General features: G+C 37.7%; 31 protein-coding genes and 5 pseudogenes. 28 read left to right on the forward strand and 8 right to left on the reverse strand.

The window, feature by feature from the left end; all coding sequences use genetic code 11:
• Window positions 1–136 precede the first annotated feature (136 nt).
• Window positions 137–1,525 (forward strand): aspartate kinase, encoded by a 1,389-nt coding sequence (locus P9E47_RS22410; protein WP_326165064.1) that lies wholly within the window; start codon window positions 137–139, stop codon window positions 1,523–1,525.
• Window positions 1,526–1,716: 191 nt separating this feature from the next.
• Here P9E47_RS22410 and P9E47_RS22415 read toward each other — a convergent pair whose 3' ends face one another.
• Window positions 1,717–1,959: a DUF2627 domain-containing protein gene (locus P9E47_RS22415; RefSeq protein ID WP_003333076.1), complete on the reverse strand. Its 243-nt coding sequence runs from the start codon at window positions 1,957–1,959 to the stop codon at window positions 1,717–1,719.
• A 192-nt stretch (window positions 1,960–2,151) separates the two neighbouring features.
• Here P9E47_RS22415 and P9E47_RS22420 point away from each other — a divergent pair.
• From P9E47_RS22420 to P9E47_RS22505, 18 genes and pseudogenes are all read left to right on the forward strand, one after another.
• Window positions 2,152–3,519: pseudogene (locus P9E47_RS22420) on the forward strand (sigma-54 interaction domain-containing protein); the annotation flags it as partial.
• 156 nt (window positions 3,520–3,675) lie between these two features.
• On the forward strand, window positions 3,676–4,773 hold the full coding sequence (gene bcd / locus P9E47_RS22425; protein WP_003333073.1) for a branched-chain amino acid dehydrogenase: 1,098 nt from the start codon (window positions 3,676–3,678) through the stop codon (window positions 4,771–4,773).
• 63 nt (window positions 4,774–4,836) lie between these two features.
• The gene (gene lpdA / locus P9E47_RS22430) at window positions 4,837–6,258 is read left to right on the forward strand and encodes a dihydrolipoyl dehydrogenase (protein WP_003333072.1); all 1,422 of its coding nucleotides are present in this window, start codon (window positions 4,837–4,839) and stop codon (window positions 6,256–6,258) included.
• A 218-nt stretch (window positions 6,259–6,476) separates the two neighbouring features.
• Entirely contained in the window at window positions 6,477–7,469 is a 993-nt protein-coding gene (locus P9E47_RS22435) for a thiamine pyrophosphate-dependent dehydrogenase E1 component subunit alpha (RefSeq protein WP_035196979.1), read from the forward strand.
• An 11-nt stretch (window positions 7,470–7,480) separates the two neighbouring features.
• A complete protein-coding gene (locus P9E47_RS22440; RefSeq protein ID WP_003333070.1) occupies window positions 7,481–8,464 on the forward strand; it encodes an alpha-ketoacid dehydrogenase subunit beta in 984 nt (327 codons plus the stop codon).
• A 36-nt stretch (window positions 8,465–8,500) separates the two neighbouring features.
• Window positions 8,501–9,808 carry a dihydrolipoamide acetyltransferase family protein gene (locus tag P9E47_RS22445; RefSeq protein ID WP_003333069.1) on the forward strand — a complete coding sequence of 436 codons (1,308 nt, stop codon included), beginning with the start codon at window positions 8,501–8,503 and terminating at the stop codon, window positions 9,806–9,808.
• A 196-nt stretch (window positions 9,809–10,004) separates the two neighbouring features.
• Complete coding sequence (locus P9E47_RS22450) at window positions 10,005–10,649, forward strand: nucleotide exchange factor GrpE (RefSeq protein WP_326165067.1); 645 nt, start codon at window positions 10,005–10,007, stop codon at window positions 10,647–10,649.
• Entirely contained in the window at window positions 10,630–12,507 is a 1,878-nt protein-coding gene (locus P9E47_RS22455) for an Hsp70 family protein (RefSeq protein ID WP_326165070.1), read from the forward strand. The genes P9E47_RS22450 and P9E47_RS22455 overlap by 20 nt, the downstream gene beginning before the upstream one ends.
• 21 nt (window positions 12,508–12,528) lie before the next feature.
• Window positions 12,529–13,785 (forward strand): J domain-containing protein, encoded by a 1,257-nt coding sequence (locus tag P9E47_RS22460; protein WP_003333066.1) that lies wholly within the window; start codon window positions 12,529–12,531, stop codon window positions 13,783–13,785.
• Between the two features lie 256 nt (window positions 13,786–14,041).
• On the forward strand, window positions 14,042–16,183 hold the full coding sequence (locus tag P9E47_RS22465; protein ID WP_326165073.1) for a methylmalonyl-CoA mutase family protein: 2,142 nt from the start codon (window positions 14,042–14,044) through the stop codon (window positions 16,181–16,183).
• A gap of 1 nt (window position 16,184) precedes the next feature.
• Complete coding sequence (gene scpA / locus P9E47_RS22470) at window positions 16,185–18,380, forward strand: methylmalonyl-CoA mutase (RefSeq protein WP_003333063.1); 2,196 nt, start codon at window positions 16,185–16,187, stop codon at window positions 18,378–18,380.
• A gap of 3 nt (window positions 18,381–18,383) precedes the next feature.
• On the forward strand, window positions 18,384–19,517 hold the full coding sequence (gene meaB / locus P9E47_RS22475) for a methylmalonyl Co-A mutase-associated GTPase MeaB (protein ID WP_003333062.1): 1,134 nt from the start codon (window positions 18,384–18,386) through the stop codon (window positions 19,515–19,517).
• Window positions 19,518–19,847: 330 nt separating this feature from the next.
• On the forward strand, window positions 19,848–20,285 hold the full coding sequence (locus P9E47_RS22480) for a BrxA/BrxB family bacilliredoxin (protein WP_003333061.1): 438 nt from the start codon (window positions 19,848–19,850) through the stop codon (window positions 20,283–20,285).
• Between the two features lie 204 nt (window positions 20,286–20,489).
• Window positions 20,490–21,299, forward strand: coding sequence for a transporter substrate-binding domain-containing protein (locus P9E47_RS22485; RefSeq protein ID WP_003333060.1), 810 nt, complete (start codon window positions 20,490–20,492; stop codon window positions 21,297–21,299).
• A gap of 86 nt (window positions 21,300–21,385) precedes the next feature.
• Entirely contained in the window at window positions 21,386–22,045 is a 660-nt protein-coding gene (locus P9E47_RS22490) for an amino acid ABC transporter permease (protein WP_035196972.1), read from the forward strand.
• Window positions 22,038–22,760, forward strand: a complete 723-nt coding sequence (locus P9E47_RS22495) for an amino acid ABC transporter ATP-binding protein (protein ID WP_003333058.1) — start codon at window positions 22,038–22,040, stop codon at window positions 22,758–22,760. Before P9E47_RS22490 ends, P9E47_RS22495 begins: the two co-directional genes overlap by 8 nt.
• A 93-nt stretch (window positions 22,761–22,853) precedes the next feature.
• Window positions 22,854–23,807: an aromatic acid exporter family protein gene (locus tag P9E47_RS22500; protein WP_003333057.1), complete on the forward strand. Its 954-nt coding sequence runs from the start codon at window positions 22,854–22,856 to the stop codon at window positions 23,805–23,807.
• A gap of 53 nt (window positions 23,808–23,860) precedes the next feature.
• Window positions 23,861–24,403: a L,D-transpeptidase gene (locus tag P9E47_RS22505; protein ID WP_326165076.1), complete on the forward strand. Its 543-nt coding sequence runs from the start codon at window positions 23,861–23,863 to the stop codon at window positions 24,401–24,403.
• Window positions 24,404–24,439: 36 nt separating this feature from the next.
• Here the strand turns inward: P9E47_RS22505 and prli42 are convergent, their stop codons facing one another.
• Window positions 24,440–24,532: a stressosome-associated protein Prli42 gene (gene prli42 / locus P9E47_RS22510; protein WP_157382181.1), complete on the reverse strand. Its 93-nt coding sequence runs from the start codon at window positions 24,530–24,532 to the stop codon at window positions 24,440–24,442.
• A gap of 199 nt (window positions 24,533–24,731) precedes the next feature.
• On the opposite strand from prli42, the gene mce reads away from it, so the two are divergent.
• The 4 genes from mce (at window position 24,732) to P9E47_RS22530 (ending at window position 28,919) form a co-directional block, all read left to right on the forward strand.
• Window positions 24,732–25,148: a methylmalonyl-CoA epimerase gene (gene mce, locus P9E47_RS22515; RefSeq protein ID WP_003333055.1), complete on the forward strand. Its 417-nt coding sequence runs from the start codon at window positions 24,732–24,734 to the stop codon at window positions 25,146–25,148.
• A gap of 2 nt (window positions 25,149–25,150) precedes the next feature.
• On the forward strand, window positions 25,151–26,698 hold the full coding sequence (locus P9E47_RS22520; protein WP_003333054.1) for an acyl-CoA carboxylase subunit beta: 1,548 nt from the start codon (window positions 25,151–25,153) through the stop codon (window positions 26,696–26,698).
• 663 nt (window positions 26,699–27,361) lie between these two features.
• On the forward strand, window positions 27,362–27,829 hold the full coding sequence (locus P9E47_RS22525) for a transposase family protein (RefSeq protein ID WP_326165078.1): 468 nt from the start codon (window positions 27,362–27,364) through the stop codon (window positions 27,827–27,829).
• Window positions 27,795–28,919: a transposase gene (locus P9E47_RS22530; RefSeq protein ID WP_326165081.1), complete on the forward strand. Its 1,125-nt coding sequence runs from the start codon at window positions 27,795–27,797 to the stop codon at window positions 28,917–28,919. Before P9E47_RS22525 ends, P9E47_RS22530 begins: the two co-directional genes overlap by 35 nt.
• 21 nt (window positions 28,920–28,940) lie before the next feature.
• Here P9E47_RS22530 and P9E47_RS22535 read toward each other — a convergent pair whose 3' ends face one another.
• On the reverse strand, window positions 28,941–29,519 hold the full coding sequence (locus P9E47_RS22535) for a transposase (RefSeq protein WP_326165099.1): 579 nt from the start codon (window positions 29,517–29,519) through the stop codon (window positions 28,941–28,943).
• A 102-nt stretch (window positions 29,520–29,621) separates the two neighbouring features.
• Here P9E47_RS22535 and P9E47_RS22540 point away from each other — a divergent pair.
• Window positions 29,622–29,804 (forward strand): annotated as a pseudogene (locus P9E47_RS22540) (hypothetical protein); the annotation flags it as partial.
• A 108-nt stretch (window positions 29,805–29,912) separates the two neighbouring features.
• On the opposite strand, the gene P9E47_RS22545 reads toward P9E47_RS22540, so the two are convergent.
• The 3 genes from P9E47_RS22545 to P9E47_RS22555 all read right to left on the reverse strand — a co-directional run bounded on the left by P9E47_RS22545 (window position 29,913) and on the right by P9E47_RS22555 (window position 34,665).
• On the reverse strand, window positions 29,913–30,785 hold the full coding sequence (locus tag P9E47_RS22545; RefSeq protein ID WP_326165084.1) for a DNA adenine methylase: 873 nt from the start codon (window positions 30,783–30,785) through the stop codon (window positions 29,913–29,915).
• A 28-nt stretch (window positions 30,786–30,813) separates the two neighbouring features.
• Window positions 30,814–32,565, reverse strand: a complete 1,752-nt coding sequence (locus tag P9E47_RS22550; protein ID WP_326165087.1) for a hypothetical protein — start codon at window positions 32,563–32,565, stop codon at window positions 30,814–30,816.
• A 1,104-nt stretch (window positions 32,566–33,669) separates the two neighbouring features.
• Entirely contained in the window at window positions 33,670–34,665 is a 996-nt protein-coding gene (locus P9E47_RS22555; protein ID WP_326165101.1) for an IS110 family RNA-guided transposase, read from the reverse strand.
• A gap of 377 nt (window positions 34,666–35,042) precedes the next feature.
• Here P9E47_RS22555 and P9E47_RS22560 point away from each other — a divergent pair, with 377 nt between their 5' ends.
• Entirely contained in the window at window positions 35,043–35,708 is a 666-nt protein-coding gene (locus P9E47_RS22560) for a YkgJ family cysteine cluster protein (protein WP_326165090.1), read from the forward strand.
• A gap of 387 nt (window positions 35,709–36,095) precedes the next feature.
• Here the strand turns inward: P9E47_RS22560 and P9E47_RS22565 are convergent.
• Window positions 36,096–36,443: pseudogene (locus P9E47_RS22565) on the reverse strand (transposase); the annotation flags it as partial.
• Between the two features lie 70 nt (window positions 36,444–36,513).
• Here P9E47_RS22565 and P9E47_RS22570 point away from each other — a divergent pair.
• Window positions 36,514–38,120, forward strand: a pseudogene (locus P9E47_RS22570) (IS3 family transposase).
• Between the two features lie 115 nt (window positions 38,121–38,235).
• Here the strand turns inward: P9E47_RS22570 and P9E47_RS22575 are convergent.
• Window positions 38,236–39,084: pseudogene (locus P9E47_RS22575) on the reverse strand (IS256 family transposase); the annotation flags it as partial.
• Between the two features lie 430 nt (window positions 39,085–39,514).
• Here P9E47_RS22575 and P9E47_RS22580 point away from each other — a divergent pair.
• Together P9E47_RS22580 and P9E47_RS22585 are read left to right on the forward strand one after the other, a co-directional pair.
• On the forward strand, window positions 39,515–40,456 hold the full coding sequence (locus P9E47_RS22580; RefSeq protein ID WP_326165095.1) for an Rpn family recombination-promoting nuclease/putative transposase: 942 nt from the start codon (window positions 39,515–39,517) through the stop codon (window positions 40,454–40,456).
• A 74-nt stretch (window positions 40,457–40,530) separates the two neighbouring features.
• Window positions 40,531–40,794, forward strand: a complete 264-nt coding sequence (locus tag P9E47_RS22585; RefSeq protein WP_326165097.1) for a hypothetical protein — start codon at window positions 40,531–40,533, stop codon at window positions 40,792–40,794.
• The last annotated feature ends 66 nt before the right edge of the window (window positions 40,795–40,860 follow it).

Raw genomic sequence — 40,860 nt, forward strand, 5'->3', positions numbered from 1 at the left:
GAGGTTTCCCTACTTTATTTTTTACATTTACTGTATGAATTTTAAGAATAATTATTGAAGTATTTGTGCATACACGTTAAAATTAGAGAAATATGAAGACATAGTATTAATTTTATTTAATAGGTGGTTAGAGAGAATGAAAGTTGCAAAATTTGGCGGAACATCTATGGCAAGTGCTGAACAATTAATTAAAGTAGCAAATATAGTAAAAGCAGATGAAGATAGAAAAATAATCGTTGTCTCTGCTCCAGGGAAAAGATTTAAAGAAGATACAAAAACTACAGATTTATTAATTGCTTTGGGAGAAAGCTGTCTCAAAGGTGAAAATACAGATGATAAGCTTATGGCGATTGTTGATCGCTATAAGGAAATTGCTGAAAACCTTAACTTATCAAATGAGATTATCGATGAAATTTCAACGAATTTACATGAATTAATTCAAGCTGATCAAACAAATACAGACCGCTTCATGGATGGTTTAAAAGCCAGCGGTGAAGATAATAGTGCAAAGCTTTTTGCGTTTTTCTTAAATTCAACTGGTGTAGCCGCTTCGTATGTAAACCCTAAAGATGCGGGGATTGTCGTAACAGATGATCCAGGAAATGCACAGACTTTACCTGAAACATATGAAAACCTTAAGAAATTAAAGGGCAGGAATGAAGTCATTGTTGTACCAGGTTTCTTTGGATTTTCACCTGAAGGAAACCTTGTTACATTTTCTAGAGGTGGTTCAGATATTACTGGTTCCATCATCGCCGCAGGTGTAGATGCAGAGCTATATGAGAATTTCACCGATGTTGACTCAGTTTTTGTAGCAAATCCGAATATTGTTGATGATCCAAAAGAAATTAAGGAATTAACATATAAAGAAATGCGTGAGTTGTCTTATGCTGGTTTTTCAGTTTTCCATGATGAGGCTTTAATTCCAGCCTTCCGTGCTGGTATCCCAGTATGCATTAAAAATACGAATAACCCTTCTGCACCCGGTACTTTAATTGTTGCTGAAAGGGACTTCTCAAAAGACCCAGTTGCAGGAATTGCAAGTGATTCAGGATTTTGCAGTATCTATGTAAGCAAATATTTAATGAATAGAGAAATTGGTTTTGGTCGTCGTTTATTGCAAATTTTAGAAGATGAAGGGATCTCTTATGAGCATATGCCTTCAGGCATTGATGACACTTCCATCATCCTTCGTGAAAATCAATTATGTGATGAAAAAGAACAACGTGTATTAGACCGTATTAAAACAGAATTGAATGTGGATACAATTTCTATTCGCCATAACCAAGCAATGATTATGGTTGTTGGCGAGGGCATGACAAGCTACGTTGGTATTTCAGCAAAAGCTACAGCTGCATTTGCTCGTGCAGGGGTTAATATTGAAATGATTAACCAAGGTTCTTCAGAGGTAAGTATGATGTTTGCCGTTGCAGAGTCAGATGCACCTAAAGCTGTTGTGGCGTTATATAATGAATTTTTTACAGAAGCAGCCAATCAAGAGGAGCTTCCATTAGTTTTAAGATAATTAGAAAAGCGTAAGCGCCCGTTCAGCGACGTATAAACTGGAGCACATCGACTGAGATAAAGGAAACACGGCGAACGAATGTGAGTCGATGTTGACTTATCGTAGGGAGGTGGGCGAAGTTTACTAGTCGCTGGGCGCTGGAGCTAGACAGTGAAACAAAGGTCGTTAGCGATGTAGCTAACGACCTTTTCTTACGCTTTCTTATTTTGAAATTTTGGTTGAAGTTTTTTTCTTTTTTTATCTCGGTAAAAAATAAAACCAGCTACAAATATTAATCCTAACAAAAATAAAAGCAGTCCGATTAAAAATTGCAGCCATAAAAATGGTATATGGAATTGTTCAATACCAAAGAGCGTATCCCGCATTAGCTTAAAGCCTAATACTGCAAGAAATCCAGGTATTGCTACTACTAATAAAGCAATCAGTCGGCTCATATCAAATTCCCTTTCAATATCAACTTCATCATGAAATAAGTATAACACGGGATAATAAAAGAATTAAGTTAAAAACCATTGATTTTTTTTCATATATTAGAGATGATAATAACAATGAAGAATTTTGCACGATTATTTCCTAAGGAGTGAAATAAAATGCAAAACCTAAACCAATCCGACGTCCATGCGAAAATGTTGGAGGCGATTATCCAATCATCGGATGAAGCAATCTCCGTCGTTGATGAGCATGGAACTGGAATTATCATCAATCCCGCTTATACCAGATTAACCGGCCTAACACGGGAACAGGTTGTCGGACAGCCGGCAACGGCAGACATTTCAGAGGGAGAAAGTATGCATTTTAGGGTGTTGCAGACAAGGAAGCCTGTTCGGGGCGTTAGGATGAAGGTTGGTCCGAATAGGAGAGATGTGCTTGTCAATGTTGCTCCCATTATTGTTGACGGGATTTTAAAAGGAAGCGTTGGTGTCATCCGCGATGTTTCTGAAATCCAAGCATTAACTGAAGAACTACATAGAGCGAGACAAATCATTCGTACATTGGAAGCGAAATATACGTTTGAAGATATTATTGGCTCTTCAGATGAGATGCATTTTGCAATTGAACAAGCCAAATTAGGTGCCAAAACACCAGCAACAGTCCTGTTAAGAGGGGAATCTGGTACAGGAAAAGAGCTTTTCGCTCACGCCATCCATAATGCAAGCAACCGCAAGTATAACAAATTTATTCGTGTCAATTGCGCAGCCATATCGTTTTCGCTATTGGAAAGTGAATTGTTCGGGTACGAAGAAGGAGCATTTTCAGGTGCAAAACGTGGCGGCAAACGGGGGTTATTTGAGGAAGCGAATAATGGAAGTATTTTTTTGGATGAAATTGGTGAATTATCTACAGAAACTCAAGCGAAACTATTAAGAGTGTTGCAAGAAAATGAAATTGTAAGGGTCGGTGGGACAAAACCGATACCCATTAATGTTCGAGTGATAGCGGCTACGAATGTCAATCTTGAAAAAGGTATGGCCGAAGGTAGAATTCGTGAAGACTTGTATTATCGAATAAATAAGCTTCCGATCCAAATCCCGCCATTGCGCGATCGCAAAGAGGATATTCCGTTATTAAGCTACCATCTTCTAAAAAAAATAAATCAAGACTTTGGGAGAAATGTTGAAGGGTTAACCGATGCTGCCCTTGAGTATTTATCAAGTTATGAATGGCCTGGGAATGTAAGAGAACTCGAGAACATTTTGGGAAGAGCGATTATTAATATGAACTTTAATGAAGTTATCGTTGATGTTCAACATATCCCGCATCTAGAGACAAAAATGCTTGATAAGAAAGAAACGAACTTCCCGATTGAAATTAATTTGGAGCATTCACGGCCACTCTCTGAAATGATAGAAGATTTTGAAGCAAAAGTAATCTATTTCGAATTAAATAAAAATAAGGGGAATAAAACAAAGACTGCAAAAGAATTAGGAATTTCTCTTAGAAACTTATATTACAAAATTGAAAAGTATAAAATTGCATATAATGGCATGCAATAGATTGCATAATTGCAAGTTTTTGCATTGTTTAAAAACTGACAAATAAAGCGCTTTCAATATTCAGTGATTGGCATGTTAATTGCATCTATAAAAATAGAACTGGGATTGGACGCGAAGGTTGTACAGTAGAAGAGAATAACAAAAGGAGGAAATAAAATGGAAATTTTCAATTACATGGAAAAATATGATTATGAGCAATTAGTTTTTTGTCAAGATAAGCAGTCAGGTTTAAAAGCAATCATATGTATTCATGATACGACCCTTGGACCGGCACTGGGTGGGACACGGATGTGGACCTATGAATCAGAGGAAGCGGCTATTGAAGATGCGTTACGCTTAGGGAAAGGGATGACGTATAAAAATGCGGCAGCCGGTTTAAATTTAGGCGGTGGAAAAACGGTCATCATCGGCGACCCAAGAAAAGATAAGAATGAAGCTATGTTTCGGGCATTCGGAAGGTATGTTCAAGGTTTAAATGGAAGATACATCACAGCTGAGGATGTGGGAACAACTGTGGCTGATATGGATTTGATTCATGAAGAAACAGATTATGTAACTGGTATTTCTCCTGCTTTTGGATCATCAGGGAATCCATCACCGGTTACAGCTTATGGTGTTTACCGCGGGATGAAAGCTGCGGCAAAAGAAGCATTTGGAACGGATTCATTGGAGGGAAAAACGATTTCTGTTCAAGGCGTGGGCAGTGTTGCCTATACGCTATGTGAGTACTTAAATAAAGAGGGTGCAAACCTGATTGTTACAGATATCAATAAAGAAGCGGTCCAGCGTGCCGTTCAGGAATTTGGTGCAAAGGCTGTCGACCCAAGCGATATATACAGTGTAGACTGTGATATTTATTCGCCATGTGCGCTTGGTGCAACGATCAACGATACTACAATCCCTCAGTTGAAAGCAAAGGTAATTGCAGGTTCCGCCAATAATCAGTTGAAGGACGAGCGACACGGCGACCGCCTTCACGAGTTAGGGATCGTTTATGCACCAGATTATGTTATAAATGCCGGCGGGGTTATAAATGTAGCAGATGAACTTTATGGATATAACAGAGATCGTGCTATGAAAAAAGTGGAAATGATCTATGATAATATTGCGAAAGTAATAGAAATTTCAAAGCGGGATGGGATTCCAACGTATAAGGCGGCAGATCGACTAGCAGAGGAACGGATCGAAAGAATGCGTCATTCCCGCAGCCAATTTCTACAAAATGGTAAACATATTTTAAGTCGTAGAAAATGATGAACAGCTATATAAGCATGTGTTGGTCAATGGTGCATTGAATATCGAATAGGGGGAGAAATAATGGCGACAGAATATGATCTCGTAATACTTGGCGGTGGAACTGGTGGTTATGTCGCAGCAATTAGAGCTGCACAGCTCGGGTTAAAAACGGCAATTGTTGAAAAAGGAAAACTAGGTGGAACCTGTCTTCATCAAGGGTGTATCCCAAGTAAAGCACTACTCCGAAGTGCAGAAGTGTATGCTACAGCAAAACGTGGTGAAGAATTTGGCGTCATATTATCTGATGTTAAGCTCGACTTTCTAAAAGTACAGGAGCGTAAACAAAAAATTATTGATCAACTTGTTCGTGGTATCGAGCACTTAATGAAAAAAGGAAAAATTGATATTTACGAGGGGATTGGTCGAATTCTTGGACCGTCTATCTTTTCGCCAACTCCAGGTACCATTTCTGTAGAAATGAAGAGTGGTGCAGAAAATGAAATGTTAATCCCTAAAAATGTAATAATAGCAACAGGGTCAAGACCAAGATCCTTGCCAGGTTTAGAAATTGACGGAAAATATGTAATGACCTCTGATGAAGCGCTGGCGATGGAAAACCTACCAAGCTCGATTATCATTGTTGGTGGTGGCGTAATTGGCATTGAGTGGGCTTCCATGCTATCAGATTTTGGCGTAGATGTTACGGTTATAGAATATGCTGACCGTATAATCCCGACTGAGGACCATGAAATTTCGAAAGAAATGCAACGAATTATGAAAAAGAAGAAAATAAAAATCGTGACAGGTGCGAAGGTTTTGCCCGAAACGCTCGTAAAAGAGAATGGCGTAACAATTGCTGCTGAAATTAAAGGCGAGCAAAAAACGTTTTCCGCTGATACAATGTTAGTTTCTGTTGGCCGGCAAGCAAATGTTGAGGATATTGGGTTACAAAACACCTCTATCGAAGTTGAAAAAGGTGCAATTTGTACGAATCCATTTTATCAAACAAAGGAATCTCATATTTACGCGATTGGGGATGTAATCGGTGGTTTACAACTGGCCCATGTTGCCTCACATGAAGGTATAGTAGCGGTTGAGCACCTAACTGGAGAAAAACCAAGCCCGATTGACTATTCATTGATTTCAAAATGTATTTATTCGAATCCGGAAGTTGCGAGCGTGGGCTACACTGAGGATGAGGCTAAGACAAAAGGTTATAATGTTAAAATAGGAAAATTCATGTTTAAAGCGATTGGCAAAGCCCTTGTTTTCGGTGAATCAGACGGTTTTGTAAAATTAGTGGCAGACCGAGATACAGATGATCTTTTAGGTGTTCATATGATCGGTCCGCATGTAACGGATATGATTTCGGAAGCTGGACTCGCTAGAGTTTTAGATGCAACACCATGGGAAATTGCTCATACCATTCATCCGCATCCAACTTTATCAGAAGCAATCGGAGAGGCAGCATTAGCGGTTGATGGAAAGGCAATCCATGGATAGAAAAGCGGAGGCCACACGATTAGCGCCGTTCGGACTGGACTGAGCCGGAGGAGATAAAGGAAACACGTCGAACGAATGTGAGACGATGTTGACTTATCGTACGGAGGTGAAGGAAGTCTCGCTAGGCGCTGGGTGGCCGGAGCTGGACAATAAGAAAAGCGGATGCGCTGGGCGCTGGAGCTAGACTACAATAAATCAATTATAAGGGGGAAACTCATATGGCGGAAAATCGTCATCAATCACTTGGCTTAAGTGACGAAACTGTTTTGGAAATGTTTGCAACGATGGTTTTGGCTCGGAAAATTGATGAACGTATGTGGTTATTAAATCGTGCCGGAAAAATCCCATTTGTTATTTCTTGTCAAGGACAGGAAGCTGCACAAGTTGGAGCTGCCTTTGCGTTGGATAAAAATAAAGATTATGTGCTGCCCTACTATCGGGACATGGGTGTCGTTCTTACATTCGGGATGACAGCAAAGGACATAATGCTTTCTGGATTTGCAAAAGCGGAAGATCCAAACTCAGGGGGACGGCAGATGCCAGGACATTTTGGAATGAAAAAAAATCGAATAGTAACTGGTTCTTCCCCGGTAACGACTCAAGTTCCGCATGCTGTAGGTATCGCTCTTGCAGGAAAGATGGAAGGAAAAGATTTAGTATCGTTTGTTACCTTTGGTGAAGGTTCTTCAAACCAAGGCGATTTTCATGAAGGTGCCAACTTTGCAGGTGTTCATAAACTGCCAGTAATTTTTATGTGTGAAAATAATAAATATGCGATTTCAGTTCCTATTGAAAAACAATTATCTTGTGAAAAAGTATCGGACCGGGCCATTGGCTATGGTATGCCTGGGGAAACAGTTGATGGAAATGATCCGCTTACAGTATACGAAGCTGTTAAACGTGCCGCCGATAGAGCAAGAAGAGGTGAGGGACCTTCCCTGATTGAAACTGTATCATATCGGTTAACGCCACATTCCAGTGATGATGACGATAGAACGTATCGTTCACGAGAAGAGGTTGAGGAATCTAAAAAAAGAGACCCGCTCCTTACTTTTTCTTCTTATTTAAAGGAGATAGGGATTTTATCAGATGCGTTAGAGAAAGAGATTTTCGAAAATATTCACAGTGTTGTTGATGAAGCGACTGAATATGCAGAAAAAGCTCCATATGCTAATCCGGAAGATGCTTTAAAATACGTATATGGAGAATAGGAGGGGATAATATGGCGATTAAGTCATACATCGAGGCTGTAACGACCGCGCTTTATGAAGAAATGAAACGTGATGAAAAGGTTTTTGTTTTAGGTGAAGACGTTGGGAGAAAAGGTGGCGTTTTTAAGGCAACGATTGGACTTTATGATGAATTTGGTGAAAATAGAGTCATCGATACTCCACTTGCCGAATCCGCGATCGTCGGGGTTGGCGTAGGTGCTGCCATGTACGGACATCGTCCGGTTGCTGAAATCCAATTTGCTGATTTTATTATGCCGGCTGTCAATCAAATCATTTCTGAAGCAGCTAGAATCCGCTATCGCTCTAATAATGATTGGAACTGCCCATTAGTTATACGCGCACCATATGGAGGAGGCGTCCACGGTGCTCTTTATCATTCGCAATCGGTTGAGGCCGTCTTTGCCAATCAACCTGGATTAAAAATTGTGATGCCATCAACACCTTATGATGTGAAGGGCTTATTAAAAGCTGCGATTCGTGATGATGATCCGGTCATCTTTTTTGAACATAAACGTGCATATAGACTTATAAAAGGTGAAGTTCCTGATGAGGATTATGTATTACCGATTGGCAAAGCGGATGTAAAACGTGAAGGCGATGACATTACGGTCATCACCTACGGTTTATGTGTTCACTTCGCTTTACAAGCTGCTGAAAAGCTTGCGAATGAAGGAATATCAGCACAGGTTCTGGATTTACGTACGGTCTATCCTTTAGATAAAGAAGCTATTATTGAATCCGCATCGAAAACAGGAAAAGTGTTATTAGTAACCGAAGACAATAAAGAAGGAAGCATATTAAGTGAAGTTGCAGCCATTATCGCTGAAAATTGCCTGTATGACTTAGATGCACCAATCATGCGCCTTGCTGGTCCGGATGTTCCGGCCATGCCATATGCACCAACAATGGAAAAATTCTTCATGGTTAATCCAGAAAAAGTTGAAAAAGCAATGAGAGAGCTAGCAGAGTATTAACTTTATTCAGCAGGCTGATAGAAGGAGGTTTTTTATGTGGCTTTAGAAAAAATCATAATGCCGCAATTAGGTGAAAGTGTAACCGAGGGTACCATTAGTACTTGGTTAGTTAAACCTGGCGATATTGTAAAAAAATATGACCCACTTGCAGAGGTTCAAACAGATAAAGTAAATGCAGAAATTCCTTCCTCCTTTGCGGGAGTAGTGAAAGAGCTTGTAGCAAGTGAAGGAGATACGCTTTCAGTCGGGGAGATCATCTGTTATATCGATACAGAGGACACTGGAGAAAACGGAGCGAAGATATCTGCAAATCCTCAAAAAATAGTAGATCAACATTTATCACAAACCGATATTACAAATGAGGATCAACCTAACAAATTCCGCTATTCTCCTGCTGTATTAAAAATGTCACAGGAGCATAATATTGATCTTGAACAAGTGAATGGCACCGGTAAGGGTGGTCGCATTACGAGGAAAGATCTTCAGATGATAATTGAATCTGGCAATATACCAAAAGTAGGAGAAGTTCGACCACAACAACCAATATCGGAATCTGTAGAAGTACAATCGACGGCTTTAACAGAACAATTTGCGATGAAGCAAGTAGAAACTGTTTCAGTAGCGCAGGTGCAAACATCAGCTGGAGATATTGAAATCCCGGTTTCAGGAGTAAGAAAGGTCATCGCTTCCAATATGCTGAGGTCGAAACATGAAATCCCACATGCTTGGACAATGGTCGAAGTAGACGTTACGAATCTCGTAGCATTTCGGGATTTAATAAAAGATGATTTTAAGAAAAAAGAAGGTTTCTCATTAACCTATTTTGCGTTCTTCGTGAAAGCTGTTGCATCTGCCCTTAAAGAATATCCTGCCATCAATTCTACTTGGGCTGGCGATAAAATTATCCAAAAGAAAGATATCAATATTTCAATCGCTGTCGCAACAGAGGAAGCTTTATATGTACCCGTAATTAAAAACGCTGATGAAAAGTCAATTAAAGGGATTGCTAGGGAAATAAGTGAGCTGGCTCAAAAGGTGAGAACAGGAAAACTTACCCCTGCTGATATGCAAGGTGGCACTTTCACCGTAAACAATACGGGCTCTTTTGGCTCTGTCCAATCCATGGGGATCATTAATTATCCACAGGCAGCTATTTTGCAAGTAGAATCGATCGTCAAACGCCCGGTCATCATGAATGGTGGAATGTTTGCTGCCCGTGATATGGTAAATCTTTGTATGTCCCTTGATCACCGCGTCTTAGACGGCCTTGTATGTGGACGTTTCCTTGCAAGAGTAAAGGAAATACTAGAAAACAGCTCTAAAGAAAATATATCGGTTTATTAAATACAAAAAGTCGTGGACATTCCACGACTTTTTGTATTCCAACAATACTTTGGAAAAAATCACTAACAATCATAGTGTAATTTTGATATCATTAATCCGAAAAAAGCAACGATAGCGTTAATACAAATGATTATATATCCTTACTTCTATGATAAAATATTCATTAAATAATAGCATCAAAATGGGAGGAAGCCGTATGGTAAGGTGGTTTTGGAAAGAGAATCGAAAGTCTTCTCCTGAATTGGAAGCCATTCAGCAATTAAAAGAACAAAATAGCTTTTTTGAAGAACAATATAAAATATTAAGTGAGCAAGTAACCAAATTAAGCCGCTTGCAGTATAAAACAAGCAAAGATACGCAAGAAAAAATGGATCAATTGCAGGAGTCAATAAAAATTTTTATTGAAAAACAAGAAAATGACAACGAGGATAAGGTGCAGCGCCTTTATCGAATGGAAGCAAAAATAAATGAGATGGTGCAATCACTCATTCACTGGTTGGATGATCTTGATGTTGTATGTTCACGTTTGACAGGCGAGGAACAGGAAGCATGGAGTAGGATATTGAGGCAGTGGAGCGTGGATATCCTGGCTCAATTAAAAGGCTTAGGTATTCATGAGTTGCAAGTGCTTGGCACCAGCTTTGACCCAACCTTGGCAGAAGCTATGGCAACAATACCCAAAAAAGAAGCTACAATGAAATACAATGGCATATCAGCATTAGAATTGACCCCTTATCAGATTGTTGAAGTGCTGCAAAGAGGATTTAAATGGGAAAATGGCAGCTTGTTGCGAAAAGCGCAAGTCATTACTTTAGAAAAGGATGATTCTTTTGACAAATAATAATTTTCGACCGATTGTTGGCATTGATCTTGGTACGACCAATTCTGCTATCGCCTATATACATAATGGAAAACCAGCAATTATTGAATCACCAGAAGGGAAAAGGATTGTTCCTTCGGTTGTTCTCATTGATCTTAAGGGAAATGTTATTGTTGGTGAAGATGCCCGAGCGGGACTTGTGGCTATGCCGGATCGTTCCATTGCCGCAGTCAAACGACAAATGGGATCGGATACACCAATTTCAATTGCGGGACAAGCTCTGCTTCCCCAAGAAGTATCGGCCCTTATTATAAAAGAATTGAAAAGAAATGTTGATGCACTATACGGTGAAGGCGAGAAGGAAGCGGTGATTACGGTTCCGGCCTATTTTACAGATGAACAACGCCGAGCAACGAAGGAAGCTGGTGAGCTCGCCGGTTTTGTGGTCGAACGGATTATTAATGAACCTACTGCGGCAGCGCTTGCCTTTGGACTTGACCATACGAATGAGGATGGGGTTTACCTTGTTTACGATCTAGGTGGCGGAACCTTTGATGTGTCTATTATTGAGATGATGAATGGATTGCTTGAGGTTAAAGCATCAACTGGCAACCGCCAGTTAGGTGGGGAAGATTTCGATTGGAGAATCGTTGATTTTTTAGCTGAAAAAATAATAAGCAATGCAGGTGTCGACCCTCGTGAAGATATTCGAGCAAAGGCATTGTTAAAAGATGAAGCGGAAAAAATTAAAATACAATTAAGTGAAAATACTTCTGTCGCAGTTGAACTGCCATTAGTAACAGTTAAGGATAATAAACCAGTCGGTATTTCAACGGAGATTACACGTGAGCAATTTATTGCTTTAATTGATAATCAACTACAAGAAACAATCGAAAGTATATCTGCCGTTTTAAAAGATGCTGGGTCTAGTCCACAGGAAATTGACGAAATTCTATTGGTGGGCGGCTCCACAAGAATTCCTAGGGTGGCTGAGTTAATAAGGAATTTATTTGGTAAAGAGCCACGAACAGATGTACATCCAGATGAAGCAGTTGCGTTAGGTGCTGCCGTTCAAGCGGGCTTAAAATCAGGTGCCTTATCGGAAAGTGGGCTTGTTGCTACTGATGTGGCCCCATTTTCAATGGGGATTGCTGTATTAAAAGAGTGGAAAGGCCTTACTCAACGTCCGGGAGGTTTTGCTCCGATTATTCCTAGAAATACGACGATCCCTGTTACAAGGACGGAAAAATTCGGTACATCAGCACCAGGGCAAACAGTGGTATCAATTGAAATTTATCAAGGTGAACATGAGTGGGTCAAACATAATCATCGGTTGGGTGAGTTTTTGCTGGAAGGAATACCAGAGAATTTCAATAAGCAAGAAGAGGTTGACGTGACGTTTCGCTATAATTTGAATGGAATTCTTGAGGTGTCTGCGAAATGTGTATCGACAGGCAAGGAAATGAGTGTCGTTGTGCAAGATGCATTGCGACGTGATTCAAATGAATCTTTCCAGGAAAGTGTCCAACGCCTCGAAAGTTTATGGAGAACTGCTGATTTAGATGATAATGACGAGAGCGATTATACTGACGAAGATTGGGAAATGATAGATGATTTGTTGGGTGAAGTAGACTTGGATGATAGCGATATTGATGAGGAATTTGAGGATGAAGAGTTGACCCCATCTGTTATTCAAGAAGAAGCAATCCAATTAAGGGAGCGAGCCTTGAACTTATTGGATAAAGTTGATGAAAGCAACCGAAATAAGGTGCGGCTGGTTATTGATTTACTTGATGAAGCTGTTGCTAAAAATGATGTTGAGCAATTGGAGAAAGCAATTGATGAAGCAACTGACGCTTTAATTGATCTTGAATTATAGCCTGTAAGGATGGGAGAATAAATGGATACAATAAAGACGAGAAAGAAAAGACGAAGCAAGCCAAAAGTAGAAAATCATTATAAAGTGTTAGGTCTTCGTTCAAATAGTAGACCTGAAAGAATTAAGGAAAATTATATTAAACTTGTAAAAGAATTTCCGCCAGAACAGCACCCAGAAGAATTTGAACGAATTAGAAGAGCCTATGAAGTACTGCGTGATCCGATTAAACGCCAAGAATATAACTTAATCCGGAAATTTGGGGGCTCACTCGAACAATTAGCAGAAGAAGCTAATGAATATATGCAACAGGAGAACTGGGATAAAGCAGAGGCGTTATTTTTTGATATTCTAAAAGTGGCACCTGATATGATAGGCGCCCACATGGGATTAGCGCAAATATATATTGCGAAAGAGGATTTAAAGAGCTTTGATCAACAAATACAACTTCTGTTTGAGAGTGCAACAACAGAAGAGGAAAAAGCAAGTGTACTTGCAATGAAGGCAAAAATGCTAAATGATATGGATTATTCAGAAGAGGCACTTGATGTATTGAATTTGTTAAGTGAAAAATATCCTAATAATACCGATCCATATAGAATCATTTATATTCAAGTTTATCAAGCGTTGGATCGAGAAGAAGAAGCGATGAAGCTATTTGATTTGGAAATTGCAGCTATAGAGGATGAAGAACCCGATTACATCTTCCTTTTTATCGAATGGATCAATACAATGATCTATTTAGAAAAGTGGCAACTGACTGATAAAGTTCAAAAAAGGGTGCGAAAATTTTTAAAGTCGATTACTGTTGAAGATGATAAACTTATGGTGACAAGCTCGCTTATTAATGAATGTGAAAACTATATAGAAGGCAATCATTTTAGAGCTGCTTCCTTCTATATGGATCTTCTTCGTTTTATGGATCCAAAGCATCCTTTTGTAATTGAGAACAGAGCCAACATACAGGAACTTTCGAGGGTTCAGAAAGAAATCGATCGTTTTTTTGAAGATGGAGAATTATTTCCATTGGTTGCTACTCAAGCAATGACTTGGTTTTATGAAGAAATGGGAAATGAAGAGATCGTTGCATATCATAAAAGTATGATCCCAATTGAAATATGGCATGAGCTTGAACAATTAGATGAGGAATTTGCAGCAGGAATCAAACGGATACAAAAAAAATATCCGCTCATTTATCGCCGTTATAAGAATGACTGGGATAAGTTATTTGCAGATAAAACTTCTAATCTAAACCGGGAAGCACGTAGACGATTAAAGTGAATTTTAAAAAACTCTATTCAAAATGGATAGGGTTTTTTATAGTTAACAAAATATTGGTTGAAAATTTTTTGCTGTCATTTGACATTTTTCTACAAATTATTGCTGAATCACACTATTAGCTAAAGTGCATTATTGTAACATGCGGTCATTTATAATACTATATAATTAGGTTTCGACTTTTTAGAAAATTAAAACAAAGGTTTGTTTAACTTTTTTAGGAAAGGGGTGGAGGAATCTCCGCAAGGGGATGAACTTTATGAAAACAGAAAAAGAGTCAAAGTTTGATTTAAAGAAGTTTTGCGAATTTCCTTTTCCTGATGTTCAGAAATGGAAGGAAACAGCTGAAGAGTCGCTAAAAGGAAAATCATTTGAAACCCTAATGACGAAAACGTATGAAGGCATTGAACTTAAACCATTATACGTACAAAAGGATGTAGAAAATCTCTCCCATGTAAATGATCTGCCAGGCGAAGGCTCATTTGTTAGAGGTGCAGATTATCTCCGAAATTCCGCAAAAGCTTGGGATATCGCCCAAGAAATAACGGGAAGAAGTGCAAAGCAATTCAATAAGGCTATCATCGAAGATCTTAAGCGCGGTCAAACCATGGTAAATTTAGTTGTTGATGAAGCTACAAAAAGAGGATATGACGCAGATGAAGCGGAAGAAGCTTTAGTTGGCTTAAACGGAGTACCTGTTGCTTCCATTAACGATCTTCGTGACGCATTGGCAAACATTGACCTAGAAGAGCACCGCTTGTTCATGCAAACGGGCATCAGCACACTTCCGTTATATGCAAGCCTCGTTGCATATGCAAAGGACCAAAATATTAACATTAAAGATTTAGTCGCCTTTATCGGATTAGATCCTATTGGAACTGTTGTTGCTTCTGGGAAATCTAAGCTAGGTATAAAAAGACTCTATAATACAATGGCACAGTTAGCAAAATGGTCCAATCAGAATTCTCCAAACGTTAAAACGATTTATATTCAAGCTGAGCTTTACCACAATGCAGGCGGAAGTGCGACAGAAGAATTGGCGTTTGCACTGGCAACAGGGGTTGAATATATAAATGAAATGCTTGATCGTGGATTAGAAATAGATGGGATTGCTAACCAAGTGTATTTTTCATTTGCTGTTGGCTCCAATGTATTTATGGAAATTGCGAAGCTTCGTGCAGCTAGAATGTTATGGTCTAAAATTGTGGAGAGCTTTGGTGGTTCTAAACAAGCGCAAAAAATGTATATTCATGTCTGTTCCTCAAACTGGACAAAAACGGTCTATGACCCATATGTGAATATGCTTAGAACAACAACAGAGGCATTTGCCGGTGCCGTTGGTGGAGCGAATAGTATGCATGTTTCTCCATTTGATGAGGCTATTAGACCAGATGACACATTCTCACGTCGTATCGCACGAAATACACAAATCATTCTTCAAGAAGAATCATTATTGAACCAAATTGTGGACCCTGCTGGCGGTTCTTGGTATGTTGAGTCATTAACAGATGCAGTAGCTAGTAAGGCATGGGAACTGTTCCAAGAGGTTGAAAAGAACGGCGGAATGTACGAATCATTAAAAGCGGGATTGATTCAACAAAAAGTAACTGCTACAGCAAAACAAAAGAAAAATAATATTGAATATCGTAAAGATCGGATTGTTGGAACAAATATGTATCCAAATTTGGATGAGAAACCATTACAAATTAGAGAAGCGATAGAAGGTTTCAAGGCACCTCTGATTGAAAGAATTAAAGCTAAAAAAGCAGCTAAACGTGAAGACGTAATTAAAGCCCTTGAAGAAGTAAAAGTAGCTGTGACAAATGACGGACAGTTGGTTCCGGCATTTATCAATGCGGCAGCAATGGGCGCAACGATTGGTGAAATGATCGATCAATTAGCCGAAAATTGTAAAGGTGCAGAACTTGAGAAATTAACGTTCCAACGTGGTGCTGAAGGCTTTGAACAATTAAGACAGGCTTCAGAAAGCTATAAAGAAAAAAATGGACAATATCCAAAGATTTTCTTTGCTAATCTTGGATCTATTCCAAAACATAAAGCACGCGCTGATTTTTCAGCTGGATTCTTTGCCGCTGGAGGATTTGAGTCTGTAACAACATCTGGATTTGCATCAAGTGAAGAGGCTGTTAAAGCCGCCTTGGAATCCGGAATTGATATCGTTACAATTTGTGGTACGGACGAGCAATATGAAGAATTTGTACCAGCGATTGCAAAAGAGTTGAAAAATAATAATAAAGATATTTATATTTTAGTAGCTGGAAAACCATCGCCAGAGCTTGAGAGCCAATATGTTGAGGCTGGTGTTGATGAGTTTATCCATGTTAAATCAAATTGCTATCAAACTCTTGCCAGACTTCAAGAGCGTAAGGGGGTAAACTAATATGAGCAAAAGATTAGATTTTACTCAGATTTCCTATCAATCAAAACAATCTCAGGTTGATTCAGAACAATGGAAAAAACAAGTGGAAACGACAATTGACGGCTCTTTCGAAGATCTGCTTTTTACAACAAATGAACAAATCAAAGTGAAACCGATGTATTCGAAGGAAGATATTGTTGATAACGATTATATGGATTACATGCCTGGTATTCCCCCATACTTGAGGGGCCCATATCCAACGATGTATGTTGCTCGTCCTTGGACAGTGCGCCAATATGCCGGATTTTCAACAGCCGAAGAAAGTAATGCCTTTTACCGCCGGAATTTAGCAGCAGGACAAAAGGGACTTTCAGTAGCCTTTGACTTAGCGACCCACCGTGGTTATGATTCCGACCATCCGCGTGTAGTTGGAGATGTAGGAAAAGCAGGGGTTGCCATTGATTCTATTTTGGATATGAAAATACTGTTTGATGGAATTCCGCTCGATCAAATGTCAGTTTCAATGACAATGAATGGTGCTGTTTTACCGATCATGGCATTCTACATTGTAACTGCTGAAGAACAAGGGGTAAAACCAGAACAGCTTTCTGGAACAATTCAGAATGATATATTAAAAGAATATATGGTGCGTAATACTTATATTTATCCACCGGATATGTCTATGAAGATTATTGCAGATATTTTTGAGTATACATCCCAGTACATGCCTAAATTCAACTCTATTAGTATATCGGGATACCATATGCAAGAAGCTGGTGCTCCGGCTGATATTGAGCTTGCCTATACACTCGCTGACGGTGTCGAATATGTTCGCACAGGATTAAAAGCGGGTATTGATGTTGATAAGTTTGCACCGCGCCTATCTTTCTTCTGGGCTATTGGCATGAATTATTTCATGGAAGTTGCGAAGATGAGAGCTGGTCGTTTAATTTGGGCTAAATTAATGAAGCAATTCAATCCAAAAAATCAAAAATCTTTAGCCTTGCGTACACATTCGCAAACATCTGGTTGGAGCTTAACAGAGCAGGATCCATTTAATAACGTAACTCGTACTTGCGTGGAAGCAATGGCAGCAGCACTTGGTCATACGCAATCCTTGCATACGAATGCATTGGATGAAGCGATAGCCTTGCCAACAGATTTTTCAGCACGTATTGCTCGTAATACACAGCTATATTTACAAGACGAAACAGGAATATGTAATGTCATTGACCCTTGGGCTGGTTCCTACTATGTGGAATATTTGACCGGAAAACTAGTGGAGCGCGCATGGAATCATATTGAGGAAGTTGAAAAGTTAGGTGGAATGGCGAAAGCGATTGAAACTGGGCTTCCAAAAATGAGAATAGAAGAAGCTGCAGCCCGTCGTCAAGCCCGGATTGATTCAGGAGTAGAGTCCATTATTGGTGTCAATAAATACCGTCTAGATAAAGAAGAGCCAATTGATATTTTAGAGGTTGATAATACAGCTGTTCGCGAACAGCAGCTTGAAAGATTAAAACAGCTTCGTGAGAATCGTGATGAAGCAAAAGTACAAGCAGCACTGGAAGCATTGACGAAAGCAGCAGAAACAGGTGAGGGAAATTTATTAGCGTTATCTGTTGAGGCAGCACGCGTCCGTGCCTCTTTAGGAGAAATTTCTGATGCAATTGAAAAGGTATCAGGTCGCCATAAAGCTGTCATTCGTTCTATAAGTGGTGTGTATTCAACTGAATTCAGTGATGAAGAAGCCATCAATAATGTAAAAGAGATGACAGATGATTTTGCAGAAAGAGAAGGCAGACGCCCACGTATTATGGTTGCGAAAATGGGACAGGATGGACATGACCGCGGAGCAAAGGTTGTCGCAACAGCATTTGCCGATTTAGGATTTGACGTCGATGTTGGTCCGCTATTCCAAACACCAGAGGAAACAGCACAGCAAGCAGTTGAAAATGACGTTCATGTTATTGGAATGAGTTCCCTTGCTGCAGGTCATAAAACATTGCTTCCTCAATTAATGGCTGAGCTAAAACGTTTAGGTCGTGAAGACATTATCGTTGTTTGTGGTGGAGTAATTCCTGCTCAAGATTATGAATATTTGTATGAGCAAGGGGCAACTGCCATCTTTGGACCGGGTACGGTTATTCCTGTATCCGCGCAAAAGGTAATGGAAGAAATCAATCGCCGTATTATTGAGTCCGAGGATGTGTTTTAATTTATGACGGAGGATATCCAAGAAAACAGACCAGAATGGGTGCCTGAAAATGCAACAAAAGGCTTTACTACGAAGGTTATGAAGGGTGTGCAAGGTGGTCATGACGGCTTTAGTACGAGTGATTCGAAACCACAAACACAGCCGGAGACACCAGTAAAACGTGGTCTGTCTCTTGATGAAGTTGTAAATGGAATTCTAAATAATGATCGCCCAATTCTGGCTCGAGCAATCACACTTGTGGAAAGCAACGCATATAAACATATCGAAAAGGCGCAACAAATTCTTAACTGCATACTCCCATATACAGGTAAGGCGCTAAGAATTGGTATTACAGGGGTTCCAGGTGCTGGTAAAAGTACGTTTATTGAAGCACTTGGCTGCTATCTATGCGATCTCGGATTACGTGTTGCTGTCTTGGCGGTAGATCCCTCAAGCAGTATCACTGGCGGTAGCGTCCTTGGTGATAAAACGCGAATGGAAAAGCTAACCCGAGAGAAAAATGCCTTTATTCGTCCATCTCCATCAGGCGGGACACTTGGTGGTGTAAACCGAAAAACAAGAGAAACGATGCTTTTATGTGAGGCTGCAGGGTATGATGTTATTTTAATTGAAACAATCGGAGTTGGCCAAAGTGAAGTTGTTGTCCGTTCAATGGTTGATATGTTTGCCTTAATTGTATTAACCGGTGCAGGTGATGAGCTTCAAGGTATGAAAAAAGGTGTTATGGAACTTGCTGATATTATCATCGTAAATAAAGCGGATGGTGATAATGAGCAGAAAGCGTTCATTGCCCAAAAAGAGTACAATCAAATCCTGCATTACCTCAGACCGGCGACAGAGGGCTGGGAAACGAAAGCCTTCACTTGTTCAGGTTATTATGGAAGGGGTATTGATACGATTTGGGAGGAGATGAAAAACTTCCAAAAAACGGTCCAAGCTTCCGGTGTCTTAGAAAAAAGAAGACAATCACAAGTTAGAGATTGGATCTATGCCATGATCAAAGACCAGCTTGAACAGAAGTTCTTTAACCATCCTGAAGTGAAAAAAGTGTTACCGGAAACCGAGCAAGCAGTCATCACTGGTCAACAACCTGTTACGCAAGCCGTAAAATATTTATTTGATCAATACGAGCAATAGTTTAGTTGAAAAATAAAAAGGTGGTTAGATGCTTACAAAGCACTCACCACCTTTTTTAGACAAAAAAGAAGGTGAGTGATGGGGGTAACTCACCTTCAAATCTAGGGAGTCTAGGGGTATGGGGCCTAGATTTATTATTATAGTACCCAGACAATTACGAAATAAACATTGAAAATGACGTTTATTTTTAAAGTGTATTAAAGTTGCTTCTAACCCTTTAAATTGCTACTATTATTTTATACTTATAGTATAAGAAATACATCGACATTTGCCATTGTGGGCAAATATCGTGTTTTTCTAATAACTTGGAAAAAGGTAGGAGTGAAATAGATGAATATGAGTTATGATATGTTCATGAATGACATTGTAAACAATGCCAGAAAGGAAGCAGTTGCTGCCGGCTTCACGGAAGCAAAGACGCCAGCGGAAGTAGAAGAAGCTTTCAAACAATCTGGTACAACGTTAGTTTTAGTTAATTCAGTTTGTGGTTGTGCGGGTGGTTTAGCACGTCCAGCTGCAGCGCATGCGATCCATTATGATAAAGTACCTGATCATATGATTACGGTATTTGCAGGCCAGGACAAAGAAGCAACGGAAAAAGCACGTGAGTATTTTGAAGGGTACCCACCATCCTCCCCTTCATTCGCGTTAATGAAGGATGGTAAATGTGTCGCAATGCTAGAACGCCATGAAATCGAAGGCTCAGAGCCAGTGGAAGTTGTACAAAAACTCCAAGGAATTTTTGAAAAACATTGTGAAGAAATTTAAAAATTGGATGAGGGGAGGACCAATACGGTCTTCCTTTTGTTAATTATTCCGAAATATTTTTATTTTGAAATTATTTAAAAACCTATTGATTCCCACGAGAAACATGATAAAATTCAATTTAACGTATAAATATTAACCCAAATTCATATTTATTAACCTTTAAACAACGTGAATTACATTATAAATTAAAAGGAGGAAGTTATTTTGAAAAAATTATTTAGTTATGCTTTAATGTCACTTTTATTAATTGGACTGTTGGCTGCTTGTGGACAAGGTGGCAGTAAAGATACTGAACAAACAGCGGATAACACAGGTAGCGATGTAGCAGAAAAGAAAATACTTAAAATGGGAACATCGGCAGATTTTCCGCCATTTGAATTTGTAGATACAGCTAAAGGCGAGGATATTATAGGCTTTGATATCGACTTAGCCAATGCCATCACTGAAAAACTTGGATATGAAATCGAAATTCAAGACATGGATTTTGCTGGATTAATTGAGGCACTAAAATCTAACCGTGTTGATATTGTATTATCAGGTATGTCTGCAACGGATGAACGTAAAGAGAGCGTTGATTTTTCTGATATTTATTATTCAGCTGACCAAATGATCGTATTTAAAAAAGACGCACCACTTACATCTGTTGAGGAATTAGCAGGAAAAACGGTTGGTGTTCAAACAGCCTCAATTCAAGAAGACAAAGCAAAAGAAATTAAAGAAACTACCGATATTAAAATTGATAGCAGAAACCGTGTTCCTGAGATTGTCCAAGAGTTAAAAGCTGGTCGTTTTGACGCAGTGATCCTAGAAGATGCTATTGCTAAAGGATATTTAGACAAAAATCAAGACTTAGCAGGCTTTACGCTTGAAGGTGACGAAGAAAATGGTTTTGCAATTGCATTTCCAAAAGGAAAGGACGAGCTTGTAGCTGAATTTAACAAAGTAATTGCTGAAATGAAAGAAAATGGGGAACTTGAGCAACTTGCTGTTAAATGGTTCGGTGGAGAACAGTAATAATTTCAGTAAATAATAGAAAAAATAAACGAAAGCGGCTAATCAGTGGGTTTGCCGCTTTTCTTGTGAAAAAGAAATGAGGTGTCATTAGTTTGGATTTTGGACCAATTATGCCATCCGTCCCTTATATTGTAAAAGGGATCGGGGTTACTATACAAATTGTTGCTGTTTCGATAGCTTTAGGATTTGTTCTAGGAATTATCTTAAGTCTATTTAAAATTTCAAGAATTGGCATCCTCCAATGGTTTGGAGATGCTTATACATCTGTATTTAGAGGCACACCGTTAATTTTACAGCTATTTATCATTTACTATGGTTTACCGCAATTAATCGACTATCAAATTTCTTCTTTTTTAGCTGCTGTTTTAGCGTTCGGGTTTAATTCGGGGGCCTATGTTTCGGAAATTATCCGTGCCGGTATTGAAGCGGTTGATAAAGGACAACGGGAAGCAGCAATGGCACTTGGTGTTCCGTATGGACAAATGATGAAGGATATCATTTTACCGCAAGCGATGAAAAATATACTCCCTGCGTTAATGAATGAATTTATCACCTTAACAAAGGAGTCTGCTCTTGTCTCTGTTATTGGAGTAACAGATATTATGCGCCGCTCTTATATTGTTGGTGGTGATCACTACTCATTTTTACCGCCAATGCTAATTGCAGGTGTTATTTATTATATAATGGTTATGGGTTTAACTCTTCTTGGTAAAAAGTTTGAGAGGAGAATGAAGCGTAGTGATTAAAGTAGAAAATTTGCACAAAACATTCGGTAAATTAGATGTCTTAAAAGGGATTTCAACTACCATTGATGATGGTGCGGTTGTAGCAATTATCGGTCCGTCTGGTTCGGGAAAATCGACTTTTTTAAGATGCTTAAATAAATTAGAAAACCCAACTAAAGGGAAAATTTGGATAGATGATGATGAAATAACAAATCCAAAAACAAATATTATGAAGGTCAGACAAAAAATCGGAATGGTTTTTCAACACTTTCATCTATTTCCGCATATGACTGTGCTGGGAAACTTAACATATTCTCCAATGAAGGTAAAAGGATTATCAAAGGAAGAAGCGGAGAAGAAAGCAAAGGAATTACTTGATAAAGTAGGGTTACTCGCGAAGGCTGATGAATATCCAAACCGCTTATCAGGTGGTCAAAAGCAACGTGTCGCGATTGCAAGGGCTTTAGCAATGGAGCCGGATGCGATGTTATTTGATGAACCGACATCAGCCCTTGACCCTGAGATGGTTAAAGAGGTTCTGGACGTTATGAAGACCTTAGCCCATACGGGGATGACAATGGCGATTGTTACCCATGAAATGGGCTTTGCAAAAGAAGTAGCCGATCGGGTTTTATTTTTAGATGATGGTGTTCTTGTTGAGGATGCACCACCACAGGAGTTTTTCTCCAATCCAAAATCCGAGCGTGCAAAAGCATTTTTAGATAAAATTCTATAAAAAATTGAAGAAATTTGAAAAAGAGGCGATTCGATTCACCTCTTTTTCGTTTATAATGGAATGGGCTTAACTAATAGTAAAAGGAGAACCTTTATGTTTAAAATTGGTTCCAGAACGTTAAAAACAGCAATTGGTGTCGTCATTGCGGTTTCTATTGCTAAATTTTTAGGATTACATAACTACGCCTCGGCTGGAATATTGACGATGCTATGTATTCAAACAACGAAAAAAAAGTCGGTTAAAACAGCCTGGGCGAGATTTGTTGCGGCTCTGATCGGTATCGGATTTTCCTTTGTATTTTTTGAAGGAATTGGCTATTATCCTATCGTCATTGGATTATTATTATTACTCTTTATCCCAACCACAGTCCGTTTAAATGTGAAAGAAGGTATCGTAACAAGTTCCGTTATTATTCTTCAGTTTTATATGCTTAAAGAAATGACTTGGGGAACGATTGCGAACGGTATTATAACTATCATTATTGGTATCGGTGTTGCGTTAATTATGAACCTCTATATGCCCAGTAATGAAGATAAACTCCTTCAACTTCAAAAACAATTGGAAGGGAAATATAAGAAAATCCTTAAGGAAATATCGATTTATTTAAAAGAAGGAGACCACCTTTGGGATGGGAAAGAAATTACGGAATCCTATAAAATAATTGAAGAGGCTAAAGCTTATGCTGTCATACATATTGAGAACCGCTTCCTTGGATATGATGATGCCTACTTCAATTATTTTAAAATGAGGGAAAAGCAATTCGAAGTAATTGAAAGAATGCTGCCGCTTGTCACATCATTAAAAATCTCAATGGTTCATTCAAAAATGATAGCTGATTTAATTGACGAAATAGCAGATGCTGTGTCTTCGAACAATACGGCCATTGTTTTTTTAGCGAAATTAGAAGACCTGCAAAGAACGTTTAGAGATATGGAGCTGCCCAAAACACGTGAGGAATTTGAAATTCGTGCTTCACTACTAAACTTTTTATGGGAGCTTGAAAAATATTTAAATATTAAAAGATATTATCGGGACAGCGATGTATGAAAACAATCGTGAGGCAGAAACTATACTCAAAAACAGTTTGAGGATGAAATCCTATGCTTTCAAATTTGCTTGTTTTTATTTTACTACTATCTCCATTATGGCCGATAGGTGAAAATCCAATTGTTGGCGATCCTTTTCTAATCGTTAATAAAAAAATAAATGAATTAGCCTATATCAACGAAGGTCAAATCCAAAAAATTTATAAAATAGCAACTGGAAAAGAAGATGATCTTACACCAGTAGGGAAATTTACGGTAACAGTTAAAGCTGTGAATCCGTATTATCGAAAGAAAGATATTCCGGGTGGTGCAAAAGAAAATCCACTTGGAACAAGATGGATTGGTTTTGACGCGGAAAATACAGATGGGAGAACATACGGGGTTCACGGTAATAATAATCCCGATTCGATAGGTCGCTATATCACGCAAGGCTGTATTCGACTGTACAATGAAGAGGTGGAGGAGCTATTCACTCATATACCGATAGGGACCCAAATTGTAATTGTATCGTCTGATTTAACTTTTAAGAAACTTGGGCAGGAGTACGGGGCTATTCCAAGGGAACACCCTCACGACTTAAAATATTTTCTACAATGAAGGGCTGCCACCTTTTAGGTGCAGCCCTTTTCGTTATTAAAATAAAAAACTAATTCCAGCGAATAGAGTTGTTAATAACATAGTAAACAGCATTAAATAAACCATTAGCTTCATCATTTTACGATTCATTAAAAAGCCCCCTATATCCGTATAAGCAATTATAAAATTATTGTACCCTTTATCTATAGTTTGGGACAAGGGGAAATCCGTTGTCGAATTAGATAAAAAATTGTAAATTCTTAATTTTTTTAGCAGGAATTAAGAGGGCAAAACTCGAAATTATTAAGGTGCGACAATGGCCGTAAAAAAATAAGGAGGAGAAGAAGAAGTGGCTAAAAAAATAGACCATATAGGGATTGCAGTTAAATCATTGGAAGCATCTTTACCACTTTACACAGAACATCTAAAACTAAAACTATTAGGTATTGAAGAGGTTGAATCTGAAGGTGTAAAAGTTGCATTTTTAAAGGTCGGGGAATCAAAAATAGAACTTTTAGAGCCTTTAAATAATGAAAGCCCGATTGCCAAGTTTATTGAGAAAAAGGGAGAAGGTATTCATCATATCGCACTAGGGGTAGATGATATAAAAAATAGAGTGAAAGAAATTAAAGAAAAAGGCTTAAGAATGATCAATGATGAGCCCAAATCTGGTGCTGGTGGCGCACAAATTGCCTTTATGCATCCAAAGTCCACTGGTGGAGTATTATATGAATTATGTGAGAAGCCGCAAAAGGAGGAGCAATAAACGTGGATATTTATGAAAAAATTAATGAATTATATGACCGCCGTCGCGAGGTAGAAATGGGTGGCGGGGATGACCGCATTGAGAAACAGCATGAGAAAGGGAAACTAACGGCCAGAGAGCGCATCGAACTTTTATTAGATAAAGGTACCTTTGTTGAAACAGATCCATTTATTGACCACCGTTGCGTAGACTTCGGGATGGCTGATCAAAAAGGTCCTGGCGAGGGTGTTGTAACTGGTTACGGAAAGGTAAATGGAAGACTTGTATTCGTGTTTTCACAGGATTTCACTGTGTTTGGTGGAGCCTTAGGTGAAATGCATGCAAAGAAAATTTCTAAAATTATGGACCTTGCCGTTCAAAATGGGGCGCCGATCATTGGACTAAATGATTCAGGTGGTGCGAGAATTCAAGAAGGTGTTCTATCATTGGATGGGTATGGTCACATCTTCTATCGAAACTCCATTTATTCAGGTGTTGTACCGCAAATTTCCGTAATTATGGGACCTTGTGCCGGTGGTGCGGTGTACTCTCCGGCTATTACAGATTTTGTATTCATGGTTGATAAAACGAGTCAAATGTTTATCACTGGGCCTAAGGTAATTGAAACAGTTACTGGTGAGCAAATTTCAGCTGAAGACCTTGGCGGTGCTAAAGTTCATAATACTATTAGTGGTAATGCTCATTTTCACGCTGAAAGTGAGGAGCAAGTGTTAAATGATGTACGACGCTTGTTGAGCTATTTACCACAAAGTAATGAAGAAAAACCACCGATCACAGAATACAAAAATGAAGAAGACTATCGTCCTGATTTAACGGAAGCGATCCCGTTTGATGCTGTTCGCCCGTATGATGTAAGGGTGGTAATTGATCAAGTCGTTGATAAAGATTCATTTATGGAAATTCAGGCTGGCTTTGCTAAAAACGTTGTAATCGGTTTAGCACGAATAAAAGGTGAGGTTGTCGGATTAATATGTAATCAGCCAAAGGTCATGGCCGGTGGCTTAGATATCGATTCTTCCGATAAAGCAGCCCGTTTTATTCGATTCTGTGATTCCTTCAATATTCCGATCATTACGTTTGAGGATGTAACAGGCTTCTTCCCGGGAATTAAGCAGGAACATGGTGGTATCATTCGTCATGGTGCGAAAATTCTTTATGCATACTCAGAAGCGACAGTGCCTAAGCTTACAGTCATTTTACGTAAAGCCTATGGTGGTGCCTATGTGGCCTTAAACAGTAAATCGATTGGTGCAGATATCGTCTATGCATGGCCGAATGCTGAAATCGCCGTTATGGGACCCCAAGGGGCAGCGAACATTATCTTTGCCCGGGAAATTAATGAAAGTGAAGATCCAGAAGCAAAACGCCAAGAAAAAATCAATGAATACCGCGATAAATTCGCAAATCCTTATGTAGCAGCATCCCGCGGTATGGTTGACGATGTAATCGATCCGCGTGAAACAAGAATTAAACTGATCCAAGCGCTTGAAATGCTTCGTAATAAAAAGGATACAAGACCTAAGAAAAAACACGGAAATATTCCGCTTTAGAATTATATTTTAAAACAGCATTGATTTTAGGACACTTGAAAAAGGCAGATGAGTGGATGGCTGAACTGCATCCTGTCTTTTGATAATACTGTCAGAATTTAATGGTAGGAATAAAAGGTGAAATATCTTAATGTATTGTAAGCTGCTTTATATATCTGAGGATGCAGAGTATTTTACTGATTTGAAAATTTATTGTTTTAAATTTCAACCATCTATATCAGCTACTACTTATGATAAAATTCGTTGGAAAGAATTTTATAAATTATCATTAAATTTAAATATAGCTGCAATAAAATAAAAGCCACTAAGTGTGGCTTTTATTATTATGGACTTCAGTCTGTTGAGCCTGAATAAGGCGAAACATAAAACCACCCGCTATGCGGGTGGGCAACAAATTGTTATACAAAAATACTCACTTTCAGTTCTATAATAGAGATTGTTCAAGCCTCTAAAATAAGGAAAGGAAAGTGAGTACCATTGGCTAATAAAGCAAATCGGTATCCTTTTTTCTTGTTAATGATTAACTTATATTTTCGACGAAGTAATTTGGTCATCTTACGATAACCATATGTTTATTGCAAAATAAAAGTGGTTCTTACGTTGAATTGGTGAAGGACAGAGACTATATTAGACTGATATAATAAAAAAAAGGAGTGATTTAGAATGCTCTCCATTCCTTGGCCTTCACCCGATTCTAATTTGGAATTATTGCAGGTAACCTTCACTAATGATTCTTTTCTCATAGTAGTAAAAAGTTCCCACACTTCTGCATTTTGTCCAGTGTGTTTAAAGCCAAGTTCTCGTAAGCATAGCCAATATTCTCGTAAAGTTCAGGACCTTCCCATTTGTAATAAGGCAGTTGAACTAATAATCCTTACAAGGAGGTGGTTTTGTGACCAGCCAGATTGTACTGTCAAGGTATTCACAGAGCGATATGATTGGATCTCTCCTAAAGGGCGCCGTACTAAAAGAACAGATGAGTTATTGCGTAAGATAGCTTTTTCAACCAGTTGTTTATCCGCTGAAAAAGTGGCTAAATCTGCCCATATACCTGTTAGTCATGATACCCTATTAAATCTAGTTCGGCATACACATATTGAACCGAAAGTATCTCCCTTTTGTAGGCATTGATGACTTTGCCTTTTGCAAGGGTCATACCTACGGCACGCTTATTTGTGATCTTCAATCCAAGTTTCCTTTGGCTATTTTATCAGATCGATTACCCGAAACTATTACTAATTGGTTGTTACAGTACCCGTATATTGAAGTAGTTAGTAGGGATGGATTTACAAGTTTTCGCCAAGGGATATCTAACGCAAATACTCAAATCACTCAGATTTATGATCGTTGGCATTTCATCAGGAATGCCAAAAAGCAATTAGACTCTTTTCTATCAACCCTCGTACCAGCTACTATTACTTGGAGTGATTCTGATCCATCTGTTGTCGAAATTCCACTTACCTGTGCTGAACAGCTAACGAAGAACCGCCAAAATAAAAAGTGGGAACTCATTCGAGAGATACAACAGGCTTATAAAAATGGTAAAAATATTTCAAGACTTTCAAGAGAATATAAATTAGATAGAAGGACCATCAGTAAGTATATAACGATGAATGAACCGCCTGTAACTTACCGTAAACGAAATAGACCATCTGATTCATACAGAGAGCAGATTCTTAATCTTGAACAAGAAGGAAACACATTAAAGGAAATCTATCAGACTATTAAGAAACAAGGATATATGGGAACCTATTCGGCGGTCCGTACTATTGTTGAAAGAGCCCGTAAAGAACGTAAATACGGGATACTAAGCAAGCCACAAATGCATGTTTCTAGAAAAAAGCTAGGAGCATGGATTTGGAAATTAAAAATAGAATTAAACAAAGACGAAACAAACTTACTAAATCAGTGTTTTGAACTCTACCCTTCTGTTAAATCACTATATACCACGATTCAAACATATCGTGTTGCTATCGAGATGAAGGATTTAGAAACATTTGCAAGTTGGCTTCGGGAACAATTATCAAGCAAGAAAAATCCCTTTTATAATTATGCTTTTAGACTACGAAGCGATATTCAAGCCGTAAAAAATTCATTTTTATCCCCATATAGCAATGGTTTACTTGAAGGGCAAATAAATAGATTAAAAACAATAAAACGGATGACCTATGGTAGAGCTGGATTAAAAATATTAGAAAAGCGAGTGCTATACAGGCTATAAAATATTATTCCTAAAAAACTTTTAAAAAATTGAAACTACACTAGGAGTCAATTCATCAAAATTGCGTAAGAACCACTTTTTGCTTGCAAAAAACAAACCATAGTTATAAGCATCGCCGGCTATCTCTTCAAGTATGAATTTTTTAATCTGTTCATCAGATGCTTTTTGACCGTCCTCTTTATATGAATAACCTGGTGCTGGACGTCCCTCACTAACTTTTTTCTCTTTCACCCGGTAGTTCTTCTGGTAATAATAGGTGGAACGAGAAATGCCTACAATCTTTAGCACCTTAGTAATGGGGTAGCCTTTTTGGATCCATTTTTCAGCTACTTCAAGTTTTTCAGCAAGTGAGGTTTTTTTTATTAGATCACGTAATATTGCAATTTCAAGGTCTTTTTCACCTAGTAATTTTTTTAGTTGGTCATTTTCCTTGGATAGCTCTTTTGCATCAAGGTCCGGAAGGACCGTTACATCTCTGTCGCCAAATTTGCCGTCTTTATATTCACGAACCCAACGGCTTACCATGTTAGGGTTTAGCTCGTATCGACGTGCAACCAGGGTTTTATTGCCCGTCTGCTCAACCTCTTTAACAACTTGTATTTTGAATGTTTAATTCTCTTCATGATGTCAGTCTCCTTGGTACATTAAGCAGTATAGTATAAATTACTCTTACTGTCCAAGTTCATTTAGGGGCTGAAAAGCTATGTAAGCACAGTAGGTCTAAACGAAGCCACAATAAAAAAATACATTCAAGATCAAGAAAAACATGATATCGCATTAGATAAATTAAGTGTAAAAGAATATACAGACCCTTTCAAAGGGGAGCCATGTAATAGAAACAGCCCTTTAGGGGTGGCAAAAGTGGCAAAGGCAATAGAGGTTTGAATTCATATGAAAGCCAGCGCCTTTAGACGCTGGTCGATAGTAAAGGCTTATAGCCTTAGTGTAAACCACCCTTTGGAAGAGTGGTTATGATTATATTTTTGTGTGAATTTAGCTTATCGTTACTAGAGGATTATATAACTTTAAATAAAGTGAAGGGTCATCAATTTGTAAATTGTTAGAATAAAACATGTATTCAATTCCTTTCTTGGAACTACCTGCCGTGTAGTTTAAATAATACTCTATATAATTCAACTTATGGTACATGTTTTTTATTTCAATAGCGTTATCATAAGTAACTATCCATTTTCGATTTCGTAGTTCCTTTTGTATTATTTCAGACAATTCTTTGTGATCTTCATTTTTATAAAAGTTTGTATATAAACTTGGTCCTTTCTTGAAATAAGGAGGATCAAAAAAGGTAAATGAGTTTCTTGTTTTTTTGATCACATTATTAATAAATACTAAAGCATCTAAGTTATAAACTTCTATTTTGCTAGATAAATTTGAAATTGCTCGTATTTTATTAATTATCGACTCTTTAGGAAAACGACAATCGATAGAATAATTACCATTTTGTTTTATTCCACCAATTGCTCCACCTTTAATAATACCTGAACGATTAGTCCGATTTAAAAACAGTGTAGAAAAACCAAGCTCTAAAAGTGGTACATTTTCTTTATTTTTTTGTAATTCCTTTTGCTTGTACCATTCTTCAATAGTAATTTCAGTATCATTAATTAAGCCAATTAATTGATTTGGATGATTAACGATAGAATACCAAAGAGCATAAATAGATTTATCAAAATCATTAATAATAATTTTTTTTACTACTCCGTCTAAGAGGAGGTTTAATGCAACAGCTGATCCTCCTGCAAATGGCTCTATATAGGTGGTACAATTGTTAATCATAACTAATTGTCTTATATATTTATATGTTTTATTTTTTCCACCTGGGTATCTTAACGGTGAAGGATTACTCATTAAAAATCAACTCCTGACCTATTAATAATTATACAATACTATGGTCAGAAACTTTATTTAAAAGTTTATCTAGAGTGTTAATGATTATCGAGATTTTTTTCCAGGCTTCTAGTATTTCGTTTTTTTCTGGGACATCCGTTGACGAGTGAATATGATAGTTTATTATCTTCATTGCTGAAGTATTATTGTTTTTTGAAAAAGTAACTTCAATTAATTCGTATGTCTCAGCATAATCCTTGATTATGTCCTTTAAATGACCCTTAATGTGAGTATAAATTAGTTCCTGCAATTCCTTACCTTTTCTTTTATTTCTGGCATTGGCAATCCCTTTCATTTTTAATTCGTGGTCAATAGGTAGTGATGCAAACGTATCGATATACTCATTTACGTATGATTCTAGTAAGCTTCGTATGAGATACATTGATGATATTGGGAAATCTTTATAATCTATATCAGAAATCTCTTTTTTTGTTTTGTTAATCCTTGGATTAGATTTATAATGATAACTTAGCTTATAAGCGCTCGATAATTTACTATATGAAGCAGGATCTCTAGGTCTATAGCCATTTCCTCTATTTTCACCATTATCTTTTTCTTTTCCACTGTCAGTATCGGAACCAGTGTTTGTTTCGGTGTTATCATCATGTTCAGAGCCATCATTTGAAGAAGGTCCATTATCTGGAAAATCAGTGCTTTTGTCATTAGGAATATCATTTTCTTCTGTTCCCTGACCTGATTCTGAAGAATAATCTTGATCAGAATTGTCGTTATCACCTGAAGGTTTCTCTGATTCAATATGATCAGGTTGTAAATCATTTGGATTTTCTTTTTCGATATCATCACTCTTAAAAAGGTTAATCAGATTTGAAATCTCAATTGCTCTTGCATTATCTTTATTAGGATATATGAAAAACTTCCTAATTTGCGTCTGAGTGTTCAAATTTCGACTATTAATAAGGCTGCTTTTGCCATCTTCACCCCAGTATAAATAACTTATTTTAACCAATATTTCTTTTAATAATTCGACTTTTTTCTTGCTGAGTTTTGCAAGATCTATATTATATGTACCGTTAGTAAAATCAATTTTTAACTCACTTATTACAAATCCAAAAATTCTATTTACTATAAAGTCGGTATCTAATTCAGTCTCAATTTCTAGGTTTGAGATTAAAGAATCTGGAAAAAAGTTATTGTAATTATCAAGGATAAATCGTAAAAAATTATACTTTTTTAATGATGTTGCAATTGAAGCAGTTGATTCTCCAGTAAAATCCTTAAGATCTGCTAACTTTTTTCCTTGTGTATATAAATTTTTATAGAAAAACATTTTTGAAATCTGTGACCATTTTTTGATTCCATCAATATGCCTTTTTGTTAAAGCAAAAATAGCATCGTCCCTACTGGTTACAACATCAACTTCTATTGAAGAAATATTTTTTAAGCACAAATCATTAATTTTTGGTATTTGTTTTATACGTGTTTTTGAGACACCCTGAGGTATTTCAGAAGGCTTTAATAATAAATGCATTGCAGACGTTCTCCTGTTGCCTTCTAAAACTTTATATTTATTGTTTTCCTCTAAAACTAATAGTCTTTCTCCAGGTACTAAACCTCCATATTCATTTATTTCTTTTGCTAATTGGATTACACCTTCATAATTAATTAAATACTCCATTATTTTTTCTTGAGAGAGATTCTTACTATTATTTGTTACAAATCTTGGATTCTGCTCATCAAGAACCAAATCTAAAGGACTTATGAATATTGTTGTATACGCCATTAATTTCCATCTCCCGAAATAATCTATTATTCACTTCAAATAATGCAATTGCATTCCAATTTCCCCACTCTTCTTCCATATTACAACAATTTACTTATGAAATCTTTCTCAATTAAAATTATTACCAAAAAAATAGAAAAAAATTGATGAATAAATAGAAAAATAGTATATGTCATTAGGATAAACACCTGCTAAATTTATATTATAAGAAATTGATTAAAGGGGCACGAGGCCAGTAGGCCCAGTCTTTTCAATTACTTTTTATTTTGCATATTATTTAAATTTGTTTACTCCACTCCTAGTTATCATAATATCATTGTGATGATAGCTGATACCCGAAATATATCAAAGACATGCGGTGGCGGAATAGGTAGACGCTTAGAAAGTTTTCATGTGCTTTTGACAGTATGGTAAGGTTAACTTTACTTTTGCCCATTAAAATATCGGAAATGGCTCGAGGCGCAACTGAATGAGATCTTAACCATGTAAGGTACAAATCCTTGCCCGTATAATTTTATATTCCGAAAAAGCGTTTATTCAACCGAATAGGCACTTTTTTTAATTGTTAAATTTTTATTACGAGAGTTTAAAAGTCTGCTAGAAACGATTCTGAGAAGATTAAGGTTATGTTTATATCATTCCCTGGGTACGTGTCGGAAAACACGCAAAGACGTTGCGGAAACAACGTCACATATTCTATTTGTTTAATTCAAACGGAATTCAAAACTTCGACAGTGTATGAGTTCGACTTGTATGCACGGAAGGAATAGGTGTCGGTATTTGTCGAACGATTATTGTAGGGAAATGTTTCCTTTTGCCGAAAGTTTAGAAGGTGAAGGGAGTTGCTAGCGTGAAAAAAACATGGCCAGAAGGAAAAAAGGGCGCACTTAACTAAGGTCTTTAAAGATCTTAAAAAAATTTTTAGTTAGACCACAGAAATATCAGTTTCTTTTATTAAGCCAAGGGAAATCAGAAATTTTGCTGCTTGCTTAATAGCTTTCTTTTTTTGCTTGTCCATCATTTCCTGTGGCATATCAATTTTATACAAATCGCTTGGATTCCATACTTCCCCAGTAACAAACATATTGTAAATGGCGGTGAGTATCATCCTTGCAATCGCAATAATGGCTCTTTTTTTCCTCTTCTTTTATAAAGGTGTTCGTACTTGATTTTGTAGTAAGGAGATTTATCCGATTTCACGGCTGCATGGGCAACTTGTACCAATGCAGGTTTGAGGTAGACACCGGCACGTGTAATCCGGACAGATTTCTTCTTACCGGCAGATTCATTATTGCCAGGCGTTAGGCCTGCCCAACAACATAATCGCTTAGAGCGGAAAAATGGAGACATATCTATACCAATCTCGGAGATAATGGTGATGGCAGATGTTCTGTTAATCCCTGGAATGGTACAAAGAAGACTAATAGCACTCTCATAAGGTTTGGCCAACTCATCTAGTTTTTCATCTATTTTGGCAATGGCATCCGTTACGAAGTCAAGGTAGGAACGAACCATTGTCATTCGCTCTTTTTGCGGCTCGGTCATTTGATACCCTTCAATAGATTCAATCACGGAATCTGCTTTTTTCTTCAATTTTCCATGGAGTAAAGAGGAACAGTATTCTGGATCAAAGGTATCAGTGGAAATCAGATAGTCCGTGACGGAACTGGCAGATTTGCCAAACATGTCAGATACGACAGCGTCAAGGGCTACATTACAGACGGTGAAAGCATTTTGAAAACGGTTCTTTTCACTGCTTCTAGTAGAAACCAGCTTATAACGATAGCGAGTGTATTCACGGAGAATACGAATGGGTTTATCAGGTATATAACTTCCTGGGACTAAACCAAGACGGAAAAGGTCACCAATCCATTTGGAATCTTTTGTGTCATCCTTATTTCCTTTTACAGCCTTCACCCATTTGGGATTGGCAATGGTGATACGGATGGTATCTTCCAAAAGGTTATAGACAGGGACCCAGTACTTTCCTGTTGATTCCATGCATACATCAAAGCAATTGTTGTCAATGAGCCATTGCTTGAATTGAAGGATTGAGTTGTTAAAAGTGGAGAATCTTTTTTTGGAATAGTGGGGAGTAATCCCCTATGAAGTAATGAGTGTGGCAACGAGAAAAGTCTTATGCACATCGACGCCACAACAAATAGGATAAACAACTTTCATGGCACATCCTCCTTTCTAATGTAAGGAGAAAGACATTGACTGAATCATCACACATTTAACGAAGGGTTAAAAACAATGATTAGCGTGCGGTCTATAGAACCACTTATTTGTGCTTGAAAGATGATTCTTACACTGGTTAATATACTGTTTTAAACTGAGAAGTAGTCTACGACTCACTCCATCGTGCTTTGTAGTATATCTTCTCCTTAATTTAATCATAGCAAAAAGTGGTGTTTCCGAACATCATTTTCATTACTATTTGTGCCGCCAGCGATAGCGGCGGAATGGGGGTTAATATGAAACCAGAAGAAAAAATCATTAATCAACTAAAACTCTGTAAAGAATTTAGAAATGAACCTTTACCTAATGATTTAAATAAGCCACAAAAGTTTATTAATTGGTATAAAAAAGAAATAGAATGGGTTAGTGAACAGATATTTAAAGTTGAGGAAGCAATCGAAACGTATTCAACATGCAAAAAAGGTTGTAATGCGTGTTGTTATTTACCAATAATAATATCGGATATTGAGGCTAAAGCAATTAGTTATTACGTAAAAAACAATATAAAGAACAGACGTTTAATAAAAGAACAAGTTAGTAGGGCTTGTGAAAAAATAGAAAAACTAGACAATACTTTAATTCACAATTTAAATAATAGATTTTGGAAATATGATAATGAGCAAGAAATCAAATATCGTAATCAATATTTTAATGCAAAAATACCTTGTCCAATGCTAGATGAAGAAGGAGGGTGTAGTATTTATCCGATACGGCCTTCCGTTTGTTGGGCACATAAGGCCTATGGTGATCCTGAAGAATGTAAAGTAAGTACAGAAGTTAGTCACGCAATCCATTTTTCGAGTTATGAAGGTATGATTACAAAGAGAATGTTTGCTATTGTAAAAAGTAGAAATAATGTAAGTCTATCACTACTGCCTTTAAAGCTTAAAGAAAATTTGTAAGAATCCTTTTTGAATGCCTATAAAATAGTTCAATAGTTGTAAGGGGATGGAGCGGTGAGCGAAGTTACTGAAGTTGTTCAAGGACAAATGAATGCATTAGGAATTAAATATCTTAATGTAGGGAAATGTAAGGTCTGCGGAAAAAGTTGTGTAAGTAAAATCTGACAATCTTCGCAAGGCAAGAAATAATAGGTATAGAAAATATATCGTCTGCCAATAATAAAGTTGGCTTTTACCATAAAACAGGATAGGGCAATGCGGAAGTGCAACCCGAGCGGTTCTATGGTTTTTACACTAAAACGGACGGACTTATACTGTCCGTTTTTTTATCCGTTTTAGGGAAAACAAAAGCGATAAACTTCAGGGGTTTGGGGACAGAGTCCCCAATTATGATGTTTGATTCATAATCTCAAGCTGACTCAAGATCATATCCCAATTCCGATAACGCATTGTCCATTTTTTCGTAATGTTTTGAGAGGCCAAGAAAAGCATTTTTCTTAAGCTATCATCATTAGGAAAAATTGACTTTGTTTTTGTTACTTTTCTAAATTGACGATGCAACCCTTCAATTATATTCGTAGTATATATTATTCTCCTAATTTCTTGCGGATATGCAAAGAAGGTAGCTAAAATATCCCAATTTTCTTCCCATGACCTAACCGCAGACGGATACTCTTTACCCCATTTTTCTTTAAATTCTATAAGTCTTTCCATGGACATTTCTTCGTTGATAGCCCCCTCTGTTAGGATAGATGTCGTATAGAACTTTAGTGTTATACTATAGTAAACACGGAGGTTGATCGACATGACGGAGAAACTAGGAAAACGATATCCCAAGGAACTAAAAGAATCTATTATAAAAAGAATGATGTCGCCAAATAACGAGGCCATCAGCCAAATAAGCGAAGAAGTTGGCATAACTGAAGCAACATTATATAAGTGGAGGAAAGAAGCTCGTGCTGCTGGGAATGCAACACCCGGAGATGGACAAGGGTCGGAGCAATGGAGCAGTGAGGACAAATTCCTTATCGTAATGGAAACGTACGCAATGAATCAAGCCGATTTAGCAGAGTATTGCCGAAAGAAAGGCCTGTATAGAGAACAAATTGAAGCATGGCGTGATAGCTGCTTGAACGCTAATGGTCGGGAAACTAACCAAACAAAGCAGTTGAATCAAGAATTGAAGGAAGAGAAAAAACGAGCAAAAACATTAGAAAAAGATTTACGTAAAAAGGAGAAGGTATTGGCGGAAGCCGCAGCCTTATTACTATTAAGAAAAAAGGCCCAAGCGATCTGGGGGGACCAAGAGGACGAATGATCAGCCCGTCAGATCGCGCACTAGCAGTAGAACTCATCCAAGAAGCTAACAAAAACGGTGCGCGATTAGCCTTAGCGTGCAAAGAATTGAACATTAGTGTACGCACGTATGAACGGTGGGTTTCAGAAGGTGGAATTAAGGAAGATCAGCGTCCTATCGCTTCACGTCCAGAGCCTAAAAATAAACTAACGAAAGAGGAAAAACAAGAGATTCTAGAAGTCGTTAAAAAGGAGGAATTCGCTGATTTACCGCCAACTCAAATTGTGCCAAAATTAGCGGACCAATGTATCTATATTGCCTCTGAATCTAGTTTTTATCGTGTGCTTCGGGAACAAAATATGCAGAACCATCGAGGAAGAAGCAAGAGACCCGAACGAAGATTACCAGAAAGCCACTTAGCAACAGCTCCTAATCAGGTTTGGACTTGGGACATTACATGGCTAAAAGGGCCGGTGAAAGGGATGTTTTACCGTCTCTATTTAATTATCGATATTTTTAGTAGAAAGATAGTTGGTTGGGAGATTTGGGAAACAGAAGAAGCAAAATACGCCGAAGAATTAATGAAGAGGACCGTTATTAGCGAGAAAATTCAGGGGAAACCACTTGTGTTACATTCCGACAATGGTCGTCCAATGAAAGCCGCAACATTTCAGGTATTACTTGAAAAATTAGGGATCCAAAGCTCCTATTCTAGACCACGAGTAAGTAATGATAATCCTTATTCTGAAGCCATGTTTCGGACCCTAAAATATAGACCGGAATACCCGTACAAAGGATTTGAAACACTTGTGGTTGCACGAGAGTGGGCATTAAAATTTGTGAATTGGTATAACTGTATCCATTTACACAGTGGCATAAACTTTGTAACACCAGAACAATGCCACACAGAGGCTCATATCGAGATATTGAAGAAGCGAAAAGAAGTTTATGAATTAGCGAAACAAAAGCACCCAGAACGTTGGTCACGCTCAATAAGAGACAGGAGTGCTCACGATTCAGTGGCTTTAAATCCTGTGAAAGAAAAAGTGGCACAAAATAGCACTAATGAGACCAGCTCAAACTACCTTTTCCCTTCTCATAAAAGAACAGAATGAATTCTGTTTCTTTATGAGAAGGCCACCAAGCAAAGCGCGGTAGTAACTCTTTAAAATTAATACAATAGTAAACAGGTAAAATGCGACAACTATCTTGACAAACACCGATAGAAGTATAGATTAGTTTTAAATCAGCAACAAATTCTTTTATGTGTTTATAAGAAACATATTTGGTGCTAGAACGGATCTGGTGAATGATGCATCGCTGTATTCCGGCAAAAGGATACACAGCTTGAATAGCCTCTTTAAACCCTGTAAGTCCATCTGCACAGAACAGATTAACTGTTTTTACCCCTCTGGTTTTCAAATCGTTTAACACACCAAGCCAAAACTTACTGCTTTCATTTCCGCCCACCCAGATGCCTAATATTTCTTTATATCCTTCATTGTTAATTCCCAAAACAACATAGGCTGCCTTCGAAACTATTTGGTGATTATCTCGAATTTTATAATGAATGGCATCCATAAAAACAAAAGGATAATAGGCTTCAAGCGGACGGCTTTGCCACTCATTGACTTGTGGCATGATTTTTTCGCTAATCTTACTAACTAGCTCCGAAGAAATCTCAATATTATAGAGGTCCTTGACTTGTTCCTGGATATCTCTAGTGGACATACCATGAGCGTAAAGTGAAAGTATTTTTTCTTCCAATCCATCTACATTTCTTTGATATTTATTCAAAATTTGTGGCTCATACGAGCCTTTTCTGTCTCGAGGAACATTTACTTCAACTTCACCAAATTGTGTTTTTAATTTCCGCTTCGTTGAGCCATTTCGATAATTGCCCGGTTCATCGCTCCGGCGCTGGTGTTTTTCATACCCTAGCTGCTCATCAATTTCACATTGGAGTACTTCTTCTAGGATATCAGAAAACATCTCTTTGATCGTTTCCATGATTTGATCAGTACTTGTGAATTTTTGTTTCTTTACCATTCCTTTGATTAATTCTTTCGGTAGTTTCATGTCAAAAAATCCTCCTTAGCAAAAATTATTTATCCTAATTCTTGCCAAGGAGGATTGATTTTAGACTTATTTACACAACTTTTTCCGCACTGTCCAAGCCATGCTACTAAACCGCTTACCAACATAATCCACCTTATCCTCTAAATATTGTTCAACTAACTCCCAAACTACTTTTTTCTTGCCATACATTACAGCACCTTTCTTAAATAATTTTTCTATCACTTATAAATGCAGATTTAATAAGTACGATGCTCGGACCATTGCAAACGGCTATGCCTATTTTGAATGTTATGATTACCGCTTAATTCTCTGCATAGGTAATTTTTTATGTTAATAGTTAATCCGCAACATTGTTTTGTTTTTATGGATCTCAAAATGAAAATTCATTTACCAAATGGTATAATAATGAAAAAGGATGGTGATCTGAGATATGGAACGTCTACTCAAACGCATCCCCTTACATAACTTAATGGACCTCAAGATTGATTTTGCTTTTAAGGGGCTATTTGGAAATGAAAAGAATAAGCATATTACAATCATTTTTCTGAACGCTATTCTCAAGCGTAAAGAGGAAGATTGCATTATAGATATCAGCTTTGAGAATACAGAGTTTGTCGGGGAACATCCTAATGATAAAAAGTCTCGATTAGATATTTTGGCAAAAACGAACAAACAGGAAAGAGTGAACATTGAGATTCAGTTTTCGAATCAATATGATATGGTCAAACGTTCACTGTTTTATTGGGCTGGGTTGTACAGAGACCCGCTCATGTCAGGTGGGAGCTACATTGAACTGAAACCGGTGATCACGATAAACATTTTGAATTTCGTGTTATTTAATGAAGAAACAGATAAATTTCATACGACATTTCATTTATATGAAGATGAAGAAAAATTCCCACTCACCAGTGTGCTTGAGATGCATTTTATCGAAATGCCGAAACTACTCCAAGATTGGAAACAAAAAAGGCTGAATCCACGGGATGACGTATTGGCTAGATGGCTGTTGCTACTAGGAATTGTTGATCGGAAAAATAAGAAAGTTTATGAGGATATCTATAAAGAATTGGAGGAAATTGCAATGAGTGATTCCACCCTTAAAGAAGCGTTCAAAGATTGGGAGCATCTAAGTGCAGATAAAAATAAATGGTTGGAGTACGAAACAAGGTTGAAGGAAGTGTTAGATGCTTACTCTGCCCAACACGAGGCTGAGTTAAGGGCAAAGCGTGAAAGGGAAGAAGGCAGAGCCGAAGGACTTGCAGAAGGAAAGAAGGCAATCGCCCGTAACATGCTTAAAGAGGGATTTACGTTCGAACAAATTGAAAAGGTGACTGGATTAGCAATAGAGGAAATTAAGCAGTTAATGAATTAACTAAATCTTTATATTCAAAAGTTTGTATAAAATATCCCGCTTTAACAAATGAAGATGACACGAGGTGGGAAGAAATGGCGGAACAAGAGCCAATTCTAAAAAAGGCGGTGGATATTTTGAGAGCAGCAAGCTTAGATCCAGAAACAAGAATGCAATACGAGGCACGGGAGAAGGCATTAAAGGATATCGTATCAATTCGTGGTGATGGAATTGAAGAAGGAAAGATTGAAATGGCACGTAATTTACTAAAAGAAGGTGTGGAAATTCAGATTATTATGCGCACTTCTGGATTATCCAGAGAGGAAATAGAAAAGTTAGCAAAGGAACTAAATAACTAATGGGAATTTGAAAAAGCGATGTGCGGAATGTGTACATCGTTTTTAATTATGGACTTTAGTCAGTTG

The sequence above is a fragment of the Schinkia azotoformans genome, assembly GCF_035811335.1.
Lineage (GTDB): Bacteria > Bacillota > Bacilli > Bacillales > Bacillaceae_J > Schinkia > Schinkia azotoformans.

Excerpts from the sequence above, each read along its gene's own strand:
- P9E47_RS22410 (WP_326165064.1), top strand. The coding sequence starts at position 137 with ATGAAAGTTGCAAAATTTGGCGGAACATCTATGGCAAGTGCTGAACAA.
- P9E47_RS22415 (WP_003333076.1), bottom strand. The coding sequence starts at position 1,959 with ATGAGCCGACTGATTGCTTTATTAGTAGTAGCAATACCTGGATTTCTT.
- bcd (WP_003333073.1), top strand. The coding sequence starts at position 3,676 with ATGGAAATTTTCAATTACATGGAAAAATATGATTATGAGCAATTAGTT.
- lpdA (WP_003333072.1), top strand. The coding sequence starts at position 4,837 with ATGGCGACAGAATATGATCTCGTAATACTTGGCGGTGGAACTGGTGGT.
- P9E47_RS22435 (WP_035196979.1), top strand. The coding sequence starts at position 6,477 with ATGGCGGAAAATCGTCATCAATCACTTGGCTTAAGTGACGAAACTGTT.
- P9E47_RS22440 (WP_003333070.1), top strand. The coding sequence starts at position 7,481 with ATGGCGATTAAGTCATACATCGAGGCTGTAACGACCGCGCTTTATGAA.
- P9E47_RS22450 (WP_326165067.1), top strand. The coding sequence starts at position 10,005 with ATGGTAAGGTGGTTTTGGAAAGAGAATCGAAAGTCTTCTCCTGAATTG.
- P9E47_RS22455 (WP_326165070.1), top strand. The coding sequence starts at position 10,630 with ATGATTCTTTTGACAAATAATAATTTTCGACCGATTGTTGGCATTGAT.
- P9E47_RS22460 (WP_003333066.1), top strand. The coding sequence starts at position 12,529 with ATGGATACAATAAAGACGAGAAAGAAAAGACGAAGCAAGCCAAAAGTA.
- P9E47_RS22465 (WP_326165073.1), top strand. The coding sequence starts at position 14,042 with ATGAAAACAGAAAAAGAGTCAAAGTTTGATTTAAAGAAGTTTTGCGAA.
- scpA (WP_003333063.1), top strand. The coding sequence starts at position 16,185 with ATGAGCAAAAGATTAGATTTTACTCAGATTTCCTATCAATCAAAACAA.
- meaB (WP_003333062.1), top strand. The coding sequence starts at position 18,384 with ATGACGGAGGATATCCAAGAAAACAGACCAGAATGGGTGCCTGAAAAT.
- P9E47_RS22480 (WP_003333061.1), top strand. The coding sequence starts at position 19,848 with ATGAATATGAGTTATGATATGTTCATGAATGACATTGTAAACAATGCC.
- P9E47_RS22500 (WP_003333057.1), top strand. The coding sequence starts at position 22,854 with ATGTTTAAAATTGGTTCCAGAACGTTAAAAACAGCAATTGGTGTCGTC.
- P9E47_RS22505 (WP_326165076.1), top strand. The coding sequence starts at position 23,861 with ATGCTTTCAAATTTGCTTGTTTTTATTTTACTACTATCTCCATTATGG.
- prli42 (WP_157382181.1), bottom strand. The coding sequence starts at position 24,532 with ATGAATCGTAAAATGATGAAGCTAATGGTTTATTTAATGCTGTTTACT.
- P9E47_RS22525 (WP_326165078.1), top strand. The coding sequence starts at position 27,362 with ATGCTCTCCATTCCTTGGCCTTCACCCGATTCTAATTTGGAATTATTG.
- P9E47_RS22545 (WP_326165084.1), bottom strand. The coding sequence starts at position 30,785 with ATGAGTAATCCTTCACCGTTAAGATACCCAGGTGGAAAAAATAAAACA.
- P9E47_RS22550 (WP_326165087.1), bottom strand. The coding sequence starts at position 32,565 with ATGGCGTATACAACAATATTCATAAGTCCTTTAGATTTGGTTCTTGAT.
- P9E47_RS22560 (WP_326165090.1), top strand. The coding sequence starts at position 35,043 with ATGAAACCAGAAGAAAAAATCATTAATCAACTAAAACTCTGTAAAGAA.
- P9E47_RS22580 (WP_326165095.1), top strand. The coding sequence starts at position 39,515 with ATGGAACGTCTACTCAAACGCATCCCCTTACATAACTTAATGGACCTC.
- P9E47_RS22585 (WP_326165097.1), top strand. The coding sequence starts at position 40,531 with ATGGCGGAACAAGAGCCAATTCTAAAAAAGGCGGTGGATATTTTGAGA.